The following is a 57,671-nucleotide window of genomic DNA, read 5'->3' as shown; positions in this document are numbered from 1 at the left end:
CGAATCCAATTGATGTGAGTCCATTGAAAAATGGGTTATATATACTACTTATCAATACCACACAAAGTAAGTTTATGGTTGCCCATTGATTTTCTAATAAACAAAGGTTCCTATGGTATATTACATTTCTCTAGCGGGTAATAATTTTTTATGCTCACTTAAAAAAAATTGTTTAGCAATGCTTATATTTGAGTAAAATAACTTAGCTGGGTATATTTCAAATAACGGGTCAGCATGCCAATGAAGATTATTCATGGGGAGGTGCTTTTAATACCAGTTCAAGAGAAAAAACAGCTGCAATCACCATGAAGTTAACCTTTAGAATTCAATTGTAGGGTATTACAACTGAATACATGGTGATTAATTATATAATCAAGAAAGTATGGTCTTATATAAAGATAAGGATTTAATGAACGATAAATTAGAAGGTCTATGGATGGGCTGTTATACTTTTTTAGAATTAGATAAAAAGGAGCAAAAAACATTTTACGACATGGATAATGTAAAGACAACTTTTAAAATGTTAGACGAATGTCATGGATGAGGTTAAGGTTAGTCGTTTTAGTGTTGACCATTGCGTCTACTAAAGTTGTTCAAAGTCAGGTTGTGGCAAATGTTGTTGGTCAATTGCCTTTTCCAGTTGCAAATAATGCAGTTTGTGAAGGATTCCTTGGTAATGTTCCTTATATGTTCTCTTTTGCTGGAATAGATAGTACAAAATCACAAGTGGGCATACACCTCAAGTCATTTCGATACAACACTGTTGATAACACCAGTATGACCTTACCAAATTTACCCGATACCATGGGCAAAATTGGTTGCGCCGCAAACCGAATTGGAAATATCATTTACATCACAGGCGGCTATTATGTATTGCCAAATTTAAACGAAGTTTCTTCCAATAAAATGCACCGTTTTGATATTAACGCGAATGCATTTTTGAGTGATGGTCCGAATTTGCCGGAAGCGACAGATGACCATGTTCAAGTAGTGTGGAGAGATAGCTTGTTAATATTAATCACAGGCTGGCAAAATAGCGGAAACATCAGTAATGTCCAAATTTTTGATCCTAGTCTAAATACATGGCAAGTGGGTACGCCTGTGCCGAGTAATAATTTATACCGATCGTTCGGGTCGAGTGGGGTAGTTTTAAATAATACGATATATTATTTTGGTGGAGCGAGTTCTGGTGCTGGTTTTAATGCTCAAAATGTTTTGAGAAAGGGAGTGATTGACCATTTAAATCCTACACAAATAACATGGACGAATAGTACTTTATTTCCTACACAAGTCACCAAATACAGAAGCGCGGCAACAACAGTAGGGCATAGTATCCATTGGATTGGCGGTAGTCAAACCACTTATAACTATGATGGAATTGCATACAATGGTTCTGGAGGAGTGACAAGTTCGAATAGCGTGATGTATACCAATACTAACTTGGGACCATGGACAGTAGTTTCCTTGCCAGAAGTGCCAATGGATTTAAGGGGGATTGCAAATACCAGTGAAACTGTAAAGTATATTGCTGGAGGAATGATTGGAAATCAAGAGGTAACTAATAATGTGTACCGATTGACATGGGACCCGGTATTAAATATAGCGGAGGGAGTTGAAGAATATCATGACATAAATATTTATCCTAACCCAATGTCAAGTGAATTTACCATTCATTTTGGCGTGATTAATGCCGCTGTTGCTTATACCATTTTTACCATGGATGGCAAAGTTTTAAAAAGCGGTAGCGTGAAAAGTGAAAATGAAACAATAGGGATGCACGAATTTCAAAAAGGAAGCTACTTAGTGGTTTTAAAATTGGAAGATGGTTCCATTTATCATCAAAATATCATCAAACGATAAGCGCCAATACTGCACAATATAATTTGATATGCAAGCTGAAATAAACAGGTATTAAATGTTAATTTACTTTTTTGTTGACAAATTAAAAGTGATAGAAAAGCTATAATTGTATAGAATTAGGTAAAGTTCTGCTAACTGTTTTATTGATTAGTGAACAGGGGATTTTATTTTTTTTAAAAAAATATTACAGGATGATGCTTATCATCATGGATTTGAGTATCTTCGAAAAAAATCTCCTCAATGAAAAGTGCCTATAATAGTGTTGATTGTGCTGAATTTGTTAATCGAATTAATAATTTAACAAACGAAACAAAGCCAGAATGGGGGAAAATGAATGCCAGTCAAATGTTGGCACATTTAAATGTCTCCTACGAATTAGCATTCGACGACACCTTACCACAACCAGGTGCTTTTAAGAAATTCATGTTAAATTTATTTGTCAAAAAAATTGTAGTGGGAGATAAGCCATACAAAAAGAACAGTCCAACAGCACCTGAATTTAAAATTACTGATTCAAAAGATTTTGAAAAAGAAAAACAAAGGTTAATTGATTTTATTGACAAAACACAGAGTTTAGGGGCGGCTTATTTTGACGGAAAGGAATCAAATTCTTTCGGTAAATTATCTAAAAATGAATGGAATACTATGTTTGTAAAACATTTAAACCATCACTTGACCCAGTTTGGGGTTTGAAACCGCTGTTCAGCTTTTAACTGCCAAAGCAATTCTAATTTTATCGTAATCTAATTCCCCACGAAGTGCTTCGTAAATGGGTTTTAGTCCAGTGGGTTGTTTCAGTTGCAGGAACATAGTTTGTACCAATTCTACCTCTTTATCGGAAACATATTTACTCAAATCAATGGCTTTACCATCTGCTTTTAATTTAATTAAATGATTGATGACAGTGGTCTCTGAAATGTCTTTATGCATAGCAATTTCACTTAAAGAAAAGTCATTTTTATACAATTCCCAGGTCTCTTCATAAGTAGAGCCTTTTTTTGTTTTTTTTTGTTTTGGGGAATGGCTTGCTTCAAAATTGGCAATGGCGTTTAAAAACAATTCACCATAGGTTCTAAATTTTGCTTCTCCCATGCCTTGTACTTCCAACATTTCTAATTCAGTCCCTGGTTTTTTCACGGCCATATCCTTTAGGGCCGAGTCATGAAAAATGATATAAGCAGGAACCCCTTTTTCTTTGGCAACAATTTTTCTTGTTTGCTTTAAAGCTTCGAATAAGGAACTGCTAGTTTTAGTAATAGTTGGCCTTGCTTTACCTTTCTTTTCTTTTTCCTTTTTCGCTTTAAGCGTTTCTCTAGGTTGCGGTTTAGTTAGGTTAATAGATTTATTGGTTTTTAATATTTCATTCCCAAATTCGGTTATTTTTAAATGAAAATTTTGATCATAAGCAATCTCTATACAACCTAAGTTGACCAATTGGGTGATATAGTGTTGCCAGTCGTTAAAACTATACTCTGTGCCGGCACCATAAGTTTTTATTTCTTGGTAATTATTTTCATAAATTTCCATGGATTTAGAACCTCTTAAAATATTAATACAAGTATTAATACCAATTTTTTGGTTGGTTCTAAACAAGGCAGAAAGTGCTTTTTGGGCAATAATTTTTCCATCAATTACTTCTGGTGGATTTAAACAAACGTCACAATTTTTACAATCTTCGGGTAAATGTTCACTAAAGTAAGCCAGAAGAATTCTTCTTCTACAGGTATTGGCTTCAGCGTATTGTAAGATTCTATTAATTTTTTCTTGGTAAATGGGTTTGAATTCGCTTTCTTGAATAAAGTCATTCAACATTACCACATCCCTATAATTATAATAAAGTACAGTGTCACTTAATAACCCATCTCTACCAGCCCTACCAATTTCTTGGTAATAGCCTTCCAAGTTTTTAGGTAGGTTGTTGTGGATTACCCAGCGCACATTAGATTTGTCAATTCCCATTCCAAAGGCAATGGTGGCGCAAATAATATGGATATCATCATGGATAAAGCCATTTTGAACTTCATCCCTTGCTTCAGGCGATAGTCCTGCGTGGTAATATGCGCATGAAAGTCCAGCATTGACTAGGGTTTGGGACCATTGTTCTGTTTCTTTTCTGGAAAGACAATAAATAATCCCAGATTGCCCTTTTCTTTTTTCAATAAACTGTAAAACTTCTTTAACTTTTTTTTGTTTGGGTATTTGTGCCCTTACGGAAAGGGAAAGATTTGGTCGGTTAAAGGAGCTTAGAAAAAAACCAGGTTCCTTTAATTTCAATTGTTTAATGATATCTTTTCTGGTGATTTTATCTGCTGTAGCAGTCAAGGCCATAAAAGGAACGCCTGGGAGTTCCGCTCTTAAACTTCCTATTCTTTGGTATTCGGGTCTAAAATCATGTCCCCACATAGATACACAGTGGGCTTCATCAATTGCCACCATGCTTATTTTTAATTGATGTAACCAGGTGTCCTTAATTTGAAATAAGGTTTCTGGTGCCATGTATAATAATTTTATTTTTCCTTCAATTGCTTCGCGAACCAATATTTCTTTATTCATTGCAGATACAGAACTATTGAAATAGGCAGCAGGGATACCATTTTCTAAAAGTGCATCTACCTGATCTTTCATGAGGGAAATTAAGGGAGAAATAACCAAAGTTAGATTTGGGAAAAGCATGGCTGGTAGCTGAAAACAAATGGATTTACCACCACCAGTAGGCATCAGTACTAAGGAATCTTTTTCTTCTAGAATAGAGGTAATGATTTCCGCTTGTTGCGGCCTAAAACTATCATATCCAAAATATTGTTTTAATACGTTTTTTAAATCTAAGGCCATTTTCCAAAGGTAAAAAAAAAGCACCTTGAAATAATCAAGATGCTTTAAAATATATTTAAAAAAAGGATTAGCGAATCAATTTAACAATTGCGGATTGGGAAGCTGTTTTTAAGCTAACCAAATAAGCGCCTTCTGCATAATTGGAAAGGTCAATTTTAATTTGGTTTAAAGCAGTTGAAGGCAATTCGATTTGATAAACTACTTGTCCTAAGTTATTGAATATTTTCAAATTAACTTTATCGGATAAATGTTTGGCATCCAAGATGTACAAGTGATTGACAAAGGATTGCACTTTAATTTCATTACTCACATTTTCACTTTCCACCTTTAAGTCATTCACTAAGTTTACGGAATAATCTTGTGTTTCCCCATATTGCATATCTGCACAAGCATCATTCACATCTGAAATTTGATCACTTGCTTTTGCTCTTAATAAATGTTCTCCAAGCGCAGCGTTAGCGGCTAATGAAAAGGTAGTTGTTCCTTGGCTGTTAAAAGAAAAAGCAGCGATTACCTTTTCGGTCGGTTCAAAGAAAAAATTGTCATTGAAATCAATCCAAACGGAAAGGTATTGCGGATTTGCGTTTGATTCTACAGTAACAGATTGGGTATAACCAACTATAAGATCGGTAGACAATATACTGTAATCGGTATAGCCACCAGGGGTACAGCCACTAGGGTTGTTTAAGTCTCCAAGTGCAAACCTAGTCAATCCGTCTCCAAAAGTACAGTTAGAAATAGGCGAGCAATTTGAATTTTCAATCACTCTAATTACGGTATCGTTTGTTAAGTTTTGGTCACCAATTAATCCGGTAAAAGCCATTACCTCGTAAGTACCTAAATTGGTAAAATCTCCTTGTGTACTAAAGTTGAAAGTAGTGGAAGCACCTGCAGCAAGAGAATTTGAAAAATTTTCTACAATTGGTGTATTGCCATTTATTTGAAAGCCTACATTAAAATTACTTTGACTAGTGGTACCAAAATTTTCAATAGTCACGGTAACCGTTTCCATCATTAAATTATTATCGGTACTTGGATTATTAATAATAGTTACACCAATATCATTTGGAAATAAGTGCACTATTTCTTGGTGCAGGGTATCATTGGTTAAATTAAGATCATTAGGATGTGTCGTAAATAATTTAAAATCATAAATTCCAATATTACTTAAGTCTGCCGATTGCGCAAAAGTATAAGTATCCGTTTGGCCACTTAAAATTGGACCATTAGTATAGCTTTCTGTAATAATTGGTCCGTTATTTATTTGATAGTTCACATCAAAATTATTTTGCACAGAATATCCAAAGTTTTTAATGTCTATAGTAATGGCTTCGTTGTTGGTTAGAACACCATTATTAGGATTAGAAAGCAATGTAATACCAAGGTCTACACTATCTGAACTTGCCAATTTAAAAGAAGCAATTCTAGTCGATCTTCCACCGGCGTCCACATATTCTCCAGTATACCAAAAAGTTTGGTCATCCTCTGGGTCAACGGTCATGTGCGCATAATCACCAAATCTATTGCCACCTGTTTGTGCGCCCGAACCAATAATAATAGTGTCTTCTGCAAGCGTCATGCTATTTAATGGATCAGTAGCATATCTACCAGTATACATAATGGATGGATATTGTGTGCCACTTGAAAGCGAGTAGGCCATGCCAATATTACCTTGATTATCCATAGAAATACTACCAAGCCATCTACTATGGTTATCTGGCGAATAAGTACTTTGCTGGTGCACTGTCCAAGTACTACCAGTATTTCTCAATTCATACCATCTAATACCTGCTTGATTGGTTGCATTTACATCTACAGTATGGTTTAGCATTACCGTATTATGGTTTGGCCATTGTGTAAATTGGGCACGGTACATAAAAGCACCAGGAACGCCATCTAGTTTTTGAGAAGTTCCGGGCTGTGTAATATCGTCCCAGTTAGAATTAAATTGAGTATCAAAAGGGGCGACATTTAAGGTTTGGATTTGCGTACAAGAGGAGTTAGAAACATTGTTCCAATCAGCGGTAACTTCCCAAATTTTAATTCTATCCCCACCGGTAGGTACACCAGACCATGCATCATCTTCGAAATAAAACAAATTTAATTTTTCAGTTACAGGAGGCAGGTCAAAGTCAGCTGAAGCTGGAACTACGGAGTGAAAACCACCCGTATTTGTGCCAGAACCTGTAATTAAACTAGGAATTGTTAGGGATATGAACTGCGGTGAACCAGCAGCACCTAATAGCATTTCGTCTCTTTCTAAAATATAGCAATCCGGTCCACCAGTGTTAGCGGTTACATAATAACCATCATGCCAAAGCCCGTATTTAGGATAATCGGGAAAAGAACTCAAAGAGTAATTCCAAACGGTGTAGGTACCAGTTGGATCAGCGGTATTTGACATGGCAAAAGAAAGGGAGTTTCCTTGTCCAAATCCACTTAAAAACCAACGATCGGCATATTTATCATACATCACAATAGGGTCGCCATTATTGGAACTTAAAATAGAACTTAAAGCATTTGGACCATATAAGGAGTTACCTTGCTTATCAAAAATTTGAATTCTAGAATTCACCATTTGCACATAATGATTTGGTCCTGCAGCACCACTTGGATCTGGTGGGAATCCTAAACCGTTATTTACCCCTTCCCAATTTGCTATTGGTCCTCTATTTTGAAGTTTTCCCATTTCATTTTGCCATTGCGGGTCATTTCCTTGGGGTAAAGCGTTTGAATTGGTAAATTTATTTCTGCGCATGTTATTGCTATATACATGTGCTTTCTCTTCCCCTGGGAATAGGTCCTCAATAATTGGAATTTCTTTTAAAGGTTTAGTAACATATACTGTATCAGGGAGTATTGACCAATTAAAAGTTTCCGAGGTGGATTGTGCATTTAAGAACGTTCCTATAATGAGCGGGAAAAGGAATAGATATTTTTTCATATTATGTTAAAGTTGTTATAAAATTACAATTTTAACACAAAATTCATATTCAATTTTTCACTTACTATTGGAGAGTTAACCTTAATTTCTTTTCCAATAGTAAGGCGTTAAGAGTAGTGCTACGGTAAACAATTCTAATCTACCAAATAACATTAAAAAAGAAAGTACCCATTTACCTGCTGCTGGAACTTGAGAAAAACTATGACTTGGACCTAATTCACCAATTCCGGGGCCAACATTACCTAAGGAGGTTGCAACAGAAGAAACTGCTTCCATAAAAGGAACATTTAATCCGGTCATTACCATAGAGCCAATGGTGAAAATAAATAAGTACAAAAAGATAAAAGCAAGTAAGTTATAAATGATTAAACCGGGAACAGGTTGGTTGTTTAATTGCACTTGAATAACGGCATTTGGATGGAGTCTTCTTTTAAATTCAAGAAAGCCATTTTTCATCAAAACAATAATTCTTACAATTTTAATACCGCCACTGGTAGAACCAGCAGAAGCCCCAGAAAATAATAATAAAAAGAAAATAAAGGTCACTAAGGATCCCCAAGTAGTAAAATCGGCACTCGCAAACCCGGTAGTGGTAATAACACTGACCACTTGGAATAATACGGTTCTGAAAGTACTTAAAAACGAAGCGTCACCTACTTGTGTGTATACAATAGGCGTTATAAAAATAACCAATCCTAAGACAGCACTTAAATACCAGCGAAATTCATCATTACTTAAAATATTTTTAAATTTTCCTTTTAAACCGAAATAGAGAAGGGTGAAGTTTGTTCCGGCGAGGAACATAAAAAGGATGGTAATGTATTCAACAATGGGAGAATTGAAAAAGGCAATACTGTCTTGATACGTAGAAAAACCACCAGTTGAATTTGTGGTTAATGCATGGTTGATTGCGTCGAAAAAAGAAAGACCTGCAAATAAGTATAAAATAGTTTGCAGTGTGGTTAAGGCAACATAAATTACCCATAATCTTTTAGCGGTTTCTTTAATTCGGGGATGGATTTTATCCTTTGTTGGTCCAGGCGCTTCTGCTACAAATAGCTCCATTCCTCCAATTCCAAGCATGGGTAAGATAGCAATGGTTAAAACAATAATACCCATTCCGCCAATCCATTGTGTTAAGCTTCTCCAAAATAAGATAGCCCGAGGCATTTCCTCAATGTTATCTAGAATAGAGGCACCAGTAGTAGATAAACCGGACATGGTTTCAAAAAAAGCATTGGTAACAGTTGGTATGGCACCGGTTAGTAAATAGGGGAGTGTACCAAAAACGGCCATGGATAGCCAGCCCATGGTAACAATTAAATAGCCATCTCTTTTTCTAATTTCTGCATCTTTACTGCTAATAGTGGTCAGTTTCAAAATGGTACCAGTCCCAATGGTGATTAAGCTAGAGAAAAGCAATGGTAAAATAGGCTCTTTATAGTAAATTGCAAAACACAAGGTGGAAAGCATGAGGGTACCCATGATAAATAATAGGCCACCAATTACATTTAAAGTAACGCTTGTGTTTATAAGTCTTTTTGCCATTTATTTAGGAGAAAAAGTTTTCAATTTTATGAATGGATTCAGTCAGAGAAAATACAACAGCTTTGTCACCTTCCTTTAATTGGAAATCACCAAAAGGGATAAAACCAAATTCATTTCTAATTACCCCTGCAATATTAGCTGTTCTAGGAAATTTAAGTCGATTAATTGTTTTTTTGGTGACTTTAGAGTTTGCTTTTACGTTGAATTCAATAATTTCAGCATCCACGCCATGTAAAGAACCCATGGCATTTATTTCTCCTTTTCTAATGTATTTAAAAATATTAGAGGCAGCAATAATTTTTTTATTGATGAGGGTATCAATTCCAATATTTTGAGACAAGTGAATATAGTCGATATTTTCAACCCTTGCAATTGTTTTTTTGACATTGTGATTTTTGGCTACGAGTGAAGACATGATGTTAGACTCTGAATCCGCAGTAACTGCCACAAATGCATCCATGTCACCAAGTCCTTCTTCTTCTAAAGCTTTTACATCTCTTCCATCAATATTTACCACCAATGTATTTTTCAATTTTCCAGCCAAGAAAGAACAGCGTTCTGCATTTTTTTCAATTAAAATTACGCGATAATCTTTTTCTAAAAGACTAGCTGTAGCTAAACCAATACTACTGCCACCTAAAATCATGATGTCCTTGATATCAAAACATTTTTTATCGCAGATGTTCATTATTAAATCAATAGATTCAGGACTTGTAATAAAGTATAGGATATCGTTTGCAAGAATTTGTGTATTTGATCTTACAATAATTGTATGCTCTTTACGGTGAAGGGCAATTGGTTTAAAAGTGAGGTTAGGATTTAAATGTGCACTTTCTATGATGGTTTTATTTTTGAGCGGAGAATCGGCCCCAATGGTAATTCCAATAACAGAAAGTTTCCCATTTTCAAATTCAAGGTTATCTGTAAAAGCGGAACGTTTTACTAATCTTTTAATTTCCTTTGCTGCTAATTGAACAGGAGAAATTAAATCATCTATGCCTAGTTTTTTATAGAGGGCCGCATTTTCTTCCATCAATAATTCTTGGTTATTGATTCGGGCAATAGTTCTTTTAGCCCCAAATTGTTTGGCTAAAATAGAGACTAAGATATTGGTCTCTTCCGAAGAAGTTACTGCAATCACTAGGTCTGCTTGTTCAACTTTTGCTTCTTTTAAAATATGAATTGAAGTAGCATCCCCTTCAATAGTATATACATCTAAATGCGTACCAATATAATTGAGTCGTTTTTTGTTTTCATCAATTAAATAAATATCTTGAGATTCACCTGACAACATTTTTGCCAAGTGAAATCCCACATCTCCTCCACCCGTAATAATTATTTTCATGCTTACGCTTTTACTTAAGCTTTATAAAAAGGAAGCTTAACTACCTTGGCTTTTAATTGTTTATTTCTAACCTGTACATATATCTCACTATCCACAGTACTTTTATCCTTTGGAACATAACCTAGTCCAATTGCTTTTTTAGTAGAAGGAGACATGGTACCAGAAGTTACAATACCTATTTGGTTACCATCAGCATCTACAATTGGATAGTCATGTCTAGGAATACCTTTATCTACCAATTCGAAAGCTACTAATTTATTTTTAACACCGTCTTCTTTTGATTTTTTAATGGCATCAGCGTTGATAAAATCTTTTGTAAATTTAGTCACCCATCCTAATCCAGCTTCAATTGGTGAAGTAGTATCATTGATGTCGTTACCATATAAGCAATAGCCCATTTCAAGTCTTAAAGTATCTCTAGCGGCCAAGCCAATTGGTTTGATACCAAAAGCAGCACCTGCTTCAAATACTTTATCCCAGATTTGTTTTACTTCGGTATTCTTACAGTAAATTTCAAATCCACCAGAACCAGTATAACCAGTTGCAGAAATGATTACATTTTCGATACCAGCAAAATCTGCTACTTCAAAATGATAGAATTTAATAGCGGATAAATCCACAGATGTTAAAGACTGCATAGCTTCAACTGCTTTAGGGCCTTGTATTGCCAATAAAGAATAGTCTTCAGACAGATTACGCATTTCTGCTTGCATAGAATTATGTTGACTAATCCAATTCCAATCTTTTTCAATATTAGAAGCATTCACTACTAATAAGTATTGTGTTTCTTTTAGTTTATAAATGATTAAATCATCTACAATTCCACCTTTATCATTAGGTAAATAGCTGTATTGTGCTCTACCAATAGTCAAAGTACTGGCATCATTTGCGGATACTTTTTGAATTAAATCCAAAGCATTTGGTCCTGAAATTAAAAATTCCCCCATGTGAGAAACATCAAAAACACCCACTGTTGATCTTACAGTTTCGTGTTCTGCATTTACACCTTCGTATTGAACAGGCATGTTAAAACCTGCAAATGGGACCATTTTAGCACCTAAGGCCGTGTGCGTATCATTTAATGCTGTATTTTTCATTCGATTTTTTTAATAATAATGGAGAAACAAAAGTATAAATATTTATAAAATATAAAGTCACTCCATGAATTAATAATTAATTTCGTTGCAGCATTCAAAAAGATGAAGATATGAAAGTATATACAAAGACAGGTGATAAAGGGCTTACAGGTTTAATTGGGGGGACAAGAATTCCAAAGCACCACATTAGAATAGAAGCTTACGGTACTGTGGATGAGTTAAATTCATATGTCGGCCTTTTAAGAGATAAAGCTATTGAAAAAGAAGATATTACACTCTTGTTGGAAATTCAAGATCGGTTATTTACCTTAGGTTCTTTATTGGCATCTGATCCGGAGAAAAACAAAATGAAACTCCCCGAGTTAGTAGCGGATGATATTTTATTATTGGAAAATAAAATTGATGAAATGGATGCTGTACTACCGGCCATGAAATCATTTATATTACCGGGGGGGAACGAATATGTTTCTTTTATTCATATTGCGCGTTGTGTCTGCCGAAGGGCAGAGCGCTTAGTTGCTGCCTTATTGGCGGAATCACTATTAACGGATGCTATTGGGTTACAGTATTTAAATCGCTTGAGCGATTATTTATTTGTATACAGCCGTTACATTGCGCAAAAATTAAAAGCACCAGAGGCACCTTGGGTGGCAAGAGTATAATGTTTTATTCATTTATTTAAATAAAAGTTGGTATAATCTTTGGATATCATTTTTAAAAAATTACTTTTGCAAAAAAGTTTAAAACTACTAACTATGTATTGGACATTAGAATTAGCCTCATATGTTGAAGATGCGCCATGGCCAGCTACTAAAGACGAATTGATAGATTATGCCATGAGAACTGGTGCACCACTTGAGGTGGTTGAGAATCTACAAGAAATTGAAGATGAAGGGGAGTTATACGAAAGTATAGAGGACATTTGGCCTGATTATCCGACCAAGGATGATTTTTTCTTTAACGAAGACGAATATTAAAAATAATGAAGAGCTAATTTGATTAGCTCTTTTTTTTTGTCTTTAAATAATTATTAATAACAATAAGAATTTCCTAAATTCGCAACACAAAAGAATAGAAAAATGAATTACGATATTATAATTTTAGGAAGTGGTCCTGGTGGGTATGTTGCCGCAATCAGAGCTTCGCAATTAGGATTAAAAACTGCGATTGTTGAAAAAGCAGAAATTGGTGGTATATGTTTAAATTGGGGTTGTATTCCAACCAAAGCTTTATTAAAAAGTGCCAATGTATTCGAATATATTTCTCATGCAGCCGATTATGGTATTTCTGTATCCGGTGCTGATGCTGATTTTGCTGGAATGGTTAAAAGAAGTAGAGGAGTTGCCGAGAAGATGAGTGGTGGCGTTCAGTTTTTAATGAAGAAGAATAAAATTGATGTCATTAAAGGTTTTGGAAAAGTGAAAGCTGGAAAGAAGGTTTCAGTGACTGACGATAAGGGAGCCGTTAAGGAATTAACAGCAAATAAAGGGGTGATATTAGCTACAGGAGCTAGATCACGTCAATTACCAAATTTACCACAAGATGGTAAAAAAGTAATTGGTTACCGTGAGGCCATGAGTTTACCAACACAACCTAAGAAGTTAGTAGTTGTTGGTTCTGGCGCTATTGGTGTAGAATTTGCTTATTTCTATAATACTTTAGGAACTGAAGTTACTGTGGTTGAATACATGCCTAACATTGTTCCTGTTGAAGATTTAGAAGTATCTAAACAATTAGAACGTTCATTAAAGAAACAAGGGGTTAAGATCATGACCAATTCATCTGTTGAAAGTGTAGATACTTCAGGAAAAGGATGTGTGGTAACAATCAAAACAAAAAAAGGAGAAGAAAAAATTGAATGTGATATCGTATTATCTGCTGTTGGAATACAAACTAACTTAGAAGGTATTGGCTTAGAAGATGTAGGTATCGCTACGGATAAAGGTAAAGTATTGGTGAATGATTTTTACCAAACTAATATACCAGGCTATTATGCTATTGGCGATATTGTTACTGGACCAGCTTTAGCGCATGTAGCTTCTGCAGAAGGAATTACTTGTGTGGAGAAAATTGCAGGCATGAACGTGGAGCCAATAAATTATGGTAATATCCCAGGATGTACTTATTGTTCTCCTGAAGTGGCTTCTGTTGGTATGACAGAACAAGCTGCAAAAGATGCAGGGTATGAGATAAAAGTTGGTAAATTTCCATTTTCAGCATCAGGTAAAGCAAGTGCTGCAGGAGCCAATGAAGGTTTTGTAAAGTTGATTTTTGATGCAAAATATGGTGAATTATTAGGTGGACATATGGTAGGAGCTAATGTTACGGAGATGGTTGCTGAATTAGTAGCCATAAGAAAATTAGAAACTACAGGACATGAATTAATTAAAACCATTCACCCTCACCCAACCATGAGTGAGGCGATAATGGAAGCTGCTGCGGCGGCATATGGAGAAGTTATCCATATTTAAATTATCACCTTATACATATTAAAAAGACCATCTTTAAAAGATGGTCTTTTTTGTTTATTCTATTTTTTTTGAACTCGGCTATAATTCGTGAGAGTTAGTAGGAGCCTTAAGAATTTCCAATGCAATTTATTTTTTCCTTAGGGGGAAACGTCAAGTTAGTTGTTATAAGTATATATTAAAACTTCTAACATGAATCAAGAAAGGGAAGAGCGGATGGATATTGTATTTTTAATACTGGTCAATTTAATACTTGTTGCTATTATCGTTATTTATCTTTTAGCAATGTAATTAGATGGTAGACCAAGTTGTGTTGGTTTAAATATTTTTGCATCCGCCCAAAAAGTCGCGAAAGGAACTAAAGAGGCAAAACCTGCAATAAATATAGTTTTAAAAGCCCATTTTTGTTGAATACCAACTAATAATACAAAAATACAATAAGCTAAAAATAAAAAACCATGTGTGTACCCCATTATTTTATTTGGCAATAGAATATCTAAGTTATATTTTAATGGCATGGTGATGGCAAAAGCAATATAGCTGATGCCTTCCATAAGGGATAATAGTCTTAATATTCCCAAGTTATTATTTAAGTGCATATTTTTTTTCTGCAAATATAATTTATTTATAAATCCTTTTGGGTAAATGCGAAAGGCAATATTGCATTTGCCGACTCAAAAATCATCAAATCATTTTCGGCTTTAATTAAAATAATTTTAATGGGATAATTTTGGCGCATCTCGGCTTCCAGAATAGCCTGTCGACACATACCACACGGACTTGTAAATTGGTTTTTAGGTCTTTTTTCGCTATTTCCATAAATGGTCAAAGTGGTAATGATTTCATTTGGGAAATTACTAATACAATGTGCCAAAACGTTTCTTTCTGCGCAGCTTCCAATGGGGAAAACAGCATTTTCAATATTGGTCCCGAAGGAAATTTGATGTTTGTTTGTCAAAACCCCAGCAGCGACTTTAAATTGCGAATATGGCGCATATGCATCCACGACTTTTAAGATAGTTTTGGATACTAAAATTTGCTCGTATTTATTGAAGTCTCTAATGGAGTCAGATTTTTTATAAAGTACAGTTAAAGCGTGATTGATTATGGCCATATTTAATTTTTACATCATTAGTTGTTGAACACTTATATAATAATAAAAAAAAAGTTACATTTGTTTTTTTTAAAATAGCATGCAATTAAGCGAAGTTAATAGAATTTTAGCGACTTTTCACCCTGTTTCATTAGCGGAAATGGATGAAGTGAAATTAATGAACCGAACAGATACAAAATTTGTATTTCCGGTGGCTTTGTTGATTCCTTTATTAGCAAAACTAAAAGAAGGGTACAAAGTACTGTCTATAAAGGAAAATAGAATAAGTACTTATAAAACATTATACTTTGATACCGTAGATTTTGACTACTATTTAGACCACCACAGGGGCATGCCAAATCGGTATAAAGTTAGGATTCGAAACTATGTAGAGTCTGAAATTTACTTTTTGGAAATAAAGAATAAATTTAAAGGAAGAACGGATAAAAAGAGGATTAGTTTACCGGGGTTTGAAGAAGAGTTTTCTGCAACTTCTAAAAATTTTGTAGATTTAGTCATTGAAAATGCACCAAAATTAGAAGCAAAATTATGGAATGATTTTGCGAGAATTACCTTGGTGAATGCAGCCGAAAAAGAAAGATTAACACTAGATTTGAATTTAGGCTTTTCTTGGAAAGATAAAAGTGTAAATTTCGAACACTTAGTGATTGGTGAGTTGAAACAAGAGAATGTGAATAGAAATAGTTTGTTTTATCAATTGATGAAGTCAAATGGTTTTCCTTCCAATAGCATCAGTAAATACTGTGTTGGTGCGGTAAGTTTAAATCCTGATATTAAATACAATGGATTTAAAGATAAATTATTATTAATAGAAAAATTAAAAAATTATGTTGAGTAACTTACTCTTAAAATTAAGCGCTTTTTTACCATTTAACTTGGAGTTAGCTGCCATAAATAAACCTGATATGTTTTTAGGGATGAGCTTGATGAGTGATGATTTTTATAAATTGGTTTTTCGATTTTTCGTCAATTTACTGTTCATTACTTTAATCATTCGTTTTATTTATTTTGTAAAGACACCGAGAAGGAATTATTTATTCACTTTTTATTTAATATCGGTCATTACTTTTATGATTTGTTTTGCCCTTAAAAAACTAGATATTGATACTGGGATGGGCTTAGGCTTGTTTGCCATTTTTGGTATTATTCGTTACAGAACGAATACTATGAAAATCCGTGAAATGACTTATTTATTTATTGCAATAGGTATTTCAGTGGTAAATGCATTGGCGGGTAGACAAGTGAGTTATGCCGAATTAATGTTTATTAATATCACGGTATTAGTGATTGTATATATATTAGAAACTTGGTTATTGTCAGGTACTGAGTCTTCAAAATCCATTGTGTATGAAAAAATTGAAAACATTAAACCAGAAAACGCAGAAATATTGAAAGCCGATTTAGAGAATAGAACTGGATTAGTGATCAATAGTTTTCAGATTGGTAATGTTGACTTTTTAAAAGATGTTGCAGAAATTAAAATATTTTATTTCCAAGCGGAGCAAGCGGACTATCATGATAGCGAAGCTTAATCCGCTTTTGTTTTTTTTCATTCTTACTTTATTAAGTTTTATCGGATACGGTCAAGACTTTAATTTAGGAAGGGACTGGCAATCTATGGGGCCAAACGAGAGACCCGAAGGGCGTATTTCAGCGGCTGGGATTGGTCCAGTTGAATTCATTAGAATTTCTACTTTATCACCTAATAAAATGTTGGCAGGTTCTCTTATGGGGGGACTTTTTATTTCCGAAAATGGAGGAGATGATTGGCGGAATTCTGGTTCAGATGGCTGGTTAAGCTCTGGATGTGCTTGGGCGGAGTTTCACCCCAAAAACTCGAATATTTGGTTTGCGGTTTCTATTAGAGATGATGCTAATGGTGCACCAGGTTCCATTGGAAAAAATGGTGGTGTAATGCGAACCAGAGATAATGGGGTGACTTGGGAAAAAGTGGCCAATTATCATGATTTTGATAAAGGGAGTTATGTCACAATTTATGGTTTAAGATTTCATCCAGTTGAGGTAAATAAACTATATGTGCATACCTCGGATGGTTTATATTTTACTGAAGATTGTACTGCAGATGATATAGCATGGACAAAAGTGAATTACTTAGAGGGTAGTATTTATGATTTAGCTGTAAGTCCAAAATACATTTGCTTCAGTATAGCGCGGAAAAACATTTGGCAAGTAATTGTTTCCGACGAGCAAGTACTGACACAAATCCCTGAAATCTCTCAGGAGACAAGAGCAATTAATGGTATTACTATTGAGCGCGATCATGAAATATTTTATTTATTGATCAATTTTAAGTCTGGCAAAGATGAGATTTGGCGTTATGATGCAACTTTAAAGGAAGTAACTGTGGTTTGTAAAAATGCTGCTGTTTCTTTTGGAGCAGGATATACCTTTGCAATAAATCCATTTGACACTAATGAATTGTTATTTGGCTATGGGGTTAGGATCCGAAAATGGTTGATTAAAGAAGGCGAATTTAAACATGTTTCCTCTAATTATCATGTAGATGTTGAGCATATTGTTTACCACCCTGTTCAAAAAGACAGGTTATTTATAGGCACCCATGGCGGTGTATTTGAATCGACAGACAATGGGGAAAATTGGCAATTTAAATCAATTGGCATTGGCAACGCCGAAGTGTATGGCTTAGCGGTAGCTACTGACGACCCGAATCAGATAGCGATAGGTTTAAATCATGACGGGAGTGTAGTACGGGCAGATTGGGCTAAAAACGGCATTTATTCCTGGCGACAAGTGAATGGCGGGGATGCATTAATTCCATTGATTAATCCAAATGCGAGTCATATTATTTACACTTCTAATCAATATGCTGGTGGCGGGGCTTATTATTCGGAGGATACTGCAAAAAAAAACATAAAAATACATGATTCAAATTTTTTTAAAACTGCTGGATGGAAAATGGCTTTGGCTTTGCACCCTGTTAAGGATTCCATATTGTTTTTTAATTTTGAACAAAACTCCGGTTTATCAAAAGGTAATATTGATATTGCCATGACTAATAATCCAAAAGAGCCAAATGAAAGAATGGCAATTTCAAATTTTGGTTTAACACACCATTTAGGCTCCTATCAGGTATATGGTTTATTTACCTCTATTTATCATCCTGAAATGCTTTTGGCACATGTACTCGTCTTTGAGAAAAACAAGGCTGGAAAACCTGTAACGAATCATAAATTATTTTTTATTAATAATACTACTGCAGCGCCTAAAGAAATTATTCAAAGTTGGCAGGAATTGAATTTACCTAGAAACACATGGGTAGGAGATATTGTTTTAGATCCAAAAAAATGGAATAAAATGTACGTTTCTTACGCGCATGGAATAAGTGCCAATAAAAATAAACCAGATGAAAAGGGCATGATTTATTTTACCACTTTTAATAAAAATAGTTTGAAACAGAATAAAGTTTGGGATATTAGTGGGGTGATCACTTCCGGTAGAGGAGGTAGATACAATATGGTAATGCTGACAACGAACAAACGTACGGTGTTTTTAGGTACAAAATCGGGCGTATACATGGGTTCCAAGTCTACTTTACGGGGAGGAAAAGCATGGCAGAAGGTAGGATACGGATTACCGCATTGTAAAATTGTAGGTTTAGATTTTAATGCGAAAAATAATATTTTAACTGTGGGCACAGATGGTAGAGGTGTTTGGCAAATAAATATTGCAGATTAATTGTTACTTTTAAGCCTCATTTAATTATATAAAAAATGTCGAATACTGAACTAGTCATTGAATTCTCAAAATTTTTAGTCCCTTCTTTATTAGGGTTTGGAGCCTTTTATTACTTTACTAACCGCTGGGTTGAAGTACAAAATCAGAAAATTAAATTAGCGAGTTTAAAGCAGGCGCAACCTACACCTACGACTTTGGTGGAAAGTACAAATGCAAAAACTTTTTTACCATTGCAAATTGATGCTGTGCAGCGCTTAGTCCTTTTTTTGGAGCGTATTTCTCCAACCAACTTAGTAATTCGATTAGTTAATCCAGGAATGCCAGCGAAGGCTTTTCAGCAAAAGCTTTTAGAAAACATTCGTTCAGAATTTGAGCATAATTTGGCACAACAAGTCTATATTTCCTCTGAGGCTTGGCAAATTGTAAAAAATAGCAAAGAAGAAGTGGTTAAAATTATTAATATGAGTGCCACCCAATTAGAGCCTACAGCATTGGCAGCAGATTTAGGTCAAAACATATTTGAAATTGCAGCACAATTAAAACAACAACCAACAGAAATAGCGATTGAAACCTTAAAACGAGAGTTAAGAGATAAGATTTAATATCCCATTACATTTTCCAAGGGCATTTTTTATTCCAAGAATAGCAAGTAAAAGGGCCAAAGGAATTATAAATTCTAATACTATAGATAGTATGGTTGTGGATTTACTAGCGAAATTTCCAAGGACGATTAGGTGATTTTGATAAGAATCATATTGATTCCTAATGCGATTGTTCATTCAAGGCTAAAAAAATATCGATAGGTATATCACGTCAAAGTCAGGAAAATGGGAAAAAATTATTTATATTCTTATCAGAAATAAACGAAGCAAATCTATTCAAGATTAACATTTTTTAGGCATTATTTTGAAAGTAAATAGGTGTAAAACCGTCTATAATAAAAAGGAGCTATATGAATATTAAAAAAGTATTATACCTGTGGATGACCATGTCCGTGGTGTCGATTGGTTTTTCAGCTTGTGGTCAGGCCCAAGAAAAGCCCGCTACCGTAGCAGTTGAATCTAAAATAACTAAAAATAAACCAGTAGAGACAGATTTACAATTGAAGTTAACACCTGCAGATTGGAATGCATTAACTAAAGCGGAATATGATGTGATTGTCAACAAGGGAACGGAGCGACCATTTACAGGTGAATATGCAAGCAGTAAGGCGGTTGGTAACTATCTGTGCAAACGTTGTAACCAGACTTTATTTACTTCGGAAAGTAAGTTTAATTCAGGTACCGGATGGCCTTCTTTTGATGCTATGATAGCAGATCATGTACTTGTGGTAAAAGATGCAAATGGCATGCGTTCAGAAATTGTTTGTTCGAATTGTAAGGGACATTTGGGGCATGTTTTTTACGGAGAAAGTTTTACCGATAAGTCAACACGACATTGTGTCAATTCACTGTCCTTGCATTTTGTCGAAAAATAAGAGAAGAAAACGGCTTATTAAGAATATTTCTTTGAAGATTATTATCCTGTCGACCCCAATCCTGTTCCTACAAAAACAATTAACACCTCTGAAACAGACAGCTTAAGTTTGCCTTTGAAAGTCACCATGAATACCCAAGGAGGTTGGAAAAAGCAACGCGAACGATTTTATACACTTACGCGTATCCATTTTATTAAAAAACGCAGGTTTATTTTTTCAAATCAATTTCTTTTAAATTTTCAATTCTATTTCTAATTAAAAATTCATCAATAGTTTCAAAGTGTTCCATCACTCGTTGGTCTTTAAATTCAAACACTTTTTCAGATAAGCCTTTTAAGAAATCACGGTCATGCGAAACCAATATCAAGGTACCTTCAAAATCCATTAAAGCTTCTTTTAGAACGGCCTTCGATTTTAGGTCTAAATGGTTGGTTGGTTCATCAAGAATTAAGACATTCACTGGGGCTAAAAGTAATTTAACCATAGCGAGTCTTGTTCTTTCACCTCCTGAAAGTAAGCCGACTTTTTTATCTATATCTTCACCACTAAACATAAACCTTCCCAATATGTTTTTGATTTGGGTTCTAATGTCTCCATCTGCTACTTGATCGACAGTTTGAAAAACCGTGATATCTTCATCTAGTAGGGCTGCTTGATTTTGGGCAAAATAACCAACCTTAGCATTGTGACCAAGTTCGCAAGTACCCTCAAAATCAATTTCTCCCATAATGGCTTTAATCATGGTAGACTTGCCTTCACCATTTCTACCAACAAAAGATACTTTTTCTCCCCGAGCAATAGATAAACTGGCATTTTTAAAAACCACATGCTCCCCATAGCTTTTAGATAAATCTAGCGCAGTCACAGGGTAATCACCTGATCTTGGTGCAGGTGGAAATTTAAGTCTTAAAGAAGCCGTATCTACTTCATCAATTTCGATAAGCACCATTTTTTCTAACATTCTTTCTCTAGAATTTACCTGGTTAGTTTTAGAATAGGTCCCTTTAAATTTTTCAATGAATGTTTTGTTGTCCGCGATTACTTTTTGTTGTTCTTGGTATTGTTTAATTTGTTGGGCTCTTCTTTCTTCTCGCAATTCTAAATAATGAGAATAGTTGGCTTTGTAATCATATATTTTCCCCATGGTCACTTCAATGGTTCTTTTGGTTACGTTGTCAATAAAAGCACGGTCGTGTGAAATTACAATAACCGCTTTTGCCTTGTTGATTAAAAAATCTTCCAACCAAATTACAGATTCAATATCGACATGATTAGTTGGTTCATCTAGTAAGATTAAGTCAGGTTTTTTCAATAAAATTTTAGCCAATTCAATTCTCATTCTCCAGCCACCACTAAAAGAAGAAGTTGGTCTGTTAAAATCTTCTCGTTTAAAGCCTAATCCTTGCAAAGCTTTTTCAACTTCTGCATCATAATTAATTTCTTCAATGGCATAAAAGCTTTCCCCCAATTCGGTTACTTGCTCAATAATACTCATGTATTCCGCCGATTCATAGTCGGTACGCGTTTCAAGTGACTTGTTTAATTCATCCATGCGTGTTTGCATTTCAAAAATATGTTGAAATGCTTTTGAGGCTTCTTCAAATACGGTACAGTCATCATCTGTCAGTAAATGCTGCGGCAAATAAGCAATTACAGTTTCTTTCGGAAACCGAACCGCGCCTTTGGTGGGTTTACTCATCCCGGCAATGATTTTCATCATGGTAGATTTGCCTGCCCCATTTTTTCCCATGAGTGCAATTTTATCATTTTCATTTACCACAAAGGAAACATCATTAAATAGGGTTGAACCACTAAATTCAACACCAATGCTATCGACTGAAATCATATTATTTTGGATTAAAAATGCAAAGCTAAAAAATATACATCAAAAACCAGTTATTAATTTTTTATCGCAAAGCATTAGTTTCAAAAAGTTTAATCTTTTATACACAATACTTGGTCTATAAAAATGGATGTTTTGTCGTTATTTATTAAAGAATCCTATTACTTTGGTATAATTAAATAAAGAAGAAGTAATAAATGTTTTTCAAAATTAGTATCATTTTTTTTGTGTTTTTAATGTTACCGACCAATTTATGTGGGCAAGATTTTAAGCTAGAATATAAAATGTATTTTTTACAAGACTACATACAGTCAAACCATATTGCTTCCATGGTCATATATGAGAGTTTGGACAGTTTAAACTTAAAGAAACGGATCAAAAATAGGCTCTATTTTGATAAGAGAGGTAGAATGGTAAAAGTACGAGATTACTTTTTTATGTCAGACACGCTAGCAGAGCGAGAGATTAATTATAAATATACAGGAGAGAGTCCTTATTTTAGCAGTAAAGTTTATTGTTATTTAAATGAGAAAGGGGAAGAGATAAAACATAAAGTTTGGGATATACAGACCGACCAGACCAATCATGTGGTGACTGAATTTTTTAAGCAAGGAGAAGCTGTATTTCGAAAGAATGTTTTAACCTTTGATGCGCAAGATTTTTTATTGGTGCGAGAAGTGAATGTGGGGGAGATTGAATATAACTTAGGATTTATTTATTCCGAACAAGGCTTATTGTCGCGTGCGGCATTAAATGTGGTTAATCCTACCGTAGAAAATAATAATAATTATTTACTAACCACCTACTTTCAATACGATACTAATCAAAATATTCTAAATTCAGAACGTTGGATAGGGGAGAAAGAAAAGCAGTTACAGGCATTTTATTATGTTTATAAGGGACAAGCTATAAGCTCGAAAGTGGGTTGGTCATTTGAGGAGGTTTCAGGAGATTTGGTAAAGGTAATTGCCAGGACAAATTTTAAATATAATACAGAGGGTATGTTGGAGCAAGCAAATTCTTTTAAGGAGAAAAAAGTAGCTGCCCTCATAAAATATACCACATTTGAATACACTTTTTATCCGCACAGCACGACTTTAGGTAAAGGAAAAGTCAAGTCAGATATTTTCACCTGGCTTATGTTTTCTAATTTATTTGAAATTATTCAAAATAAATAGGGGAGATTGTTTTAGTTTTGTGTGGTGCAAAAAACGATCATATATTTTTTATTATTGGGTTCAGTAGGTTTTGGTATGCAAGTCCCTGTTGCAGTAAATAGCTTTGATAAGTTGTTTGTAAAAGCACAAGATTCGACTAGAAATAGGTACTTGACTATACTTAAAATGAAATGTAACCCCTGTCATATTCAAAAGAAGCGTCCAGAGATTTTTACAGCAGAAAATTTAGATCTTTTTGCGCAACAGATAAGGGATCAGGTAATAGAAAAAAAGCGAATGCCAAAGGGGAAAAAATATAATTTAACCCCTGAGGAATTCCATATTATTAAGCAATATTTAGTGCCTTAGGCATTGTATATTTCATTGATTAAGTTTTCATATTTAGCTTTCACTACTTTTCTTTTTGGTTTCATGGTAGGTGTTAGTTCACCCGATTCGACTGTCCACTCGTTGTTTACCAATTTAAATTTCTTAATCTGTTCCCAGTTCCCAAATCCTTCGTTGTAATGGTCTACCTCTCTTTGTATTCTTTCAATAACTTTTTCGTTTGCAACAATGGCTTCAAAAGTACCTTCGCACTTAATTTGTTTTCTTTTACACCAATCCACTATAAAGTCAAATGAAGGAACGATTAAGGCAGCAGGATGTTTTTTACCTTCACCAATCACCATGATTTGTTCAATAAACCTTGATTCTTTAAATTTGTTTTCCATGACTTGAGGGGCGATATATTTTCCACCAGAAGTTTTAAACATTTCTTTTTTACGGTCTGTAATCTTTAAAAAGCCACCAGGTTCTAATTGACCGATATCTCCGGTTTTAAACCAGCCATCAGCAGTAAATTCTTCGGCAGTTTTTTCAGGATTTTTATAATAGCCTTGCATCACATTTGGTCCTTTAGCAAGTATTTCGCCATCTTCGGCTATTTTCACTTCTACGTTGTGTAAAGGTTTACCAGTGGTACCAAACATTAAGTTATTTTCACCAATGTAATTGACACTAATTACGGGAGAGGTCTCGGTAAGACCATAACCTTCTAGTACAGGAATTCCAGCGGCATAAAAGATTCTAGCTAAACGTGGTTGAAGAGCGGCTGATCCACAAGGGATAACAATCACTCTACCACCTAGGGCTTCTTGCCATTTACTAAAAATTAGTTTTCGGGCTATTTTTAATTTAAAAGTATAGAATGCAGATTTACCAGAGAGTTCAAATTCGTTGCCTAATTCTACAGCCCAGAAAAATAGTTTTCTTTTGATTCCAGTTAAATCATCTCCTTTTAATATGATTTTATCGTATACTTTTTCTAAAAGTCTTGGTACAGCAGTGAATACGTGTGGTTTTACATCCTTTAAATCATCACTTAAAGTTTCCATTGATTCAGCAAAATAAACAGATATACCTAATATTTGGTAGAGGTAAAGGATCATTCTTTCATACACATGGCAAACCGGTAAAAAACTCACAGCGGTATGTTGTTTTCCCACAGGAATTCTAGGAATACTACCATATACATTGGCAATGATGTTCGCATGCGTAAGCATAACCCCTTTTGGGTTTCCCGTGGTACCAGAAGTATAGATTAGGGTCACTAAATCGTCAGATTTAATGGCATTTTTTCTTTTTTCTAGTGCAGCGTCTAGTACTGGGTCGGCAGGCTTCATTAAATCTTTAAAGTCGATAGCGCCAGCTACATTTTCGAAAGCATAAATACTTTGAAGGGAAGCCACTTCCGATTGAATGGCTTCTACTTTGCCAAAGAGTTCTTGGTTAGCGACAATACAAATTTTTATTTCGGCATTATTAAATATAAACTTATAATCTTCTTTAGATATGGTTGGGTAAACAGGAACACCAATAGCACCAACCTGTTGGATTGCTATGTCACATATATGCCATTCAGAGCGGTTATTTGAAATGATTGCTATTTTATCACCAGCTTGGATACCTAGTTCAATTAAACCACGACTTACTTCGTTGGCACGGTCAATATATTGTTGGGTGGTGATTGTTTTCCATTCATCATTTACTTTATCACTAAAAGCAATGTCTTGCGGGTATTGTTTTAATTGATAATAAGGGATTTCGAAAAGACGAGTAATTTTTTCCATAATGTTGTAATCTTAATGCTTGTGAAGTTAATTAAAAATAAGAATAATTCCACGATAATGTTTACTTAACCTTAGGAAATTATTATATTTATAAAATAATAACCGCACCCTGTAACTTTTTGATGTTTCAAATTGTTTTAGATAATGTAGGTGCTGAAAAAGTATAACTTGAACAGAAAAGAGTACAATACCATTGTTAAAACTTTGTCGGGACGATTGTTTGGATACTGCGTTAAGTATCTGCAATCAAAACCTGATGCGGATGATATTGTGCAAGATGTTTTTGAAAAGTTGTGGAACAACCGTAAAAAGGTAGATTTTGAAAAATCAAAGTCATGGCTTTTTACCACTGCCCATAACACCATGCTAAATTATATTAAAAGAAGGAACCGCATCTCTTATGTAGATGAAGTGAGTTCGGATGATACACAAGTATGTCAAATACATCAATTTGAATTGAAGGAAATTATAAATCACTCTTTAGAGATTTTACCGCCAGTTCAAAAATCTATCATTTTATTGCGTGACCTTGAGGGTTACGATTATAAGGAGATAGGGGAGATTTTAGAATTATCTGAATCTCAAGTGAAGGTTTACTTATTCAGGGCTAGAAACAAAATGAAGAAACGATTAAAAAACTTAAACATGCTAGAAGTAAAGCATGCTTAAATAAAAAAGAAGAAAGGGTAAATGCAAATTCCTGGAAATTTTGATAAATGGATGTTTAATTATAAGGAAGGCAATTTGTCTGCCGAAGAATTAGATTATTTCCAAAAATACATGTTACACAATCCTGAGTATTTTGAGGATGTGGAAGCATGGCGTCATGCCCAAATTCCAAAGGAGACATTCGAATACGCAGGAATGGAGCAATTGTTGCAAACCCAATCTGTTTTTCAAAAATATGGTAAATGGGCGGCGTTATTACTATTATTGTTGCTTTCAGGCGCTAGTATTCAATTTTTCTCCAACCCATTTTCAAAAATTAATACACCTATTTATTCTCTTCGTGCCCACACGGGTGAATCTTACCTAGGGGCAAATACAGGGGATAATAATGCTAATGCCCAAGAAGAGGCTTTAAGTCCAATAACCTCGGTGAATTCGTCCCGACAAGGAGTAAGCACATTGCTTGGTTCCCTTAAAAAAGAAAATAGCAATACGGCAAGTAAAAATGTAACAGGAATTAATGACGGAGAAGATACTTGGAATAATACCGCTTACGGCAGTGAGTATGCAGTAGGTAAAAACGGAAAAAAAGTATTGCGTGATGAAGTTTCAAAATTAAACGGGAATAATGTTTCCCATCAAGGCGCATATGCACATAACCCTAAATTTGAACAGCGCATTACGAAAGAGGGGTTTAAGGAAAGAAAATCAAAATCATGGCAGTATAAATTAAGGTCACTTGTAAGAAAAATAGATAAAGTATCGGGTTACCCAATTGCGCTTGTAAATTTAAGAGATCCAGAAATTATCATTCCTAATAAAAATTTATTGAACTTTAATCCTGGATTTACAGGGAGTTCGGGTAATTTTAGAATTGGCACTGATTATAGAAATCAGTGGATGGGCCAATCCAACCAAAGTCAATTAAGCACACTTTATTTTGATTCTTATGCTAGCGGAATACAAGGAGGAGTGGGCGGAAGTATCACCTATCAAGATTATAATTATGGAGGATTTCAAAATATAGTTGCTAATTTCTATTATTCTCCTAAATTTGTTCTCGGCAAAAATATTGTATTTGAACCTGCTTTAAAATTAAGTATGGGAAGAATGCATAAAAACACGGATAAAATAGGACCGAATTCGTTAATTGAATTAGATAGAGGTCGGGTTTTAAAAGCAAAATCTGAATTTTCTACCATTAAAACAAGTAACGATTTATGGTTTAAGGATTATGGTTTAGGATTTGTCTTAAATACAAAATGGTTTTATTTGGGTGGTTTTGCGGATAATTTATATGGGCATGACGAGAGCATATATGTCTCGGATGCCGACTTAAGATTGAACAGTACAGTACTCTACACAGGAGTGATTGGTTTTGATTACCAATCAAAAGATAGAAAAACAACATTGAGTCCGTTTGTAACTTATTACCAACATGGACAAAAAGAGGAGTTTTGGGCAGGAGCAACTGCACAATTTAATTGGTTAACGATTGGAGCTTCGTATTCTTCCAATAAAGAATACGCAGGTTCAGTAGGGTTAAAGTTTAAGACGTTTAGGTTGAATTACCAATTGGATAATGTGGATTCTGAATTACTAGCAGGTAATTTTGTATCGCATAATTTGGGTATTCGATTTAACACTAAAAATAAGACTATTAGATAAAAAGTATGACACGACTGAAAAAAAGATTATTCATTTTATGTTTAGGAGTAGCAGGGTTTAGCTTTGGGCAAGATCCAGTGTTTTCACAATTTTACGCAAATCCTATTTATTTGAATCCAGCAATGGCTGGTACAAATGGTTGTCCACGTGTGAATTTCAATTATAGAAATCAATGGCCTTCTATACCTGGTGCTTTCGTGACCAATACGGTATCCTATGATCAATATGTAAATGTATTGCATGGTGGTATTGCAATTTCTATGATGAATGACATGGCTGGACAAAATACCATCAATTGGAATTCCTTGAATTTAGCCTATTCATATCATTTGCAAGCTTCTAAAAAGTACACTTTTTTATTCGGTGCCCAAGCGGGATGGAATCAAAAATTTGTGGATTGGAATAAGTTAACTTTTGGAGATATGATTGATCCAAGAAAAGGATTTATTTACCAAACTGGTGATTTACCAAGTGGAAGAGTATTTGATAATGGCTGGGGAACCAAGGGGTTTTTTGATGTAAGTGCAGGTGTCGTTGCCTTTTCAAAAAACTTTTATGCTGGTGCGAGTGCAAAGCATTTAAATACGCCAAATGAATCTGTAATTGCAGGTAGTTCAGAATTACCAATTTTTTTTACAGGGCATATGGGAGCAACCATTGATTTGGCTAAGAACTCTAAATATGCAGAAGACATTACCTTATCTCCAAATATTATATACACCCGTCAAGGGGAGTTTAACCAGTTAAATTTAGGAGTATATGTAAAATATTCTGCTTTTACGGCAGGTGCTTGGATTAGACAAGGGGATGCATTTATATTATCTATTGGTGTAGATACTGGTGCATTTAGATTTGGCTATAGTTATGATATTACAACTTCTACTTTGTCGAATGCAAGTGGCGGTTCACATGAATTATCTGTTGGATTGAACTTTAATTGTAAGAAACCAATTAAAAAGTTTCGTACTATTTCATGTCCATCCTTTTAAAAAATTGAAGGGGTGGTTCCCTTTAATGATTCCATTTTAACCAATGGAATTCTTTGTTTTGGTTTAGAAAAGAGATTTGCTTTTATAGAGAGCAAATCTCTTTTTTTTTTCTACCTATGCGAAATGTGTAAAGAAGAATGGTTAAACATAGCTGTTGCTAGACCAGGTTCATTTTAAATTACTTTATGTATGCCAACAGAAATGACGCCATAGAGATTTATTTTGTCTATTGTGTATCCACATAAAGGCAAGGAATATGTACCAGTCAATAAGCCGAAAGTATATGGGGCGAGAAGGCTAAGTAAGTTATTATTCTGCGTTGTAAACCACTTCGCCATTTAAATAAGTTTGGAAGATAAAAGTTTTTAAAATTTCATCTTCTGGCACCTCCATAATGTCTTTGGTAAGTATTACAAAATCGGCATCTTTTCCGGTAGCTAGACTGCCTTTTTTGTCTTCTTCAAAATTAGAAAACGCAGGCCAATAAGTGATCCCCATTAATGCAGCTCTTCTACTCAAACACTCTTTGTCCTTAGGTTCGTTAATATTTACAGGTTCATCTTTTTTTCTTCTGGTTACCGCAGCGTAAAACGTTTCGAGCACAGAAATGTTTTCTATCGGAAAATCGGTCCCTAATACAATTAAACCAGCCTGATTGAATAAAGTGTTGTATGCATAAGCTCCCTTTAACCTATCTTTCCCTAGTCTTGTTTCAATCCAGTCTTTATCGGATGTGTAATGGGTTGGTTGAACAGAAGGGATAACCCCTAAATATTGGAAGAACGCCATGTCTACACTGTCTATTATTTGGGCATGTTCAATTTTCCAGCGGTGGTCTAATTCCTGCCCAATAGTTTGCTGGTATATTTTCAATAAGGTTCTATTAGCGGAATCGCCAATACAATGTGTATTGAGTTGAAAATTAATATTTTTTGCAATTTCGGCAATTTTCGACATGCTTTCCTCGTTTTTTAGCAGACTACCAAAGTGATTGTGCTTATCGGAATAAGGATTTAATAAGCAAGCACCTCGCGAACCTAATGCGCCATCAGCAATTAGCTTAAAGCTATTGATGTGAAGTCCCAAGCTATCATAACTACCGTGTTTCAATGCATATTCCAAATTTTCTGGTGTTGGAAATAGCATCATATAATCTTTTATTTTTAAATCGCCATTTTGGTACCATTGGATAAATTGTATACGTTCTGCTGCAGTTACACCGGCATCATTAATGGAAGTAAGTCCTTGTTCAAATAATTTTGTTTGGGCTATTTGTAAATATTTTAATTTTTCAGTAGCATTTACGGTTGGGATTTTATCTACCACCAAAGTTACCGCGTTGTCGATCAATAAGCCTGTAAGTTTTTGGTTTTCCATTAAAATTTCTCCTCCTTCTACTTGCGTATTAGCATCTATTTTGGCAAGTTCTAAAGCCTTTTGATTGGCCAAAGCTGCATGTCCGTCTACTCTTCGGATTAATAGGGGAGTATTGGGAAAGCGTTTATTTAAACTGTCGTTGGTTGGAAAAGATTTGTCGTCCCATAAGTTTTGGTCCCAGCCCCGACCAGTAATCCAGGCAGTTGGGTTTGATTTTTGAAAGGCTATAATTCTAGAAATAACTTCATTAAAAGATTTCGTACCGTTTAGATCCACCTCTCTCAACGTGTTAGCGTATCCCCAAAAATGACAGTGGGCGTCATAAAACCCTGGGTAAATAGGTCTCAATGCCCCGTCTATTATGTTACTACAATCGTAGCCATTTAGAATTTCTCTATTTGGTCCTACTTGCAAAATTTTACCATCTTTAATGGCAATAGCTTGTTGAATAGAGAATGATTCATCACAAGTATAAATTTTTGCATTGTGGATGATCATGTCTGCTTTATCGGGTTGGTAACAACCAAGCAAAAGTAAGGGTAATACAAAAAGGACAGTTAGTTTATAATTTTTCATAGGAAGGTTTTAATAATAGGAATCCACTGATAATTAAAAATAATTCAGCTGGAATTTTATAGCGGACAATAGCACCAAATATAGGTACGGAAAGACCGATAATGAGTAAGATGGAAATGGCGGCGCCAAGCAGTAAAAAGAGCAAATATTTTTCTTGATTTTGTAGTTTTTTACGTCGACGAATACTAAATAATAGGAAATAAATCAGTAATAAATTGGATAAAAAGCTCAAGTATTTTAAGTCATTTCCGCCATCTGTAGGGAAGGGGCGTATCAAAGTATTGGTGAGTGCCATGGGAATATTTTTAAGCAGTTGCAGGGGAGAGAATTGAATTAAAGTTTGCGCAACATAACTATTAGAAGGTGGATAAATCAAGTAAATGGGGTATTGGCTGCTATTTTTAGCCATTGTAAAATTTTTATATTCGTCGGTTCCAAATAACTTGTAGCTACCTTTTGTGGCTTTTTCAACTATTATACTTTGCTTATCAATGATTTTAAAGTTTTCGAGTTGTTGGTAAGGGAAAACACAGAAAGCGGAATCGTTGATAAAAGTAATGCCACCTTTTCCCATGTTATTTAAATCCATTTGTTTGATGGATAACTTTTTGGTGATATTGAGTTTCCCAGGTATAAAAACCACCGCCATTCCGATTAATAATACCGAAAGCATGCTTATTTTTAGTTCTTTAATTTGCCAATTCAACTTAGCGCCTAGCAGATAAAAACCGGTAAATACCATTACTGTCACGCCGGTATAAGGTTTGTTAAAGGCTAACATAAAAATGCTAATTAAAAATGGAATCCAAAGAAAGAATTTTTTAGGGAAGGAGATGATTTTGAACAGGTAATAAAAGAAAAGACCTAAGCTAAGAATCAACAAGCTTTCTTTTAGCAGACCGCTGCTCCAAAAGCAGAGATTTGGAAAGCAGATAATGGCGAGCCAGAATAATTTTTTATGGGAGATAAAGTTTTGAAAAGCTTGGTAGATTAAATGCAGTCCAATAAAAGATAAAAAGCTAAAGCAAATGGCGTGGATATATGGGTTTCTGTCAGAAAAAAAATGGATAAAAGCATTTACTTTAAGAATTAATCGGTTGTCATTGATTACTTCATTATTCTGACTGTAGTCCCAAATGTGGGTATGTTGCATAAATTCTATAACCCGTTCATCCTGACCATCAATCCATCCAAAAATTAATTGAATAAATGCACTAAAATCATGTTTTGCTAATTGATTCAATTGCCAACTATCCATCATAAAACTTTGAGAGTCTCCAAACAAAAGACCATCTGCAAAGTAGTGGGTAAATAGCCAAATGTAGCCAGCGCCCACCAATAGTTTTAAAGCGTATGTCCCCATATAAAGGGCGGGGGCAAGTGTAGTTTTTTTACCTAATTGGTAGGCAAAAAAGGTTGTTAAGCTTAAGATAAGAATTAAACTTAACCCAGTCATCAATCTGCTTTTTGCACTGTGATGGTAACTGTGCCTCGGTGGAATTGCGGATACATGGTATCGGCAACAAATTTCAATTCTGCCTTAATTTTATTTTTTCCTTTTACCATATTTGGGGTAGAGTAGCCAGTAGTTGCCATTTTATCTAATTCACAAGTTACTACATCTCCTTTTTCATTTACCGTGATATTAAATACTAATATGGCATTTTTACTACCAACAATTTCAAAATCAAAAGGCTGTAAAAGCGGTCTTTTATCCGTTGCAATTTCTCCTTTTAATTGTCCAAAAGAAAGACTCATCAAACCACAAAACAGGCAGGTAAATAATAATTTCATAGTTATAATTTTTGAGCGAGTTGAACCACCATTTTATTCTTCCAGTCGGTAAAAGTGCCTGCTTCAATTTGTGTTCTAGCTTCACCAACAAGCCACAAGTAAAAAGCCAAATTGTGTATACTAGTAATTTGTTTTCCTAATGCTTCGTTTACGGTAAAAAGGTGGCGCACATAAGATTTAGAATAAGTACTATCCACATAAGAGGTACCGTTTTCATCCAAGCAAGTAAAGTCATCTTTCCATTTTAAGTTTTTGACGTTCATGATGCCATTTTGAGTGTAAATGGTACCATGTCTAGCATTTCTAGTTGGTAGAACACAGTCGAACATATCAATACCCAGCGCAATACATTCTAAAAGATTAATTGGTGTACCTACGCCCATTAAATAGCGTGGTTTTTCCTTTGGTAAATAATCGCAAACCAAATCAGTCATTTCATAAAGGTCTTCATCAGGTTCCCCTACAGAAAGGCCACCAATAGCATTAGCGGGTAAATCAAAACTAGCAATTGTTTCAGCCGACTCTTTTCGCAGGTCTTTGTATACACTACCTTGAATAATGGGTAATAAAGTTTGGTCGTAACCATATAAAGGCGTTGTGCTATCAAATCGATCAACACATCTTTTTAACCATCTATGCGTCATGTGCATAGAACGTCTTGCATAATTATATTCACAAGGGTATGGGGTACACTCATCAAAAGCCATAATTAAGTCTGCACCAATCGACCTTTGGATATCCATGGCGTATTCAGGGGTAAACAAATGAGAACTTCCATCAATATGAGATTGAAATTTCACCCCATTTTCATTAATTTTTCTGGTACCGGACAAAGAATAGACTTGGTATCCACCAGAATCGGTTAAGATGGGCATATCCCAGTTCATGAATTTATGTAAACCACCAGCTTTTTCTAGGGTTTCAATTCCCGGTCTTAAGTAAAGGTGGTAAGTATTCCCGAGTATAATTTGGGCTTTTACATCATTTTTCAGTTCATGTTGGTGCAAGCCCTTTACTGTTCCAGCGGTACCAACGGGCATAAATATTGGTGTTTTTATTTCACCATGCGCCGTGGTTAATGTTCCTGTTCTTGCTTTTGACTTCGGGTCGGTTGATTCGAGTTTAAAATTCATTTTGTGGAAAAGTATTTAAAAGACAAAGATAAGGGTAATACAAAAAGTGACACATTTGTTTGAATTTTAATTATGAAAATTTTACCACCATTTGAATTTGATTTTATAGGTATCCTATTACTGGCATTTTGTCTGTCTGTTGGGTTACAAATATTATTTTTATTACTGTTTAATTTAAGGCTATTATTTCATAAGAACAAAACCGATAGCAGCACCTTTTTGCCCCCAATTTCAGTTATTATTTGTGCTAGAAATGAGGAAGATAATCTATATAAATACCTGCCATTTATTTTACAACAGAATTATCCTGATTTTGAGGTAATAGTGGTGAATGATCAAAGTGTAGATGATTCGGGGCATATTATCAAAGCCTATCAAAAAGACTTTCCAAATTTGAGGTTAATAGCCTTAGAAAAAAATAAGCACCGAAAATTCGGTAAAAAAATACCGTTAACGGTAGGAATAAAAGGAGCCAAACACGATTTTATATTATTAACGGATGCGGATTGCAAGCCGAATTCTAAAGATTGGTTAAGAGAAATGGCGGCATCTTATTCCTCTACCAAGCAAATTGTGATTGGCTATGGTCCAATGTATAAGCACAAAGGATTGCTCAATAAATTAATTCGATTCGATACAGTTTCCATTGCCATTACCTATTTAAGTGCGGCAAAAAACAGAATGCCGTATATGGGGGTAGGTCGAAATATGGCTTATTCGAAAGACCTTTTTTTAGCAAAGGATGGTTTTAAAAGTCACTACCACATTCCATCAGGGGATGATGATTTATTTATGCGAGATGCTGCTAATGCTAAAAATACCATTATAAATATTACAAATAATGCATTTGTATATTCTGAGCCAAAAAAAGATTGGAAATCGTGGTTAGCACAAAAGCAGCGACATTACACAACAGCTACGGAATATAAACTTATTAACAAGTTGTACTTAGGAATATTCCCTAGCACCTTCTATTTCATGTGGTTTTCTTTCTTTATTTTATGCTTTAATACAGACTGGTACTTTTTTATTGGAGGCTTGTTGGTGTTAAGATATGCTTTGTATTGGATAATCAATGGTTTATTGATGAAACGTTTAAAAATGAAAGACTTAATTTTGGTTTTTCCATTATTTGAAATGGTTCATTTAATCATCACGCCATTCATTTATTATGCAAAGTCAGAAAAAAATAAAAAGGCATGGTAAAAGAAAATAATTTATCGGAAAAAGGAAAAAAAGATTTAGCATTGGTAGAAAAGGCTTTGAATGGTTCACAGCCTGCATATGCTGAATTAATGGAAAAATACCGAGAATCGATATATTATATGATGCTAAAAATGGTAAGTAAAGATGAGGATGCGGAAGACTTGACCATAGAAGCCTTTGGTAAGGCATTCAATCGTTTACACCAATATTCTCCAAGTTTTGCTTTTAGTACTTGGCTTTTTAAAATTGCTTCAAACAATGCCATAGATTTTATTCGGAAGAAAAGAATCAAGGTAACCTCCATGGAGACAGGATTTACGAATAGTGATGGAGAAGCCATTGTAATAGATGTTGAAAGTAGTGAGCGTGACCCAGAAGAGGTGGCAATTCATGCGGAAAAGGTTAAACACATGCGTAACATTGTGCAGACATTAAAGCCACGTTATAGAGAGTTGATTGAGAAGCGGTATTTTTTAGAATTATCTTACGAAGAAATTGCGGCAGACATGGATTTACCATTGGGTACAGTAAAGGCGCAACTATTTAGGGCACGTGCATTTTTGGCAGATTTAATGGAGAAAACGAAGGACGCTATTTAGGCGCATATTTTTTTTCTTCTATAAAAATGGCCCCTTCTTTCAGGGAGTATGGCGATACGATAAATTTTTCAACGGCTAATTTTTGAAGCACCCATCTGGTTTTTAAGGCAGCGATATTGATCATTTTTTTTCGAATAGGAATAATAAAGCTATTCTCCTCTCTTTCTTTTTTAGTAGAATAGATAATTTCGTTAAGGGATTGGATTAGGATTGGCACTTCAATTTCCACATATTCATTTCTAGGATACTGTTTATTCGCATACAGTTCGTAAAAGGTTTTAAAAGAGCCGGATGAACCAATAAAAACAGCGGTCTGCTTGTCTTTAAAAAAATCATTGGTGATTTTAGCCAGATAGCCTTCAATATTTTTAACGATACTTTCGTTTAGCGCTTTGGGTTTGTCGAAATACTGGTACATTCTAGACACGCCAATTTCAAAGCTTTTTTTATGTTGAACACCATGTTGGTTGGCAAAGATAAATTCTGTACTGCCACCGCCAATGTCCATAATTAAGCCAGGGTGTGTAAAATCGTATCCTAGTTTTACGCCTTTATAGATGTAGTGTGCTTCTTCAGCACCAGAAATTACTTGAATATGGATACCTGTTTTGGCAATCACTTCCGTTAAAAAGGAATTTTTATTCGTCGCGTTTCGAAGGGCGGAAGTACCAAATGCGTGAATATATGCCACATTTAATTGCAGGCACTTGTCTTTAAAACTTTCTAACGTTTTTATACCTCTATCAAAGGCATTGGCGACTATTTTAGCATCATTGATACCATTATTACCTAAGCCAACACCTACACGTTCTTTAAATACAATTTCAAAGGAATTTTCAGACCGGTCGACAACCAATAAATTGAACGTATTTGTTCCAATGTCAATAATAGCAATTCGATTTTTCATCATTAGGTCCACTACAAATTACGAAAAAAAATCGAGAAATTGGATACTACTACTTATATTTTAACCATTTGAGCACTTCTCTCCAGCTAGCTTTTTTACCATACATGAGTATTCCTGTTCGGTAAATTTTAGCAGCCATCCAGGTGGTGGCAATAAAAGTGAGGATTAATAAAACAATGGAAACGATTAAGATAAAAGGAGAAACGGTTCCTATGGCCACTTTTACTACCATAACAATAGGTGAGGTGAGGGGGATGACAGAAAACCAGGTTCCGATAACACTTTCGGGGTTGGTCAACATCAAGGAAGCTACCAGATAGGCTAAAATTAAAGGCATAGTTACGGGTAGTACCAATTGTTGGGTATCTGTTTCGGAGTCCACCATGGCACCAATCATGGCAAAAATGCCAGAATAGATTAAGAAGCCACCGATAAAGTAAATTAAAAAGAAAGAGATCATTACAAACCAGTTGATATCGAAATAGATAAAATTGACAAAATCGTTAGATTGCGCAATACCTTGGTTTACTATTTCTCCATTTTCCATTGCTGCGGCATCCCAATTGGCTGGATCTACCATGTCGGGAAATACAAAAATACGTAGTAAAAATAGGCCAATACCCGACATTACGACCCAAATCATAAATTGGGTTAAACCAACGAGGCCAATACCTGTAATTTTACCGAGCATTAAGTGAAAAGGTTTTACCGAAGAGATAATGATTTCCACCACACGGTTAGTTTTTTCTTCAATAACGCCACGCATTACTTGGTTAGAATAAAAGAAGATAAAAAAGTAAATAAGAATAGCGAATCCAAATCCTACAGTGGCTCTTCTAGCGCTGTCGTCTTTTCCTTCGGGGTCTAGTGCATCCAAAAATTTAAAATCAAAAGGGAGTTGGATTAAGTTATACTGTTGCAGCGTTAAATCCGTTTTTTTCAATGCAAAATATTCCCTAATTCTAGCTTCGATTCTATTTTCAATGTAGCTTTTAATCTTTAAGCTTGGATTTTTTTTATAGTAAGCTACCACCCTTCTGTTTTGGGGCACCTTTTCGTTTAGGCTAATTAATATATCGTATTCTTCAAATTTGGGATCATTTAAAAATTGTGCTGCACTGTCGATATAGTTTTCATAGAAATAAAACTGCGCAGGAGTATTTAAAGGATCTTCTTGAAATATTTTTGTGCCACACCAGCCACCAGGATCGGCTACTAAAACCTTGACTTGTTTTTCATCTTCGAGACCTAAGTACATTACGCCAAACATAAATCCAATAAAAACAATAGGAATAAGGATGGTAGTTGCTAAGAAAGATTTTTTTCGAACACGGGTATTGTATTCCCGCCCAATAATCAATTTTAAATTACTCATGGTTACCTCCTTTTGTTTGTTGTATTGCTTTAATAAAAATGTCATTCATGGTAGGTTCAATTTCTTGAATAGAAATAATTTCAACAGCGGGCAGAATAGCTTTTAATAAGTCATTCACTGAATTATTATTTTTTAGTTGTACGTGAGCAATGGCAGTATTGTCATCAATTTGAGTACTGTCTACCAAATTAAATCCGGCCCAAAGGGCATTGGCAAATGCCATCATCACCCCTTTAAATTTCACTTCATAAATATTACTTCTAAATTGATTTTTAACAGCGCTTAAAGAACCATTTAATACCACTTTAGATTTGTTTAACAATACAATAGAGTCGCAAATTTCCTCCACACTGTTCATGTTATGCGTTGAAAGCATGATAGAGGTGCCATTTGCTTTTAAGCGCAGTATTTCAGCTTTAACAAGCTCGGTATTAATAGGGTCAAAACCACTAAAAGGTTCATCTAAAATTAAGAGGGGTGGGTTATGTAAAACGGTAGATATGAATTGAATTTTTTGCGCCATCCCTTTTGATAATTCTTCAATTTTTTTGTCATACCATGCTGCAATTTCAAACCTTTCAAACCATTCTTTAAGTTTAACTTTTGCTTCGTTTTTCGACATGCCTTTAAGTCTTGCAAAATAAAGAGCTTGTTCGCCTACTTTCATTTTTTTATACAAGCCTCTTTCTTCAGGAAGGTATCCTATTTTGGTGATATCTTCTCTTTGAATGGGTTTACCTTCTATCAGTACGTTACCTGAATCAGGCGCAGTGATTTGATTAATGATTCTGATTAAACTGGTTTTTCCGGCACCATTTGGACCTAAAAGTCCAAATATTTCACCTTTTTGAGTACTTAAAGACACATCATCTAAGGCCTTGTGGTTTGCGTATTGTTTAACAATGTTTTCAATGCGGAGCATTTCCATAAATAAAATTTAATGTTTAAAGATAATAGTTCTGGAAAATTTAAAGCAGTTTAGTGGTGTTAAAATGCAGGTAGAAGGTTTTATTTACCTTTAGCTTTAATAATGATTGCCATGGTATAAAACATAATTTTTAAATCGAGTGCCAAAGACATGTTTCGAATGTATAATAAATCATATTTCATTCTTTGCAGCATTTCATCAACATTTTCAGCATAGCCAAATTTAACCTGACCCCAAGAAGTAATTCCTGGTCGTACTTTATGAAGATAAATATATTGCGGATCTTCCTGAATAATTTTATCGATATAGAATTGTCGTTCAGGTCTTGGACCAACGATAGACATGTCCCCTTTAAGTACATTCCAAAATTGAGGAAACTCATCTAATCTGGTTTTTCTTAATATTTTACCAAGGTTAGTAATTCTACTATCGTTAGAGCTGGATAGCTGGGGTCCATTTTCTTCAGAATTCAGCACCATGGTTCGGTATTTCACAATTTGAAAAGGTTTACCGTTTAAACCAATTCTTTCTTGGGTAAAAAATACGGGACCTTTAGAAGATGTTTTAACTAAGATGGCTAAAAGGAGTAAAAGGGGGGATAATATAATTAGGGCAAAAGTAGCGATAAATAAATCAATGAATCTTTTGGTCGCATACTGCCAGTCGGGCATTGGGAGTAGGTTTACTTCAAGAAGTAGAGCGCCATAAATACTGTTCATTTTCACTTGACCAGCTAATATATCGTAAGAATCGGGGATGATATTAATTTTCAAATCGTAAGTGGCCAATTGAATAAAGATACTTTGTAATTTTTGGTGGTCAGAACTTTCCAGGGCAATAATTACTTCTTCGAATTTTTCATTTTTAAGAATTTGATGAATGTCATCAATATGTCCTAAAAAAGGCAAGTGTTCACTTAATTTAAAGTCGTTACCATTAATGTTCACATAGCCTTTTAAATGGTGTCCAGAGCTTTGTTGTAATTTTTTCAACTCATCTATCACTTCAACAGCTTTTTGACTACCGCCAATAATCAGGGTATTAAAGCCAAATTTACCGGCATGAATTTTCTTTACTTGAGGGGTAATAATTAGTAAACGCGGGATTAAAGTTAAGCTAAAGTGGAGTGCGAAAAGCACAAAAAGTAATTTATAGTATTGGTTATAGTTATAGATTTCATCATCAATCAACAGTACAAAAAACACCATGATGGTAACAATAACGGAGGAGATGAGGGTGTCTTTTAAAACACGTATTCTATACAAGCGTAAAACGTTTCTGTAAGTGCCTTGCATGGCATAGAAAAGCATAAAAAAACTAGGTACAACAATAAGGCCTAAGAAGAATCGGTTATTAAAAACAACGGTATCGTATTCAATATAAATGTCGCGATAAACAAAAAATAAGGTCCATATAATTAGTGCTGCGACTAAATCGCATACAATAAAAAGTATGGTTTGTTTTCGTTTATTCATACTGGATTTAATAAGATACAATTCTTATATTATCTAGATAGATTACACCTTCCGTGTTATTATCATCTATAGAACCATATAAATAAAGTTCGTAATAAGTTGCTAAAGTATTTACGTTAGTCCAGTAAGTAAGTGGGAAATAAGCATGTTTCCATTCAAAATTATTTGAATCCGTTGCGTAAAGACCTACATGGGGAGAATTGATGGATTCTGTACCATCTGCGGTAGCATCTAAAATACCAATGGTAAAGGAGTTTGTAGAAAGGTAGTCTAATTCCAAATAAACTTCCGTTTGTTTAATTAAAAAACTTTGTGCTGTAATAATGGTAAAGCTGGTATCTATATTGGATAATTTAATCATCCCACAATTGTTACCATATTTTACAATATTAGGATAGTCATTTTTGGAGATACTAACAATTTTGGTTGAATCGTCACTAGAGAAAAGGCCGAATATATTTCCGGTATCTTCAAAGTCTTCCTTACCTGCAAAAGACAAGCCAGATTTGTATTTAAACTCAGGTTTCACTGCCGTAATTTCTTCTTTTTTTAGTTGGATTGTGGTAGAGTAGGAAGTATAAAACTCATAATTAACACGGGTATCTCCTTCTCCATTATCTTTAATTCCAGCAAAAACTTGGAGTTCATGTTCTCCTTCTTCCAGTATTGGCATTTTTAATGGAATTTCCCATGTTCCCATAGATTTCCCATCTAAATAGACCCAAGCATCTACTATTTCTTCGGAGTTTTCACCTTCTACGGTGACATTAGTTGTAAAAGTAAAGTCATCAATCACCAACCAAGATGGTGTTAAATCGGGTTGGCAAGCAGTAAATAAGGTTAATAAACAGGCAAGGTAAAATATTTTCATGCAATAGATTTTGTGTTTAACGGTAATTTCGATTAATTATTTTCTTGAATTCGATTTAAATTTACGTCAACATCTTGCATGATTAAATGAGCTACTTTAAGGGCTTGAAATCCATCTGAAATGGTTACCACTGGAATTGTTTTATTTTCAATGGCATTAGCAAAAGCGCTTAACTCCTCTTTAATGGCGTTAATTTCGTCTACTTTTGGTGAAAATATTTCAATTTTCTTTTTGGTGGTGCCATCCGCCATGTCTAAAACTATATCAAATGGATCCGCTTCTTCCTTTAGGGTAGTCAGTTTAACAATTTCTGTTTTCTTATTTAAAAAATCGACAGAAATATAGGCGTCTTTTTGAAAAAACCTAGATTTGCGCATATTTTTCATAGAAATTCGAGAAGCTGTCAGGTTAGCAACACAGCCATTTTCAAATTCAATTCGTGCATTTGTAATATCAGGCGTTTCACTTACTACAGCCACCCCAGAAGCAGATATGCGACGAACAGGAGATTTCACTACACTTAAAACAATATCAATATCGTGAATCATTAAGTCTAACACCACAGGCACATCCGTACCTCTTGGGTTATATTGTGCCAAGCGGTGCGTTTCAATAAATCGTGGACTATTAAAAAAAGTACTGGCATTTGTAAAAGCGGGATTAAATCTTTCCACATGTCCAACTTGAACCGTTACTTGGTGTTTGTCAGTTAATTCAGTTAGTAAAGCGGCATCCTCTACATTATTGGTGATTGGTTTTTCCACAAAAACATGCACCCCTTTTTCAATGGCCGTTTTAGCAATTTCGAAGTGGGAAAGGGTAGGTGTTACAATATCAATACAATCTACCGCATCAATTAAAGCGTTGACTGTATCAAATCTTTTTAAGTTATATTCTTTAGCTACAAAAGCGGCATTTTCTTCATTGGGGTCAAAAAAACCAACAAATTTATATGTTGTTGCTAATTCATTAATTAATCTTGCGTGGATTTTTCCTAGATGTCCGACACCAAAAAGGCCTATTTTGAGCATGCAGTTGTTTTTTTACAAATTTAATTTACAAAGGGACTAATCCCAATAATATTAACTTTATTTAATATTAATATGAGTTATTTAATTTAAAAACGTAATAATTTTATGGTATAGTTCGTCTGGTGCTTCCGCATGAACCCAATGCCCTGCATTTTGGATGGTGTAAATTTCAGCATGGGTAAATTTGCGGTGTATTTCTGCAGCATCAGATGCTAGTATATAATTGGATAGTGCCCCACGAATAAAAAGAGTTGGTGTATCTATGGTTCCAAAATATACTTCTTCAATTATTTTATCGATTTGATGGGTTAATACCGGCACATTCATTCTCCAATCGAGTTTACCTTTTTCCACCCAATACAAGTTTTTCAATAAAAATTGACGTACACTGGGATCTTGAATATATTCCGACATGACTTCACTTGCTTGTCCACGGGTTTTTATTTCAGACAAATCTAAGCTATTAATGCCTTTGAGAATTTGATCGTGGTGCCTTGGGTATTGTTTATGAGAAATATCTATTACAATTAGTTTCCGAATCAAGTCTTCATGTTCTGCAGCAAAACCGATAGCTGTTTTTCCGCCCATGGAATGTCCAATTAGATTGATATCCTTCAGACCTAAATCATTTACCAATTCAGCTAAGTCTTCCACCATTAAGTCGTAATTAAATTCAATACTATGTGGAGAATGGCCATGATTTCTTTGATCGACTAAATAAACTTGAAAGTTTTCTGCCAATTTTTTACCCATGGTTTGCCAATTGTCTAATGAGCCAAATAAACCATGCAGAATTAGAAGAGGAGGGCCAGCTTCTCCTAGTTTTTTATAATTCAATTTCATATATTACAAATATATAGATACGGTTTGGTTAGCAAGAAAAAAAAATTAATTTTGTAACCTAATTTTATTAAATCCCGTAAAGGAGGATAAAACTTTTAAAACTTAAATTCATGAAAACAAAAGTACTAACAATTTTTGCACTTGCATCTTTAGTAATGATGAGCTGTAAAAAAACAGAAACAGCTACACCTGCAGAGCCAGGTTCAGCAACAATAACAGGAACGCTTTATGCACCTCTTGATTTAGGGAATGATACCACTGCAGCAGGTGTATTTATTTCAGGTTACGATAATGAATTTGCACCTTCAGGTACAAAATTAACAGCCATTATTGATACTTATGATTTGCAAAAGAATCCAGACAACAGTTTTAATTATGAATTAAAAAAATTCACTGCTGTAGTTGGCGATAATGGATCATTTACCTTTACAGGTTTACCAACGTATTCTGAGCAAATTAATGTAGAGATTAGATTCAGTGATTTTGATGCAAGTCAAGCACAATTTGACCCATCAAACAATCCAGCACAAACTAAAATTTATACATTAAGTGATAAAAATGCTACTATTTATGATGGTGCTAGCTTAATTAAAGAATACACATATACAGCAAACTAAAAAAAACAAAGATGAAAAAGATAATAGGAATTTCTATTGCCTTTCTTTCTAGTAGTTTGTTGTATTCTCAAGGGAATCCACAAATTCAAAATAAGAATGGTGTAGACATAATGCCAGTTGCAGGTGAGTTTGCAATTGGAATGAATGCATTGCCAGTATTGACTTATGTAGGGAATATATTTGGTAAAAATAATTCTAACACTGCGTTAAACGGGAGTAAATTTGTTCCGAACATGTTTTCAGGTAATACTATTTACGGAAAGTACATGTTAACGGATGACAATGCGTTAAGAATGAATTTTAGAATTAACGACATGGACCAATTGGTAAAATATGAGGTTTTTGATGATTTAAAGAATTCTGCAGACTCTACCGTAATAGATATGGTGAATTACAATGGAAGTGTTGTTAATTTAGGGGTTGGATATGAATTTAGAAGAGGAACTACAAGACTTAAAGGAGTTTATGGTGGTGAAGCTTTTGTTTATAGACAAAGATCACACAATCAATACACTTACGCAAATGCGTTAGGTGAAGGAAACATGACGCCAACATCTGCTTTTGATGAAAACGGTAATTACCAAGGTGTTAATGGTGACAATGTTGGAGAAAGAATGTTGAGTAGAGATTATGGTGTAACTTGGGGTGTAGGCTTAAGAGCTTTTGCTGGAGTTGAATACTATGTTGCGCCAAAAATTTGTATTGGAACAGAGTTTGGTTGGGGTCTTTCTTTACAGAATACCGGAAAATCATCCGTTGTGTCGGAATATTTCGATACCAATGCAATCAACGAAGATGGTTCTATAGGCGGCGTTATTGTAAAAACTAACGAATCGGTGAGTAACAGATCGTTTAATTTAGATACAGATAACTTTAATGGTTCAATTTATTTGATGTTTTATTTTTAAACAGCTATTAAAAGATTTTAAAAAAGAGGTTGCTTCGGTAACCTCTTTTTTTTTGCCAATCATTTTTTTAAACTATTTCAATTATCTTTGTCTCCGAATCAGCAAATTTTGCAATTATATATTTTATGAAATACCACAATTCAATACTTGATACCATAGGAAATACTCCGTTAGTTAGACTTCACAGTGTAGTTAAAGGGATTAAAGCCACCGTTTTGGCAAAAGTAGAAACCACCAATCCAGGAAACTCTGTAAAAGATAGAATGGCATTGAAAATGGTAGAAGATGCTGAAAAGCAAGGATTACTAAAACCAGGAGCAACCTTGATTGAAGGTACATCTGGAAATACAGGAATGGGATTAGCATTAGCTTGTATTGCAAAGGGGTATAAATTAATTTGTGTATTGAGTGACAAACAGTCTAAGGAAAAGATGGATATTTTAAGAGCTGTTGGTGCAGAAGTAGTAGTTTGTCCAACTGCAGTAGAACCAGAAGATCCTAGATCATATTATTCTGTTTCAAAAAGATTAGCCAAAGAAACACCAAATTCTTGGTATGTGAATCAATACGATAATTTATCCAATAGCACAGCACACTACGAGCAAACTGGTCCCGAAATTTGGGAACAAACAGAAGGAGATATTACACACTTTTTGGTAGGTGTAGGAACAGGTGGTACCATTTCTGGAGCAGGGAAGTATTTAAAAGAACAAAACCCAGCGATTAAAAATATAGGTATTGATACTTATGGTTCGGTATTTAAAAAATACCACGAAACAGGTATTTTTGATGAGAATGAAATTTACCCTTATATCACAGAAGGAATTGGAGAAGATATTTTACCAAAAAACGTCGATTTTTCAGTGATTGATCACTTTGAAAAAGTAACGGATAAGGACGCAGCAGTAATGACCCGTAGAATTGCCCGTGAAGAAGGTATTTTTGTTGGTAACTCTGCTGGATCAGCGATTGCAGGTTTAATGCAAATGAAAGATCAATTTACCGAGGATGACGTGATTGTAGTTTTATTTCATGACCATGGTAGTCGTTATGTAGGAAAAATGTTCAACGACGATTGGATGCGAGAAAGAGGCTTTTTAGATGAAGGGCATAAAGTAGCACAAGATTTAATTGAAAACCATGCCGATAAAAACTTAGTAGTTTGTGCAAGTGAAGAATTAGTTTCGCATGCCATTGCTAAAATGAAAGCATACAATATTTCGCAAATACCAGTTACTAAAGACGGTGGATTTGCGGGGCATGTTGATGACAGAAAATTATTACAAGATTTAATAGAAAATCCATCATTAATGGATACGCCATTAGGAGCGGTTATGCAACCGGCTTTACCTATAGTGGAAGCAAATACAAAGATTGAAGCTATTTCAAAATTAATCAATTCAACTACACCTGCGGTATTGGTTCGATTAGAAAACGAAAAATACAACATCATCACTAGATACGATTTGATAAGTGCGATTTAATCATGTTAACTGAAGATCAAATAGGTCATTCATTTTCATTACCAGAAGCGCCAAAAAGAATAATTTCACTGGTACCATCTCAAACAGAATTACTGTTTGATTTGGGGCTGGGGGATAGGGTGGTTGGTATTACAAAATTTTGTGTTCATCCCAAAAAATGGCACCAAAGTAAGGTAAGAGTTGGGGGGACAAAAAATGTAGATTTTGAAAAAATAGCCAACTTGTCGCCCGACTTAATTATTGGTAATAAGGAAGAAAACACCCAATCGGAAATTTTAGAGTTACAAGAAAAATATCCGGTATACACGAGTGATATAAAGACAATTCCAGAGGCATTAAACTTTATTAATGCTATGGGAGAGTTGTTTAATAAACAAGCAAAGGCCATTGAGATAGCGCAAAACATTAAAAAGGAATTGCAAGATTTACAGCAAGTTAAAGGCAAAGTGCTCTATCTTATTTGGAAAAATCCCTACATGTGCGCAGGTTCAAACACTTTTATTGCACAGTTGTTAAATCGGGTAGGTTTAACTATTGCTAAAACGGCAGATACAGGCAGGTATCCGGTCTTAACCGAAAATGAAATAAGGGATTTAAACGCGGATTATATTTTTTTAAGTTCAGAGCCTTTTCCATTCGGTATAAAACATATTGAGGCCTTACAAGCGGTTAGTAATGCAAAAGTTGTTTTAGTAGATGGAGAACTTTTTTCTTGGTACGGCAGTCGTTTATTAATGTTTAAAGCGTATTGGGAGAATACGCTTATGTTAGAATTGGCCGATTAAGCATCAATAATTTTTTTAATATTGGGTTTAAAATACAAATCAGACTTCATTACTTTGCCATCATTACGGTAAATAGGCTGTCCATTGGCGTCTAGTTTACTCATGTTAGAACGTTGAATTTCTTCAAATACTTCTGTTATTTTATCTTGTAAACCATGTTTTAAAATGGTACCACATAAAATATACAGTTGATCTCCCAGTGCATCTGCAATTTCAATTAAATCTCCTTTTTGAGCAGCCTCCAAATACTCTTCATTTTCCTCTTCCATCAAACGGTGCCTTAAACGATAGTCGGCTTGCGAAAGAAGGGCAGTTGGTTTATAGTTATTTTCTATTTTAAAAGCGTCGTGAAAAGTCTCAACATGCTTAATAATCTCTTTAAAAAGTATTTCTTTACTCATTTTTACTATTTTTGATAAAGATATATAACCACCAAAAACTTCAGAGGAAGATGGCAAAACTTTTATTAACATTTATTTCAATTGTTTTATTCACCCTCAGTTTTGGACAAGATTACTATCCACCAATAGAAAATTACTCTACCAATACTTACGGCCAGTTTAGGAATCCAGAAAATTACGCAATTGTACAAGATCAGCGTGGGGTGATGTATTTTGGGAACTCCAATGGGGTGATGGAGTACGACGGTAAGAATTGGAATTTTATTGCAGTACAAATCAGTGCCTATGTGCACAGTTTGTGTATGGATAGTACCGGGACAATATATACAGGTTCATTGGGACAGTTTGGTTATTTAAAAACCGACGATAAAGGCAGTTTAGTTTATGAATCCTTAAGTGATAAGCTCAATATTTTTACCCAACAATTTTCGGAAGTTAATTTTTGTTTCGCTTCCAAAACACATGTCTTTTTTCAAGCAGAAGAAGGGGTTTTTGTATATGATTTAGCAGCAAAAAAAATCACAGTATTTAAGAGTGAAAATTCTTTTCATACCGCATTTATGGTCGACGGGGTATTTTATACCAGAGAAAGGGGGGTTGGTTTGAGACGTTATATAAATGGATCATTAGAGCTGGTTTCAGGGTCTGAAATGTTTAAATATGAGCCTTGTTTTGGTTTATTTACATTGCCCAACAGTGAAAATGGCTTACTTATTTTTACGGTCGAAAATGGGATCTATCAAATTAAAGACGACAAGTTATCCAGGGTACCAAAATCTTCTGCTCATTTAAAAGGCGTTAAAAACTTTGGTACAAAGCTACTTTCAGATGGTAATTATGGCATCCAGACCTTTGACAAGGGCGTTTTTATTGTCAATGCTAAAGGAGAAATAGTCAATGAAATTAATCGATCTACTGGTTTACGATCCAATGATATCAAATCCATGTTTGAAGATCGCGATCAAAACTTATGGTTAGGTTTAGGTAATGGTATATCAAAGGTAAATTATTATTCTCCGCTTTCTTTTTTCAATGAAAAAGCAGGTATTGAAGGAAACATACAAGCATTTGAAAGATTTCAGGGTATTATGTATGTGGGCTCCTCCTATGGCGTTTACGTGCAAGATACAAGTTTAAATAATGCAAAGGAATTTAAAAGAATTTCCGAAATTCGGGACCAGGTTTGGGATTTTGAAATTATCAATAATCGTTTATGCATAGCTTCTACCGAAGGTATTTATCAAATGGATGCAAAGCAGCATTTCACAAAAATTTCAGACTTAAACACCAATGGTATATTGTATGATACCCAACGAAAATTAATAATTACTTCCGGTAATACCGGGGTATACCTGTGGAATAATCGATTTAAATTAAAATGGAAAGATGAGGTTTCATTAAACAGTACCACCAGTATTGTTAAGTCACCAAAAAGTGACGATTATTGGATAGGAACGAGTGGATCAGGAGCTTTACGTTTAATTATGAGTGAAAAAGATACATTATTAGACTTATTCACATTCGCGGATGGCTTGTGCGAAGGAGAGGTAACAAGGCCAATTTTGCTAAAAGATTCCTTATTGTTTGGTTGTAAGTTTGGTCCTATGACCTTTTTAGATGAAGATTTCATGAGAGAATTAATGAAAGACGAACTAACGGAAGAAGAATTGGCAGACCCAAAATTTGTAAGAGGGATGTTTGATATTGCGCCATTATATGATTCTATTTTTGACCAGGAAATATTATTGATTGCCGATACGGAAGACCGCACTTGGTATGTAGCAGAGCACAAATTAGGTTTTTATGATAAAAAGCAGAAAATATTTATCAATAAGCCTTTTTGGGGGATAAAGTATGGTAGGATTAACAATTTATTGGTAGAAGACAATGGGGTGTTATGGATAGGTTGTGCAGATGGTTTAATTCGTTACAAGCACAATGCGAGAAAGAATTACCAGTCTAACTTCACTAGTTTAATTAGAAATGTATTGGTAGAAGACACCATTAGGGTGTTTAATGGTAAGTTTAAGGCAGGAGTACAAACCGACATGCTTAGATTTGATTACGAAAACAATGATTTTTTATTTTCATATTCATGTCCTTATTTTGAAGATGAACACAAGCCCAAATACAGTACTTTTTTAGAAGGATATGACGAAAACTGGTCGGAATACGAGGCAAAAAGTGACCGAACGATTACCAACTTAAAGGAAGGGGATTATACGTTTAAAGTAAGGGCTAAAAATATATACGATCAACTGAGTAGTGTGGCGAGTTATACTTTTTCTGTACGTCCACCATGGTATCGAACAGCTTGGGCTTATTTTTTATATGTTATACTATTCTTTTTAGTATTATTTGGGGTAGGAAGAATAACATCTGCCAGGTTAAAAAGAAGAAATGATCAGTTAGAGATAATTGTAGATGAGAGAACCAAGGAAATTAGCATGAAAAACGAGGTGTTAGAAGTAAAGAATGTGGAAATTTCGGAACAAAAAAAGGAGATTGAAGACAGTATAAACTATGCCAAAAGAATTCAAGATGCCATATTACCTTTAGAGGGGGAAATGAAAAAGTGGTTACCAAAGTCCTTTATTTTATACCGACCAAAAGATATTGTATCGGGCGATTTTTATTGGTTTTCAAAAAAAGGTAAGGAGTTGATTGTGGTGTGTGCAGATTGTACAGGGCATGGTGTACCGGGTGCTTTTATGAGCATGATTGGGTCAGATAGGTTAAACATTATTGTAAACGAGCGTAAAATCACCTCTCCTGGCTTAATTTTAGCAGAATTAAATAGGGCCATAAAAAACACATTAAAGCAATCGGCACAAGGAAACTCTACCAGAGATGGAATGGATGCTGCTATTTGCACTATAAACACAGAAACCAATGAGCTCACATATGCTGGTGCACATAGGGGATTATGGATAGTAGAAGAAGAAGCGTTTAGGGAGATAAAAGCAACAAAGACGGCGATAGCGGGCTTTACGCCTGACGAGCAAATTTATGAAGAGCACAAAATGGCGGTAGCACCAGGAATGAAATTTTATTTGACAACGGATGGCTATGCGGATCAATTTGGTGGACCACGTTCCAAAAAATACATGGTAAAGAAATTCAAACAATTTATCATGAAAATCTCTCATAAAGAGCATGATGCCCAGCAAGAAGCTTTAGAAAAGGAACTTTTAAATTGGATGGAACAAGCAGATAAGAAACACGATCAAGTAGATGATGTTTGTATTGTGGCCTTTGAATTATAAAAAGAATAAAAAAAAGTAAAAAAAAGTAAAAAATTAATACGTTAATCGTTTTTTATTTGTAATATTGCACCCCCAATTGAGGGAAATTAAAGTGATAGAAATGGATATTATTAAAGAAATACAATCAGAATTAGTTGAGAAAAGCTCACATCCAACTTTCAGTGCAGGTTCTACAATTACTGTACACTATAAAATTAAAGAGGGAAATAAAGAAAGAATTCAGCAATTTCAAGGTGTTGTGATTCAGAGAAAAGGTTCAGGTTTAACTGAAACTTTTACAATTAGAAAAATTTCCGGAAACATTGGTGTGGAAAGAATTATTCCAGTTCATTCTCCTTTTATTGATAAAATTGAGGTGAATAAAATTGGTAAAGTAAGAAGAGCAAGAATATACTACTTCAGAGAGAGAAGAGGTAAAGCTGCTAGAATTCAAGAAAAAAGAAGACCTTTTGTTGCTGCTAAGAAAAAGTAAGTTTCAAAATATAAAATATAGAAACATTCACTTAGGTGGATGTTTTTTTTTGTTCCTAAATTTTTTTCTATTTCATTATTAAATAAATAAGGCATATTATTATTATATTTGATAAAAGCACGGTAACAAACCAAGCTGAATTATTTGTTTTAAGAGCTTTAGAATAGGTTAGTTTAATGAAAAATTAAGAAAAATGGGCAGAAAATTGGTATTATACATTGCAATGAGCTTAGATGGTTATATTGCAACTGAGAGTGGTTCAATTGATTTTTTATCGATAGTTAATTCAGATAAAAACGAAGATTTTGGTCACGGTTCTTTCATGCAGAGTGTAGATACGGTTATTTGGGGAAGGAAAACTTATGAAAAAGTACTTTCATTTGGGGAGGAGTTACCTTATGCTGACAAAAAAAAATATGTCATTTCGAAACAAAAAAAAGAAGGACATGGGCTCGTAGAGTTTACGGATGATGTGGTAGATTTGATTTACACCCTTAAAAATGAAGAGGGTAAAGATATTTATTGTGATGGGGGGGGAGAAATCGTGTCGGAGTTACTTAAAAATAAACTTTTTGATCAATTAATTATTTCCATAGTACCACACATACTTGGAGATGGCATTAGGTTGTTTCAAGGAGGAAGTGAAGCGCAAGGGTTAAAACTAAAAAACAGTATTACTTTTCCTTCAGGACTGGTACAATTAAATTATAAAGTGATTTAAGTAAAGTAATAAGCGGGGCAGATAAGCTTTACTTACGCACAATCAGTATTTCGTCGTTAGAAAATTCCATCCAGGCAAAATCATATACATAATGATATATTTTACCATGTTTATTGGTATGGTAGTGGGTGAGGTATTTAAATTTAAAATCTTTTTTTTCCAATACCAATCTACTGATTTTTTTCTGCAGGTTATTTTTCCCCATTATCTCACGTAAAATAGCTCTATTTCTGTGCAAAATTTTATCAATCTCTACGGTCTTTATAAAAGTAGTGCTACGCAGTTTGGTATGGTAAAAATTTTTACATTTTACGCTACAAAATTTTTTATCAATACGGCCCCGCATTTTTGTTTTACAGACTTTACATTCCATCATCATCATTTTTCGGTCCCATTTACTTTTTAAAAATACAACAAAATTTCCTAACTTTTTAATTTTACGTCTAACTAATGTCCTAAATTTTAATTGGATAGGTTTATTCGATTTTAACGGTTAATAAACGGCAATCATTACTTCCTCCCACTTTCTGGTCTTTTTTTTTACTAGGTTTGCTTAACATGAAACACGAGTCTAAACACAAATGCATCACTTTAAAGCACCTCTTTATTAATGGGGAGAAGCAAATTGGTTTACAATTTAATTACGATAAAGTGATTATTACGGTCATTAAAACTTTACCTAATCCCCAATGGAGTAATGAGTTTAATATGTTTTACTTGGTAAACAATAAGGTTAATTTCCAAGCCATTTTTGATACCTTTAGAGAAATTGCCTGGATCAACTGCAATTATTTTTCACCTAAAAAAACGATTAACAATCACAACCCTAAAATTAAGCGGGAAGCTTTAAAGCTAAATAATGATCTTGTACCAGAGGCGTATGTACAAAAACTATTATTAAAACAATATGCTAAAAGTACGGTTCATACCTATATCTCACTCTTTACGCGATTTGTAATGTATTTTCAAGACCGAAAAATTGAACAATTGAATGAAAATGATATCCGCTCCTACTTAGAGAAAGAAGTAAAATTAGGTAAGTCGGGCTCCACTATTAACCAAACGGTGAATGCCATTAAATTCTATTACGAGCTAGTTTTAGAAATGCCAAATCGTTTTTACGATATCGAAAGACCAATAAAATCTAAGACATTACCTAAAGTCTTAAACAAGAAAGAAGTCGGCTTAATTTTGAAAAACATAAAAAATATTAAGCACCACTGTATAGTTAGTTTATTATACTCGGCAGGTTTAAGAAGGGCCGAATTATTGAATTTAAAATTAACAGATATAGATGGACAAAACAACACCATCTTCATTAAAGATGGCAAAGGCCGCAAAGACAGGGTAACCATAGTGAGTAAAAGTTTAATCAAACAACTTAGAACCTATTACAAAACCTACCGACCAAAGGAATATTTATTTGAAGGAACAACTGGTAAGCAATATAGCGCTACTAGTGTTTCAAAAATCATCAAAAAGGCAGCTGCAAAAGGCGGCATACTTAAAAGTGTAAGTGCACATATGCTACGTCATAGTTTTGCAACCCATTTATTAGAAGACGGCACCGACTTAAGACAAATTCAATTACTTTTAGGACATACATCCTCACGAACCACAGAAATCTACACCCACGTCACAAAAAATCACTTAAAAGTAATCAAAAACCCATTAGATTCCCTATATTTGGATCAGGATCAGCAACCTACATAAGTTATATAAACTCCACCACTGGTTTATACCCACATGTTGGCAGTAATTGAATGAAACTATTATTTTCCATATTAATCTCAGTAGTGTTAGGCACTTTTAGCGCAAAATCACAAGTGCCACATGTTGCAGTGCAGTATATGGATTATGAAGACTATCAAAATGAAAATCTAGAAAATACAGTTGGAATAAAAAAAATAACATCTAAAACGGGTAGACTAAGTGATGAGTGGAGTTGGAATGTAACTGTTAAAGAACTAGACGAAGCAGGTAGAATTGTTGTTATACAATCAGGAGTGCTTAGTGCGGATGTTGTTATGTTTGGAGACCCAACTGTTTTTGAATACCATGAAAACGGGATGTGGAAGTCTATGTTAAACAGGACCCAGATGATAACAAGGGAGTTTATTTATAATGATAAAAATGAACTTATTGAAATAAGGAAATCAGATGGAACTTTGCGGAAGTATTACTACGATCTGAAATCAAGAATAGTTAGAGCTGAATTTTCAGATAAATATTGGAACACTTATTCTTACAATGACAGTTTAAATCAAATCGAAAATATTAAAGTTTTCCGTGACTCAATCCTATTTGAGCAAAAAGTATATTCTTACCAAGAAAACTCTTATGAGATTGAGATCGCTAATTTCTATGATTTTGCGCCTGAAGATACATTTTCTCGCTACGAATATTTTTTTTACGATAAGGACACCAACCTAATTTGTACAGAAAGTAAAGAAAGCTATTCAGATGGTTGGGAGTCTTTAATAACAAATTTCAGGTACAAAAATGACAACTTGGTAGAAAGTACAAATTACCTTTCGGTGCAAAAAACATCAGGTTATACTGATTACTACTACAATAGTAATGGTAAACTAGAAAGGGTGCAGAATTTCGTTAAAAACGGAAAGTCATTAACTCGTGAAGTTAAGTTCACATATGAATATTATTAAATAAAAAAACTACTGCCAACACAAAAATAAAAATTACAGCGAAGCTGTTCGGCATAAATGCCTATTTTTATTCAGCCGTTATAAGCAATGCGAGCAGATTTGATAAGGAAAAACGGATAACCACCTTTTGGTTTAAAAAACAAATGATTACCTTTAAAACTGGACAAAAGTTTGTAACGGGAGAAAATTGGCAATATTGCAAGTTTTTGACACTCCCTAAATTTGTGAAAAGCGTGTTCGTCTAAAAAATAAGAAGATGAAAAAATTAATATATGGATTATTATTCCTTGTCACAGTGGGAATAGGATTTGCCTCTTGCGAGAAAGAGGAGGTTATAACAAACTCAGAGAAGTTAAAATCAGAAGAAGTACCCTCTAAAGAACAATTTTTTGAAGATGACAATGATTATAGTAAATTGTCTGTTAAAAATAACGTTCTTGAATTTGAATCAATTGAATATTATAATTCATTATTAAACAACCCGAATCCATGGTCAATAAATTATTTGGTTGAACATCTACAGAGTCTTAACTTCAGGTCACTTCTTAATTCAACTCAAGATCGTGATGAAAACCCTATAGATGATGACTATGTACTTTCAGTGCTTGATGAAAACCAAATCGTGAAAATTGGAGAATGGTATATTAGATTAAATGGTGAAACCGAAAAATTATATGCTTGTTCTGACAATAATACACAAGCATATAATTTGGTCTTAGCTGAAAATGCTGGTTCAGAAGATGTGTATGAATTTACAGTTGATGATGATGTTTTAAGACTTTTGGAAGATGAGGATTATCTTGAACTATGGTCATGGGGCTGCGGAGAAAGAAAGGCAAAAAGTAAAGAAAGTGAAAGTGCAATAAAATACACGGCTTCTTTTAATAACTATGATTACGAAATGAAAACAAAAATTAAGTACAGAAAGTTTGGATTTTATTTTACGTTGGTTGTCTGGAATGACCACTTAGAAGAATTGCCTTCACAAAATAATCAAACAACTCTGAGACTGAGATATTGGTTTCAGTTTGATAATTGCAGTTATGCAGTTCGTTGTGGTTCCTCAGAATCAAATTATTCACACCCTTGGCTTACCCATCAAGCGAGCAGTGCATATGGTTGGTTACGAATTGAAAAGGAGTACAAGTGGTATTCTGGTTCTACAAACTTAAAGTCTTACTATTTTAGGGTGAGAACAAGATGTGAAGATTCAGGAGTTCCATCAGGAAATAATCTTTACACTACATATTTTACCAACTATGTAACAATTCAAGATAGTTAATAATTATGAAATTTTTTTCATTACTATTTATTGTAATGATATTTGGGAATACGTATTCCCAAATATCATTCTTTGCTGCTCCAGCATTGTACTCAAAGCTGAGTTTTAATTCAAATAGCCTTTCTGATTGGAAATCAGATATGTTTGATTTATCTGATGATTTTAACTATAATAATCGTTCAGTATATGTTGGTGATCCTTTATTAGGAGCAACTCTTGGTGTAACAATTAATAATAGACATTGTATAACTGCAAGTGGTAGTTGGGATGGGGTATCTTCTAAAATCACTATTCAGTCACCAGTTTATAGTAGTCACCTAGATTTTAGTGTGTCTGACGGAGTTTTAACAAAGGGCACTACTGCCCAGAGTCGATTTTTTTTAAATTATAGTTATAATTTTAGAAAAAAGCCTCTTAAATCTACCTTATTTCTAAATTTGCTTTTAGGTTTTGGAAGAAGAGCTGGACCAGCACTAGGAGGTCTTGACGTTGGGGGATTTAGTACTGAATACGCTCTATCACCGGAAAAAAATCTGTTTTTTGAGAATGTCGGCTATACCAGTGGTCCTACAAGTACTTTTCAGTTTGGTGCAGGTCTTAGTTCTGATTTGTTTATTAAGAAAAAGTATCTGTTTTCTTTGTCTTTAGACTTTTCATACAGTCAAGGCTATTTATACTATGAAGTAACCAAAGTCACAGTCACTAATACAAAGGCAAATACACAAGAAAATTTTCGATATTATACTGCTAATATGGCTTCAGGTATCTACTTTGGGATATCACGTAAATTTCAAATTTTTTCTTTGGAAAGGGATTAAAAAAAGAAAATAAAATATTTTAAAAAAATTAACTTCAAGCATAAATTAGTTTTAAAAAGCGCCATTTAGAAAAATATAAAAAGCTTATAACAAAAAGCAAACCCCATTAAAACGGGGTTTGCTCAAACGTTATATGCAATCTTCTTGATACTTAAGAAATGTACAGACAAGAATTATTAATGATACTACTATTGTTTACTGCATGCAATTCTGATGTTGCGAATAATTCTTTGGATAAGTTAAAATTAAATCACTGGAAGGGAAATCTCACCAAAAAAGAGTCCATAGAATTATGTAGTTGTTTGCCTGAAAACTGGATAGCATGGGAAGAGTTTGATAAAAATAAAAAATCAAGCCTCGCTCATGTTGGAATTGCTGATTTTGATTTACATATAAAAGCTAATAAGAGTAATCGAGCTACTTCGCATACAGTTTTTGGTCCATATTGTTACGCAATTACATACACACCAGAAGTGATATTACATTTCTTCAAATCTAGTGAAGAAGTTAGAGAAGCAGTAGATTTTACGAGTATCAACGCAAGCATTATTTCGTCAACAAATTTTGCTAGATTCTTTGGTGAGACAAAAAAGTATTTAATTTATGAATGTGAAACAGAAATACAGAATTATATGCCTGCAGACACTAATTTTAAAGCTGTGAAGGAGTGTCTATCGAAAAAACTAAATATAGAGTTTGAGTATTAGAACTAAAATATCGAATTGGTTTAAACCCAAATTGAAAGGTGATTTAGATAATCGCGAGTTTGAGTGGTGCATTATTGGCAACATTGTTCACGAGCACTATTGGGGAGAGGAGAAAATAATTAAAAGGGGAACTAAACAATTTAGACCTGGAGCTAAAGTTTACTGTATGCCTGAATTTGGAGGAATGGCGCATGAAGACATCCGTGTAATTGGAAAACCTAGAAAGCAAAATAGACTTATTAACATTGTCATAAGAACTAGGCATATAAAGAGTTTTAGAGTCCAAAAAGTTTTTCATCCAAAGATTCAATTTGACATTGGAAGCCATTTATATTATTGGTCAAATAGACGATCAAAAAACGAAGAAAAGAATCTACATGAAATGGTAGAATATTTGAATACTTTAACTGAAGAGATAATTAAAAAAAGCATATAACAACAAGCATATTTCATTGCTGTTTCGTACCTTACAGCAACGAAAATATGCTCAAACGTTAGGTGCAAGCGGAAGTTGGTAAAGGAGGTAGAAAAACACAGTAACCCAAAATTTTCGGTAGACAATTCCCAAG

At 34.3% G+C, this 57,671-nt stretch carries 54 protein-coding genes and 1 pseudogene (1 of these 55 running past the window's edge); 33 read left to right on the top strand and 22 right to left on the bottom strand.

Annotation, left to right across the window (positions count from 1 at the left end):
• From DNU06_RS10810 to DNU06_RS10795, 5 genes and pseudogenes are all read left to right on the top strand, one after another.
• A protein-coding gene (locus tag DNU06_RS10810; RefSeq protein WP_111063351.1) for a T9SS type A sorting domain-containing protein crosses the window boundary here: on the top strand, window positions 1-89 show its 3' end. 1,090 nt of this gene lie to the left of the window's left edge; only the last 89 of its 1,179 coding nucleotides appear in the window; its start codon lies beyond the left edge, outside the window; the stop codon is at window positions 87-89.
• 117 nt (window positions 90-206) lie between these two features.
• A pseudogene (locus DNU06_RS18205) lies at window positions 207-335 on the top strand (SIMPL domain-containing protein); the annotation flags it as partial.
• 47 nt (window positions 336-382) lie between these two features.
• Window positions 383-544, top strand: a complete 162-nt coding sequence (locus DNU06_RS17845; protein ID WP_158526877.1) for a hypothetical protein — start codon at window positions 383-385, stop codon at window positions 542-544.
• Complete coding sequence (locus tag DNU06_RS10800) at window positions 532-1,860, top strand: T9SS C-terminal target domain-containing protein (protein WP_111063350.1); 1,329 nt, start codon at window positions 532-534, stop codon at window positions 1,858-1,860. The genes DNU06_RS17845 and DNU06_RS10800 overlap by 13 nt, the downstream gene beginning before the upstream one ends.
• Before the next feature lie 240 nt (window positions 1,861-2,100).
• Entirely contained in the window at window positions 2,101-2,553 is a 453-nt protein-coding gene (locus DNU06_RS10795; RefSeq protein ID WP_111063349.1) for a DUF1569 domain-containing protein, read from the top strand.
• Between the two features lie 9 nt (window positions 2,554-2,562).
• Here DNU06_RS10795 and recQ read toward each other — a convergent pair whose 3' ends face one another.
• From recQ to gcvT, 5 genes are all read right to left on the bottom strand, one after another.
• The gene (gene recQ / locus DNU06_RS10790; RefSeq protein ID WP_111063348.1) at window positions 2,563-4,692 is read right to left on the bottom strand and encodes a DNA helicase RecQ; all 2,130 of its coding nucleotides are present in this window, start codon (window positions 4,690-4,692) and stop codon (window positions 2,563-2,565) included.
• A gap of 67 nt (window positions 4,693-4,759) precedes the next feature.
• A complete protein-coding gene (locus DNU06_RS10785; protein WP_111063347.1) occupies window positions 4,760-7,636 on the bottom strand; it encodes a GEVED domain-containing protein in 2,877 nt (958 codons plus the stop codon).
• Window positions 7,637-7,717: 81 nt separating this feature from the next.
• Window positions 7,718-9,184: a TrkH family potassium uptake protein gene (locus DNU06_RS10780; protein WP_111063346.1), complete on the bottom strand. Its 1,467-nt coding sequence runs from the start codon at window positions 9,182-9,184 to the stop codon at window positions 7,718-7,720.
• Window positions 9,185-9,188: 4 nt separating this feature from the next.
• The gene (trkA, locus tag DNU06_RS10775; RefSeq protein WP_111063345.1) at window positions 9,189-10,529 is read right to left on the bottom strand and encodes a Trk system potassium transporter TrkA; all 1,341 of its coding nucleotides are present in this window, start codon (window positions 10,527-10,529) and stop codon (window positions 9,189-9,191) included.
• A 14-nt stretch (window positions 10,530-10,543) separates the two neighbouring features.
• On the bottom strand, window positions 10,544-11,626 hold the full coding sequence (gene gcvT / locus DNU06_RS10770) for a glycine cleavage system aminomethyltransferase GcvT (protein WP_111063344.1): 1,083 nt from the start codon (window positions 11,624-11,626) through the stop codon (window positions 10,544-10,546).
• Window positions 11,627-11,736: 110 nt separating this feature from the next.
• Between gcvT and DNU06_RS10765 the strand changes: the two genes are divergently transcribed.
• From DNU06_RS10765 to lpdA, 3 genes are all read left to right on the top strand, one after another.
• Entirely contained in the window at window positions 11,737-12,288 is a 552-nt protein-coding gene (locus DNU06_RS10765) for a cob(I)yrinic acid a,c-diamide adenosyltransferase (RefSeq protein ID WP_111063343.1), read from the top strand.
• A gap of 93 nt (window positions 12,289-12,381) precedes the next feature.
• Window positions 12,382-12,603: a DUF2795 domain-containing protein gene (locus DNU06_RS10760; protein ID WP_111063342.1), complete on the top strand. Its 222-nt coding sequence runs from the start codon at window positions 12,382-12,384 to the stop codon at window positions 12,601-12,603.
• A gap of 102 nt (window positions 12,604-12,705) precedes the next feature.
• On the top strand, window positions 12,706-14,097 hold the full coding sequence (gene lpdA / locus DNU06_RS10755) for a dihydrolipoyl dehydrogenase (protein WP_111063341.1): 1,392 nt from the start codon (window positions 12,706-12,708) through the stop codon (window positions 14,095-14,097).
• Between the two features lie 269 nt (window positions 14,098-14,366).
• Here lpdA and DNU06_RS10750 read toward each other — a convergent pair whose 3' ends face one another.
• A complete protein-coding gene (locus tag DNU06_RS10750) occupies window positions 14,367-14,693 on the bottom strand; it encodes a DUF3817 domain-containing protein (protein WP_111063340.1) in 327 nt (108 codons plus the stop codon).
• Window positions 14,694-14,719: 26 nt separating this feature from the next.
• Window positions 14,720-15,208 (bottom strand): cytidine deaminase, encoded by a 489-nt coding sequence (locus DNU06_RS10745; RefSeq protein WP_111063339.1) that lies wholly within the window; start codon window positions 15,206-15,208, stop codon window positions 14,720-14,722.
• Window positions 15,209-15,287: 79 nt separating this feature from the next.
• On the opposite strand from DNU06_RS10745, the gene DNU06_RS10740 reads away from it, so the two are divergent.
• The 5 genes from DNU06_RS10740 to msrB all read left to right on the top strand — a co-directional run bounded on the left by DNU06_RS10740 (window position 15,288) and on the right by msrB (window position 20,402).
• Complete coding sequence (locus tag DNU06_RS10740; protein WP_111063338.1) at window positions 15,288-16,046, top strand: polyphosphate polymerase domain-containing protein; 759 nt, start codon at window positions 15,288-15,290, stop codon at window positions 16,044-16,046.
• Complete coding sequence (locus DNU06_RS10735) at window positions 16,036-16,740, top strand: DUF4956 domain-containing protein (RefSeq protein WP_233503014.1); 705 nt, start codon at window positions 16,036-16,038, stop codon at window positions 16,738-16,740. Before DNU06_RS10740 ends, DNU06_RS10735 begins: the two co-directional genes overlap by 11 nt.
• Window positions 16,724-18,925: a WD40/YVTN/BNR-like repeat-containing protein gene (locus tag DNU06_RS10730; protein ID WP_111063337.1), complete on the top strand. Its 2,202-nt coding sequence runs from the start codon at window positions 16,724-16,726 to the stop codon at window positions 18,923-18,925. The genes DNU06_RS10735 and DNU06_RS10730 overlap by 17 nt, the downstream gene beginning before the upstream one ends.
• A 35-nt stretch (window positions 18,926-18,960) precedes the next feature.
• Window positions 18,961-19,527 (top strand): DUF7935 family protein, encoded by a 567-nt coding sequence (locus DNU06_RS10725; RefSeq protein WP_111063336.1) that lies wholly within the window; start codon window positions 18,961-18,963, stop codon window positions 19,525-19,527.
• Window positions 19,528-19,877: 350 nt separating this feature from the next.
• Window positions 19,878-20,402: a peptide-methionine (R)-S-oxide reductase MsrB gene (msrB, locus tag DNU06_RS10715; RefSeq protein ID WP_233503011.1), complete on the top strand. Its 525-nt coding sequence runs from the start codon at window positions 19,878-19,880 to the stop codon at window positions 20,400-20,402.
• A gap of 208 nt (window positions 20,403-20,610) precedes the next feature.
• Here the strand turns inward: msrB and DNU06_RS10710 are convergent, their stop codons facing one another.
• On the bottom strand, window positions 20,611-22,248 hold the full coding sequence (locus DNU06_RS10710; RefSeq protein ID WP_111063334.1) for an ABC-F family ATP-binding cassette domain-containing protein: 1,638 nt from the start codon (window positions 22,246-22,248) through the stop codon (window positions 20,611-20,613).
• Window positions 22,249-22,529: 281 nt separating this feature from the next.
• Between DNU06_RS10710 and DNU06_RS10705 the strand changes: the two genes are divergently transcribed.
• Together DNU06_RS10705 and DNU06_RS10700 are read left to right on the top strand one after the other, a co-directional pair.
• Complete coding sequence (locus DNU06_RS10705) at window positions 22,530-23,423, top strand: hypothetical protein (protein WP_146239216.1); 894 nt, start codon at window positions 22,530-22,532, stop codon at window positions 23,421-23,423.
• Window positions 23,424-23,447: 24 nt separating this feature from the next.
• The gene (locus tag DNU06_RS10700) at window positions 23,448-23,771 is read left to right on the top strand and encodes a hypothetical protein (RefSeq protein WP_233503009.1); all 324 of its coding nucleotides are present in this window, start codon (window positions 23,448-23,450) and stop codon (window positions 23,769-23,771) included.
• Here DNU06_RS10700 and DNU06_RS10695 read toward each other — a convergent pair.
• Window positions 23,768-25,534: an AMP-dependent synthetase/ligase gene (locus tag DNU06_RS10695; RefSeq protein WP_111063331.1), complete on the bottom strand. Its 1,767-nt coding sequence runs from the start codon at window positions 25,532-25,534 to the stop codon at window positions 23,768-23,770. The genes DNU06_RS10700 and DNU06_RS10695 overlap by 4 nt on opposite strands.
• Before the next feature lie 168 nt (window positions 25,535-25,702).
• On the opposite strand from DNU06_RS10695, the gene DNU06_RS10690 reads away from it, so the two are divergent.
• Genes DNU06_RS10690 through DNU06_RS10680 form a run of 3 tightly spaced genes read left to right on the top strand, consistent with a single transcriptional unit; the run spans window position 25,703 to window position 28,860 of the window.
• On the top strand, window positions 25,703-26,203 hold the full coding sequence (locus DNU06_RS10690; protein WP_158526876.1) for an RNA polymerase sigma factor: 501 nt from the start codon (window positions 25,703-25,705) through the stop codon (window positions 26,201-26,203).
• 21 nt (window positions 26,204-26,224) lie between these two features.
• On the top strand, window positions 26,225-27,871 hold the full coding sequence (locus tag DNU06_RS10685; RefSeq protein ID WP_111063329.1) for a PorP/SprF family type IX secretion system membrane protein: 1,647 nt from the start codon (window positions 26,225-26,227) through the stop codon (window positions 27,869-27,871).
• A gap of 5 nt (window positions 27,872-27,876) precedes the next feature.
• A complete protein-coding gene (locus tag DNU06_RS10680) occupies window positions 27,877-28,860 on the top strand; it encodes a PorP/SprF family type IX secretion system membrane protein (RefSeq protein ID WP_111063328.1) in 984 nt (327 codons plus the stop codon).
• A 309-nt stretch (window positions 28,861-29,169) separates the two neighbouring features.
• On the opposite strand, the gene DNU06_RS10675 is transcribed toward DNU06_RS10680, so the two are convergent.
• From DNU06_RS10675 to tgt, 4 genes are read right to left on the bottom strand one after another with little or no spacing between them, the layout of a single operon-like run.
• On the bottom strand, window positions 29,170-30,813 hold the full coding sequence (locus DNU06_RS10675; RefSeq protein ID WP_111063327.1) for an amidohydrolase: 1,644 nt from the start codon (window positions 30,811-30,813) through the stop codon (window positions 29,170-29,172).
• Window positions 30,800-32,269, bottom strand: a complete 1,470-nt coding sequence (locus DNU06_RS10670) for a hypothetical protein (protein ID WP_111063326.1) — start codon at window positions 32,267-32,269, stop codon at window positions 30,800-30,802. Before DNU06_RS10670 ends, DNU06_RS10675 begins: the two co-directional genes overlap by 14 nt.
• Window positions 32,269-32,607 (bottom strand): hypothetical protein, encoded by a 339-nt coding sequence (locus tag DNU06_RS10665; protein WP_146239215.1) that lies wholly within the window; start codon window positions 32,605-32,607, stop codon window positions 32,269-32,271. Before DNU06_RS10665 ends, DNU06_RS10670 begins: the two co-directional genes overlap by 1 nt.
• Before the next feature lie 2 nt (window positions 32,608-32,609).
• Complete coding sequence (tgt, locus tag DNU06_RS10660; RefSeq protein WP_111063324.1) at window positions 32,610-33,740, bottom strand: tRNA guanosine(34) transglycosylase Tgt; 1,131 nt, start codon at window positions 33,738-33,740, stop codon at window positions 32,610-32,612.
• A gap of 72 nt (window positions 33,741-33,812) precedes the next feature.
• On the opposite strand from tgt, the gene DNU06_RS10655 reads away from it, so the two are divergent.
• Window positions 33,813-34,946 carry a glycosyltransferase gene (locus DNU06_RS10655; RefSeq protein ID WP_111063323.1) on the top strand — a complete coding sequence of 378 codons (1,134 nt, stop codon included), beginning with the start codon at window positions 33,813-33,815 and terminating at the stop codon, window positions 34,944-34,946.
• Window positions 34,940-35,545, top strand: a complete 606-nt coding sequence (locus DNU06_RS10650; RefSeq protein WP_111063322.1) for an RNA polymerase sigma factor — start codon at window positions 34,940-34,942, stop codon at window positions 35,543-35,545. Before DNU06_RS10655 ends, DNU06_RS10650 begins: the two co-directional genes overlap by 7 nt.
• Here the strand turns inward: DNU06_RS10650 and DNU06_RS10645 are convergent.
• The 7 genes from DNU06_RS10645 to DNU06_RS10615 form a co-directional block, all read right to left on the bottom strand.
• Window positions 35,538-36,455 carry a Ppx/GppA phosphatase family protein gene (locus DNU06_RS10645; protein ID WP_111063321.1) on the bottom strand — a complete coding sequence of 306 codons (918 nt, stop codon included), beginning with the start codon at window positions 36,453-36,455 and terminating at the stop codon, window positions 35,538-35,540. The genes DNU06_RS10650 and DNU06_RS10645 overlap by 8 nt on opposite strands.
• Window positions 36,456-36,501: 46 nt before the next feature.
• Window positions 36,502-37,872 (bottom strand): ABC transporter permease, encoded by a 1,371-nt coding sequence (locus DNU06_RS10640; protein ID WP_111063320.1) that lies wholly within the window; start codon window positions 37,870-37,872, stop codon window positions 36,502-36,504.
• Window positions 37,820-38,749 carry an ABC transporter ATP-binding protein gene (locus DNU06_RS10635; RefSeq protein ID WP_199399020.1) on the bottom strand — a complete coding sequence of 310 codons (930 nt, stop codon included), beginning with the start codon at window positions 38,747-38,749 and terminating at the stop codon, window positions 37,820-37,822. Before DNU06_RS10635 ends, DNU06_RS10640 begins: the two co-directional genes overlap by 53 nt.
• An 86-nt stretch (window positions 38,750-38,835) precedes the next feature.
• Entirely contained in the window at window positions 38,836-40,230 is a 1,395-nt protein-coding gene (locus DNU06_RS10630) for a sugar transferase (RefSeq protein ID WP_111063318.1), read from the bottom strand.
• Window positions 40,231-40,237: 7 nt separating this feature from the next.
• Window positions 40,238-41,101: a hypothetical protein gene (locus tag DNU06_RS10625; protein ID WP_111063317.1), complete on the bottom strand. Its 864-nt coding sequence runs from the start codon at window positions 41,099-41,101 to the stop codon at window positions 40,238-40,240.
• A 32-nt stretch (window positions 41,102-41,133) separates the two neighbouring features.
• Window positions 41,134-42,132: a Gfo/Idh/MocA family protein gene (locus DNU06_RS10620; protein ID WP_111063316.1), complete on the bottom strand. Its 999-nt coding sequence runs from the start codon at window positions 42,130-42,132 to the stop codon at window positions 41,134-41,136.
• Window positions 42,133-42,213: 81 nt separating this feature from the next.
• Window positions 42,214-42,975: an alpha/beta fold hydrolase gene (locus DNU06_RS10615; RefSeq protein WP_111063315.1), complete on the bottom strand. Its 762-nt coding sequence runs from the start codon at window positions 42,973-42,975 to the stop codon at window positions 42,214-42,216.
• 110 nt (window positions 42,976-43,085) lie between these two features.
• Between DNU06_RS10615 and DNU06_RS10610 the strand changes: the two genes are divergently transcribed.
• The 4 genes from DNU06_RS10610 to DNU06_RS10595 all read left to right on the top strand — a co-directional run bounded on the left by DNU06_RS10610 (window position 43,086) and on the right by DNU06_RS10595 (window position 46,769).
• Entirely contained in the window at window positions 43,086-43,592 is a 507-nt protein-coding gene (locus DNU06_RS10610) for a hypothetical protein (RefSeq protein ID WP_111063314.1), read from the top strand.
• A gap of 11 nt (window positions 43,593-43,603) precedes the next feature.
• Window positions 43,604-44,500 carry a hypothetical protein gene (locus tag DNU06_RS10605; RefSeq protein WP_111063313.1) on the top strand — a complete coding sequence of 299 codons (897 nt, stop codon included), beginning with the start codon at window positions 43,604-43,606 and terminating at the stop codon, window positions 44,498-44,500.
• A gap of 125 nt (window positions 44,501-44,625) precedes the next feature.
• Window positions 44,626-45,984, top strand: coding sequence for a pyridoxal-phosphate dependent enzyme (locus DNU06_RS10600; protein ID WP_111063312.1), 1,359 nt, complete (start codon window positions 44,626-44,628; stop codon window positions 45,982-45,984).
• A 2-nt stretch (window positions 45,985-45,986) separates the two neighbouring features.
• Window positions 45,987-46,769 (top strand): ABC transporter substrate-binding protein, encoded by a 783-nt coding sequence (locus tag DNU06_RS10595; RefSeq protein ID WP_111063311.1) that lies wholly within the window; start codon window positions 45,987-45,989, stop codon window positions 46,767-46,769.
• Here DNU06_RS10595 and DNU06_RS10590 read toward each other — a convergent pair.
• On the bottom strand, window positions 46,766-47,170 hold the full coding sequence (locus tag DNU06_RS10590) for a pyrophosphohydrolase domain-containing protein (RefSeq protein WP_111063520.1): 405 nt from the start codon (window positions 47,168-47,170) through the stop codon (window positions 46,766-46,768). The genes DNU06_RS10595 and DNU06_RS10590 overlap by 4 nt on opposite strands.
• Before the next feature lie 50 nt (window positions 47,171-47,220).
• On the opposite strand from DNU06_RS10590, the gene DNU06_RS10585 reads away from it, so the two are divergent.
• The 3 genes from DNU06_RS10585 to DNU06_RS10575 all read left to right on the top strand — a co-directional run bounded on the left by DNU06_RS10585 (window position 47,221) and on the right by DNU06_RS10575 (window position 51,629).
• Entirely contained in the window at window positions 47,221-50,436 is a 3,216-nt protein-coding gene (locus DNU06_RS10585) for a SpoIIE family protein phosphatase (protein ID WP_111063310.1), read from the top strand.
• Window positions 50,437-50,536: 100 nt separating this feature from the next.
• Window positions 50,537-50,908, top strand: a complete 372-nt coding sequence (gene rplS / locus DNU06_RS10580) for a 50S ribosomal protein L19 (protein WP_111063519.1) — start codon at window positions 50,537-50,539, stop codon at window positions 50,906-50,908.
• Between the two features lie 193 nt (window positions 50,909-51,101).
• Window positions 51,102-51,629, top strand: a complete 528-nt coding sequence (locus tag DNU06_RS10575; protein WP_111063309.1) for a dihydrofolate reductase family protein — start codon at window positions 51,102-51,104, stop codon at window positions 51,627-51,629.
• A gap of 28 nt (window positions 51,630-51,657) precedes the next feature.
• On the opposite strand, the gene DNU06_RS18045 is transcribed toward DNU06_RS10575, so the two are convergent.
• Window positions 51,658-51,867, bottom strand: coding sequence for a hypothetical protein (locus DNU06_RS18045; RefSeq protein ID WP_233503008.1), 210 nt, complete (start codon window positions 51,865-51,867; stop codon window positions 51,658-51,660).
• Window positions 51,868-52,187: 320 nt separating this feature from the next.
• On the opposite strand from DNU06_RS18045, the gene DNU06_RS10565 reads away from it, so the two are divergent.
• The 6 genes from DNU06_RS10565 to DNU06_RS10540 all read left to right on the top strand — a co-directional run bounded on the left by DNU06_RS10565 (window position 52,188) and on the right by DNU06_RS10540 (window position 57,538).
• Window positions 52,188-53,342, top strand: coding sequence for a tyrosine-type recombinase/integrase (locus DNU06_RS10565; RefSeq protein WP_111063308.1), 1,155 nt, complete (start codon window positions 52,188-52,190; stop codon window positions 53,340-53,342).
• A 50-nt stretch (window positions 53,343-53,392) separates the two neighbouring features.
• Window positions 53,393-54,295: a hypothetical protein gene (locus tag DNU06_RS10560; RefSeq protein ID WP_111063307.1), complete on the top strand. Its 903-nt coding sequence runs from the start codon at window positions 53,393-53,395 to the stop codon at window positions 54,293-54,295.
• Window positions 54,296-54,551: 256 nt separating this feature from the next.
• The gene (locus tag DNU06_RS10555; protein WP_111063306.1) at window positions 54,552-55,577 is read left to right on the top strand and encodes a hypothetical protein; all 1,026 of its coding nucleotides are present in this window, start codon (window positions 54,552-54,554) and stop codon (window positions 55,575-55,577) included.
• A 5-nt stretch (window positions 55,578-55,582) separates the two neighbouring features.
• The gene (locus tag DNU06_RS10550; protein WP_111063305.1) at window positions 55,583-56,395 is read left to right on the top strand and encodes a hypothetical protein; all 813 of its coding nucleotides are present in this window, start codon (window positions 55,583-55,585) and stop codon (window positions 56,393-56,395) included.
• Window positions 56,396-56,553: 158 nt separating this feature from the next.
• On the top strand, window positions 56,554-57,102 hold the full coding sequence (locus DNU06_RS10545) for a hypothetical protein (protein ID WP_111063304.1): 549 nt from the start codon (window positions 56,554-56,556) through the stop codon (window positions 57,100-57,102).
• Window positions 57,092-57,538 (top strand): hypothetical protein, encoded by a 447-nt coding sequence (locus tag DNU06_RS10540; RefSeq protein ID WP_111063303.1) that lies wholly within the window; start codon window positions 57,092-57,094, stop codon window positions 57,536-57,538. Before DNU06_RS10545 ends, DNU06_RS10540 begins: the two co-directional genes overlap by 11 nt.
• The last annotated feature ends 133 nt before the right edge of the window (window positions 57,539-57,671 follow it).

The organism is Putridiphycobacter roseus, from assembly GCF_003234935.1.
GTDB lineage: Bacteria > Bacteroidota > Bacteroidia > Flavobacteriales_D > Crocinitomicaceae > Putridiphycobacter > Putridiphycobacter roseus.
This window is presented reverse-complemented; position numbering and strand designations above follow the sequence as displayed.

Bases quoted from the DNA above. Each gene is read 5' to 3' on its own strand.
- DNU06_RS17845 (WP_158526877.1), top strand. From the start codon at position 383: ATGGTCTTATATAAAGATAAGGATTTAATGAACGATAAATTAGAAGGT.
- DNU06_RS10800 (WP_111063350.1), top strand. From the start codon at position 532: ATGTCATGGATGAGGTTAAGGTTAGTCGTTTTAGTGTTGACCATTGCG.
- DNU06_RS10795 (WP_111063349.1), top strand. From the start codon at position 2,101: ATGAAAAGTGCCTATAATAGTGTTGATTGTGCTGAATTTGTTAATCGA.
- recQ (WP_111063348.1), bottom strand. From the start codon at position 4,692: ATGGCCTTAGATTTAAAAAACGTATTAAAACAATATTTTGGATATGAT.
- DNU06_RS10785 (WP_111063347.1), bottom strand. From the start codon at position 7,636: ATGAAAAAATATCTATTCCTTTTCCCGCTCATTATAGGAACGTTCTTA.
- DNU06_RS10780 (WP_111063346.1), bottom strand. From the start codon at position 9,184: ATGGCAAAAAGACTTATAAACACAAGCGTTACTTTAAATGTAATTGGT.
- trkA (WP_111063345.1), bottom strand. From the start codon at position 10,529: ATGAAAATAATTATTACGGGTGGAGGAGATGTGGGATTTCACTTGGCA.
- gcvT (WP_111063344.1), bottom strand. From the start codon at position 11,626: ATGAAAAATACAGCATTAAATGATACGCACACGGCCTTAGGTGCTAAA.
- DNU06_RS10765 (WP_111063343.1), top strand. From the start codon at position 11,737: ATGAAAGTATATACAAAGACAGGTGATAAAGGGCTTACAGGTTTAATT.
- DNU06_RS10760 (WP_111063342.1), top strand. From the start codon at position 12,382: ATGTATTGGACATTAGAATTAGCCTCATATGTTGAAGATGCGCCATGG.
- lpdA (WP_111063341.1), top strand. From the start codon at position 12,706: ATGAATTACGATATTATAATTTTAGGAAGTGGTCCTGGTGGGTATGTT.
- DNU06_RS10750 (WP_111063340.1), bottom strand. From the start codon at position 14,693: ATGCACTTAAATAATAACTTGGGAATATTAAGACTATTATCCCTTATG.
- DNU06_RS10745 (WP_111063339.1), bottom strand. From the start codon at position 15,208: ATGGCCATAATCAATCACGCTTTAACTGTACTTTATAAAAAATCTGAC.
- DNU06_RS10740 (WP_111063338.1), top strand. From the start codon at position 15,288: ATGCAATTAAGCGAAGTTAATAGAATTTTAGCGACTTTTCACCCTGTT.
- DNU06_RS10735 (WP_233503014.1), top strand. From the start codon at position 16,036: ATGTTGAGTAACTTACTCTTAAAATTAAGCGCTTTTTTACCATTTAAC.
- DNU06_RS10730 (WP_111063337.1), top strand. From the start codon at position 16,724: ATGATAGCGAAGCTTAATCCGCTTTTGTTTTTTTTCATTCTTACTTTA.
- DNU06_RS10725 (WP_111063336.1), top strand. From the start codon at position 18,961: ATGTCGAATACTGAACTAGTCATTGAATTCTCAAAATTTTTAGTCCCT.
- msrB (WP_233503011.1), top strand. From the start codon at position 19,878: ATGAATATTAAAAAAGTATTATACCTGTGGATGACCATGTCCGTGGTG.
- DNU06_RS10710 (WP_111063334.1), bottom strand. From the start codon at position 22,248: ATGATTTCAGTCGATAGCATTGGTGTTGAATTTAGTGGTTCAACCCTA.
- DNU06_RS10705 (WP_146239216.1), top strand. From the start codon at position 22,530: ATGTATTTTTTACAAGACTACATACAGTCAAACCATATTGCTTCCATG.
- DNU06_RS10695 (WP_111063331.1), bottom strand. From the start codon at position 25,534: ATGGAAAAAATTACTCGTCTTTTCGAAATCCCTTATTATCAATTAAAA.
- DNU06_RS10685 (WP_111063329.1), top strand. From the start codon at position 26,225: ATGCAAATTCCTGGAAATTTTGATAAATGGATGTTTAATTATAAGGAA.
- DNU06_RS10680 (WP_111063328.1), top strand. From the start codon at position 27,877: ATGACACGACTGAAAAAAAGATTATTCATTTTATGTTTAGGAGTAGCA.
- DNU06_RS10675 (WP_111063327.1), bottom strand. From the start codon at position 30,813: ATGAAAAATTATAAACTAACTGTCCTTTTTGTATTACCCTTACTTTTG.
- DNU06_RS10670 (WP_111063326.1), bottom strand. From the start codon at position 32,269: ATGACTGGGTTAAGTTTAATTCTTATCTTAAGCTTAACAACCTTTTTT.
- DNU06_RS10665 (WP_146239215.1), bottom strand. From the start codon at position 32,607: ATGAAATTATTATTTACCTGCCTGTTTTGTGGTTTGATGAGTCTTTCT.
- tgt (WP_111063324.1), bottom strand. From the start codon at position 33,740: ATGAATTTTAAACTCGAATCAACCGACCCGAAGTCAAAAGCAAGAACA.
- DNU06_RS10655 (WP_111063323.1), top strand. From the start codon at position 33,813: ATGAAAATTTTACCACCATTTGAATTTGATTTTATAGGTATCCTATTA.
- DNU06_RS10650 (WP_111063322.1), top strand. From the start codon at position 34,940: ATGGTAAAAGAAAATAATTTATCGGAAAAAGGAAAAAAAGATTTAGCA.
- DNU06_RS10645 (WP_111063321.1), bottom strand. From the start codon at position 36,455: ATGATGAAAAATCGAATTGCTATTATTGACATTGGAACAAATACGTTC.
- DNU06_RS10640 (WP_111063320.1), bottom strand. From the start codon at position 37,872: ATGACATTTTTATTAAAGCAATACAACAAACAAAAGGAGGTAACCATG.
- DNU06_RS10635 (WP_199399020.1), bottom strand. From the start codon at position 38,749: ATGCTCCGCATTGAAAACATTGTTAAACAATACGCAAACCACAAGGCC.
- DNU06_RS10630 (WP_111063318.1), bottom strand. From the start codon at position 40,230: ATGAATAAACGAAAACAAACCATACTTTTTATTGTATGCGATTTAGTC.
- DNU06_RS10625 (WP_111063317.1), bottom strand. From the start codon at position 41,101: ATGAAAATATTTTACCTTGCCTGTTTATTAACCTTATTTACTGCTTGC.
- DNU06_RS10620 (WP_111063316.1), bottom strand. From the start codon at position 42,132: ATGCTCAAAATAGGCCTTTTTGGTGTCGGACATCTAGGAAAAATCCAC.
- DNU06_RS10615 (WP_111063315.1), bottom strand. From the start codon at position 42,975: ATGAAATTGAATTATAAAAAACTAGGAGAAGCTGGCCCTCCTCTTCTA.
- DNU06_RS10610 (WP_111063314.1), top strand. From the start codon at position 43,086: ATGAAAACAAAAGTACTAACAATTTTTGCACTTGCATCTTTAGTAATG.
- DNU06_RS10605 (WP_111063313.1), top strand. From the start codon at position 43,604: ATGAAAAAGATAATAGGAATTTCTATTGCCTTTCTTTCTAGTAGTTTG.
- DNU06_RS10600 (WP_111063312.1), top strand. From the start codon at position 44,626: ATGAAATACCACAATTCAATACTTGATACCATAGGAAATACTCCGTTA.
- DNU06_RS10595 (WP_111063311.1), top strand. From the start codon at position 45,987: ATGTTAACTGAAGATCAAATAGGTCATTCATTTTCATTACCAGAAGCG.
- DNU06_RS10590 (WP_111063520.1), bottom strand. From the start codon at position 47,170: ATGAGTAAAGAAATACTTTTTAAAGAGATTATTAAGCATGTTGAGACT.
- DNU06_RS10585 (WP_111063310.1), top strand. From the start codon at position 47,221: ATGGCAAAACTTTTATTAACATTTATTTCAATTGTTTTATTCACCCTC.
- rplS (WP_111063519.1), top strand. From the start codon at position 50,537: ATGGATATTATTAAAGAAATACAATCAGAATTAGTTGAGAAAAGCTCA.
- DNU06_RS10575 (WP_111063309.1), top strand. From the start codon at position 51,102: ATGGGCAGAAAATTGGTATTATACATTGCAATGAGCTTAGATGGTTAT.
- DNU06_RS10565 (WP_111063308.1), top strand. From the start codon at position 52,188: ATGAAACACGAGTCTAAACACAAATGCATCACTTTAAAGCACCTCTTT.
- DNU06_RS10560 (WP_111063307.1), top strand. From the start codon at position 53,393: ATGAAACTATTATTTTCCATATTAATCTCAGTAGTGTTAGGCACTTTT.
- DNU06_RS10555 (WP_111063306.1), top strand. From the start codon at position 54,552: ATGAAAAAATTAATATATGGATTATTATTCCTTGTCACAGTGGGAATA.
- DNU06_RS10550 (WP_111063305.1), top strand. From the start codon at position 55,583: ATGAAATTTTTTTCATTACTATTTATTGTAATGATATTTGGGAATACG.
- DNU06_RS10545 (WP_111063304.1), top strand. From the start codon at position 56,554: ATGTACAGACAAGAATTATTAATGATACTACTATTGTTTACTGCATGC.